Below are 53,497 nucleotides of genomic sequence, written 5' to 3'. Positions count from 1 at the left end.
GGCGCGGGATGTATCCGGCGCGGAACGCGTGAAAGATGATGCTGGGCGTGAGATGGGGGCAGAGGATTTTTCCTACATGCTGCAGGCCCGACCCGGTGCTTACCTGTTCATGGGGCAAGGAGATGGCGCGGGGCTGCACCATCCGAAATACAACTTCAATGACGACGTCGCGCCGATCGGAGCGTCCTTCTTCGCACGGATCGTCGAAAAGGCACAGCCGTTGGGCTGACAGGGAAAAGACATGGCACTGGAAGATGCAAAGAACCAGGTGGATGAGGCATTCACCAACCCCGATCTTAAGGGGCTGTCCTATGAAAACACCTTTGGCGGCGCGACTTCATTCCTGCGGCGGCTTTATACCAAAGACCTGACTGGTGCGGATATTGCTGTAACCGGCGTGCCTTTCGATCAGGCGGTGACAAACCGCCCCGGAACCCGGCTTGGCCCTCGCGCGATCCGTGAGGCGAGCGCGCTGCAATCGCCGGATGCGCCTTATGGCTGGCCTTTTGATGCTCTGAGTGAGCTGGCCATCGTGGATTATGGCGACATGGCCTATGACTACGCCAATATCCCGGCCTTTCCCGACACGCTGACCGACCACATTCGGACCATTCTGAAGGCCGATGTCGCTTCGGTCACGCTGGGCGGGGATCATTATATCAGCTTCCCGATCCTCAAAGCTTATGCCGAGAAATATGGGCCGATGTCGCTGCTGCAATTTGATGCGCATACGGACACCTGGGCCGATGACGACATGTCCCGCGTGGATCACGGGACGATGTTCTACAAGGCAGTGAAATCGGGGTTGGTTGATCCGAAACGCTCGGTTCAGGTGGGCATTCGCACTACAAACGAAGACACGTTGGGCGTCAACATCATCGACGCGCGCGAGGTTTACGAATCCGGCCCAGCCGCCGTGGCGCAGAAGATCAGGGGTATTCTGGGCGACAGCCCCGTGTACCTGAGCTTCGACATCGACGGTCTGGATCCTGCTTTTGCGCCCGGTACTGGTACGCCGGTCTGGGGTGGGCTGAGTTCGATTCAGGCGCAAATCATCCTGCGCGACATTGCCGGGATCAACCTCAAAGGTGGCGACGTGGTCGAGGTTTCTCCGCCGTATGACACCTCTGGTGCGACGGCGATTGCGGGGGCTCATGTGGCAACACAGATCATTTGCCTTTTGGGGTGGAACAAGCTGGTGAAGCCTTAACCTTTGGTTAGGCATAATCCCGGTATCTGCTTGGTGAGGCACCGGATCGGAGACATTACATGACCCAATACAACCAACCGATTGGCGGCAATGATCTGGCACGGTTTTCGGGGCCGAACACGTTTATGCGGTTGCCACAGGCGTCGTCGCTGGACGGGCTGGATGTGGCGATCCTGGGGGTTCCGATGGATATCGGCACTTCGTGGCGGTCGGGCACACGGTTCGGACCCAAGCAGATTCGCAGCGAAAGTGCGATGATCCGGCCCTATAACATGGCCAATGGCGCGGCACCGTTCGACCATTTGCAGATCGCAGATATCGGCGATCTGGCGATCAACACTTTCTCGCTTGCCGATAGTCTTAGGATCATCAAGGAAAGCTATGACGGCATTCTGGCGCAAGGTGTCATCCCGGTGGCGATGGGTGGGGATCACTCGATCACTTTGCCGATCCTGCGGGCGATGGCAGCCAAGCACGGGCCTGTGGCTCTGGTGCACGTGGACGCCCATGCCGACGTGAATGATGAGATGTTCGGTGAAAAGGAAACCCACGGCACTGTCTTCCGCCGCGCCTATGAGGAAGGGCTGATTGTCCCTGACAAGACCTTTCAGATCGGCATTCGAGGCTCGGGTTACGCCGCCAGCGACTTTACCGAGGCACAGGGTTGGGGGTTCCGTCAGTACCCGGCGTGGGAGCTGTGGCAACAGAACCTGACCGAAATCGGCTCTTTGATCCGTAAAACTGTTGACGATCACCCGGTCTATATCACCTACGATATCGACAGCCTCGATCCGGCCTATGCACCCGGAACAGGCACGCCCGAGATCGCAGGTCTGACCACTCCGCAGGCGCTGCAGTTGATCCATGCGCTGGCGGGCATGAACGTGGTGGGCTGCGATCTGGTCGAAGTATCTCCACCCTATGATCCGTCGGGCAATACGGCACTGACCGCAGCCAATCTACTGTTCGAGATGCTGTGCATTCTGCCCGGAGTGACGTCACGATAGGGGTGCGACGCCATCCTCTGACCGAGTAAGCAGGGCATAGCGGGAATGAATGGGCAGATGAAAATGGTGCTGTGGCTGTTGATTGCGGTGGGCCTTGCAATGGGTGCCTATATCAGACTTGCGCCTTCAGATCCTGTGCGCTGGCATGTGGCCCCTGAAGACGCGGAACGAGACCTGAAGGGTGGTGTCGTTCGAGTCGTCGAAACCGGTCCTGATGGGCTGGCGCGTCTCGATAAAATTGCGCGCGCAACACCACGCACCAGTGTTCTGGCCGGATCTCTAGAAGAGGGCATGATCACCTATATCACCCGTACCAAGGTATTCGGGTTTCCCGACTACACCACCGTGCAGCAAGACGGTGATACGCTGCGTATCTATGCAAGATTAAGATTTGGCCGGAAAGATTTCGGCGTTAATCGGGACCGGGTCACCCAATGGCTTGCTTTGCTGCAACCCTGACGACAAACAGCCCTCTTGCACCTCGCGCCACATGGGCACGTTCAGTGACATTTGGCATTGGGCCATGAACATGCGGCCGTCGACCTGCAGGCATATCATCTCTCCCAACTCGATGCGGGTGCCGGATTTGTCGGTGCAATAGCAGTCTTGCACTTTGCCTCCGGGGCCAACAACATCGGCCATTCCGGGCGTCGCAATGAGTGTCAGGGCTAAGATCAGTCGCTTCATGGCCCAAGCCTAGCACAAGGCAGGGCCTTGACCAAAGCCTCTGGATGATAGACACCGCGCGGATGATCCCCGAAGAACGCCTTGAACAGATAACTCAGCGATTCCAATACCTCGAAGCGGCCATGGCGGATGGTGCCTCTGGCGGGGATATTGCAGCTTTGGCAAAGGAATATTCCGACCTCAAGCCGGTGGTCGATCAGATCATGGCGTGGCGTCAGCTGGTTTCTGATCTGGCCGAGGCCGAGGCAATGCTGTCCGACCCGGACATGAAAGAGCTGGCCGAAGAGGAAATTCCAGAACTGCAGGCGCGTATCCCCGAGGCGGAGCATGCCTTGCAGCTGGCGCTGTTGCCCAAAGACGCGGCTGATGCGCGCCCGGCAATGCTGGAAATACGCCCCGGCACCGGCGGGGATGAGGCCGCGCTGTTCGCCGGAGACCTGCTGCGCATGTATCAACGCTATGCCGAAGCGCGGGGCTGGCAGTTCGAGATCATCGAGGAACAAGCGTCTGATCTTGGTGGGATCAAAGAGGTGGTGGCACACATCAAGGGCGACAATGTCTTTGCGCGGATGAAGTACGAATCCGGCGTGCATCGCGTGCAGCGCGTGCCCGAAACCGAAAGCGGTGGGCGCATTCATACCTCGGCGGCGACGGTGGCGGTTTTGCCAGAGGCCGAGGATGTGGACATTCAGATCGATGCCAATGACATCCGTATTGACACGATGCGCAGCTCGGGCGCGGGGGGGCAGCACGTGAACACGACGGATTCGGCTGTGCGGATTACTCACTTGCCCAGCGGTATCGTGGTGACCAGTTCCGAGAAATCCCAGCACCGAAACCGTGAGATAGCGATGCAGGTGCTGAAAACGCGCCTTTATGATCTTGAACGGCAGCGGATCGACAGCGAACGCTCGGCGGATCGCGCCAGTCAGGTCGGTTCAGGTGACCGGTCGGAACGGATTAGGACGTATAACTTCCCGCAAGGCCGCATGACGGATCACCGCATTAACCTGACGCTTTATAAGCTGGATCAGGTGATGCAGGGCGATCTGGATGAGGTGATCGACGCGCTGACCGCAGATGATCAGGCTCGGCTTCTGGCCGAAATGGCGCAATGATTTCGGCGCTGACAGCCGCGCAGGCCATGGTCGCTGCAACCGCACGTTTGCGAGCAGCCGGTGTGCCTGATCCAGCGCGGGATGCGCGGGTGTTGCTGGCGCATGCGGCGCGGATCGAGGCCAGCCGGGTGACTCTGATCGCGCCCGAAGAACTGCCTGTCGATATTGCGGAACGCTATGACCAGCTGATTTCGCTGCGGGCCATCCGTGTGCCGGTGTCGCATCTGTTGGGCGAGCGGGAATTCTATGGCCGCCGGTTCCGGGTCAGCCGCGATGTGCTTGATCCACGCCCCGAAACCGAGGCTTTGATCGAGGCGGCGCTGAGTGAGCCGTTTGACCATGTACTCGATTTGGGTGTGGGCTCGGGCTGTATCCTGATCACCTTGCTGGCCGAGCGGGCGAGTGCCTCGGGCGTCGGCGCCGACCTCAGCGAATCTGCCTGTCTGCAGGCCAGCGCCAATGCAGTACTGCATCAGGTGCAGGCGCGCGCCGAGATTCGGCAATCTGACTGGTTCGAAAACATTGAGGGTCAGTTCGATCTGATTGTCTCGAATCCGCCCTATATTTCAGCGGACGAGATGCACGCGCTTTCCCCTGAAGTGCGCGAGCATGAGCCGCGCATGGCGCTGACGGATGAGGGCGACGGTCTGGATGCCTATCGCCGTATTGCGGCGTCGGCCCCGGATTATCTGATGCCCGGCGGGCGTATCCTGGTTGAAATTGGCCCGACACAGGGCGCTTATGTTTCTGCCCTTTTTGATTCCGCTGGTTTGACCGGCGTAAAGGTGATCCCCGATCTGGACAGGCGTGATCGTGTTGTGGGGGCCAGAATGCCGCCTTCTAAGCGAAACTGAGGCCGAAAAATGCCGATTGATGTAAAAAAGCTGCGACATTTTCGAGAATCCCCTTGTCTGAACGCTCAGGACATGTTTACTCAGGATTAGTCGGCGAGGTTGACGCTGTTTCAGCGCACCCCTGACGCCAAGCCCAAAAAGTCGATAGCGCGTAACGGCACAAGCCACTGAGCAGCGTTAGATACGGGTTGATCGACAGTGAATTGATAAGGCTGACGTAAAGTAAGATGAGATCTTCCAAATCCCGCTCGCGGGCCAAGAACAACCGCAATCGTCCTTCTGGCGGAAACGTCGTAAACCGGGTTTTTGACAGCTCGGGCCCCGAAGGCAAGGTGCGTGGCACACCGCAGCAGATCATTGACAAATACAACCAATTGGCGCGCGACGCTCAGCTGTCGAATGACCGCGTGGCAGCTGAGAACTTTCAGCAACACGCCGAGCACTATCTGCGCATGCTAAGCGAAGCGCAGCGCGAGATCGAAGCGCGCCGCGAAGAGCAAGAGCGCCAGAACCGCGAACGACAGGCCGAGCGTGATCGTGAACGCGCCGAGCGTCAGGAACGCGAAGCAGCCCGTCAGGCCGATCCGGCCGAGGCTCCGCAGCCGGACGTTGTGGATTTCGGGAATGAGGCGGCTGCGCCCGATACAGGGCTGGTCGAGACGCCGGAAAGCAAGGATGCCGAGCAACCCGAAGCGACCGAGCGTAAGGAAAAGCCGCGCCGCCCGCGCACCCGGAAGCCAAAGGCTGCCACCCCTGCGGCTGAGGAAGCACCCGCTGACAAAGGCGACGCACCCGAGGCAGCTGAATAAGCGCTTTTCGATCATGAATTGAATGAAAACCCCGGGCAAAGGCCCGGGGTTTTTTCGTTCAGGGTTTGCGAATTTCGCGCGCGAGCGCGCAGAAGGCTTCGAGCGGGATCTGCTCGGCCCGGTCTGTGGGCTTGATCCCGGCTGCGATCAGGCGGTCCTCGATATCTGGCGCTGCCCCTTTCAGTGAGGCCCGCAGCATTTTGCGGCGCTGATTGAAGGCTGTGGCAACCACGCGCGACAGGGTTGCGGCGTCAGCGGGATAGCGGGGTTCGGGCAGGGCAGTCAGGTGAACCACGGCGCTTGAGACCTTGGGCGGTGGAGTGAAGGCTCCGGGTGGCAGGGACATCGCAATGCGCGCTTCGGCCCGCCATTGGGCAAGGATGGCGAGGCGGCCATAGGCCTTGCTGCCGGGTTGGGCGACGATCCGCTCGGCCACTTCACGTTGAAACATAAGGGTCAGGCTCTGCCAGAAGGGCGGCCATTCGGCCGGGGTGAGCCAGCGGACCAGAAGCTCGGTCCCGACATTGTAGGGAAGGTTCGCGGCCACCCGGATCGGAGGTGTCAGGTGGGCCAGCGGCTCGATTTCCAGCGCGTCGCCGTTGATCACTTCCAGCTGGCCCGGATAGGCGGCGGCGATGTCGTTCAGGGCGGCGATGCAGCGGGTGTCCTTTTCCACGGCCACGACCTTGCGCGCGCCTTCGGACAGAAGCCCGCGAGTCAGACCTCCGGGGCCTGGGCCGATTTCAAGGATATCGCATTGAGTCAGATCACCCGCCTGCCGCGCGATCTTGGCGGTCAAGTTGAGGTCGAGCAGGAAGTTCTGGCCCAGCGACTTGCGGGCCGAAAGCTGGTGAGTTGCGATAACCTCGCGCAGCGGGGGGAGGGAGTCGATGGCGCTCATGACTTTAGCGTTGTTCGGAATGGAGGGGGAGCGCCAGAGATTTTTTGCCTCCGGCGGAGGTATTTGGGGCCAGATGAAGCATTAGCGGGACTGCGCCATTCGCTGGGCGAGCTTCAGGGCCTCGATCAGGCTGTTGGGGGTCGCGCTGCTTTGGCCCGCGATGTCCAGAGCGGTGCCGTGATCCGGCGAGGTCCGGACGAAGGGCAGGCCCAAGGTTACGTTCACACCGCGGTCGAAATCCAGTGTCTTGATCGGGATCAGGGCCTGGTCGTGATACATCGCGATCGCGGCATCATATCGCGTGCGCGCCGCGGCGTGGAACATAGTGTCTGCCGGGTGGGGTCCGGTCACGGTGCAATCGACTGGATTGAGGTCTGCGATCAGTGGCGCGATCCAGTCAAGCTCTTCCGTACCCATTTTCCCGCCTTCGCCAGCATGGGGGTTCAGCCCCGCGATGGCGACGCGAGGGTGGGGGATGCCGAATTGGGTGCGCAGGCCTTGGGCGGTGATCTCGATGGTTTCTTGCAGCACTTCTGGGGTGAGTGCGCTTGGGACCTGGGAGAGCGGGATGTGGATGGTGGCCGGAACCACGCGGAGCTGTTCGCTGGCCAGCATCATTACCACGCGCGACCGGCCTGCCAACGCCGCAAGAAATTCGGTATGGCCAGGGAAGGCAAAGCCCGCACCGTCGATCAGCGCCTTTTTGTGGATCGGCGCGGTACACAGTGAAGAGGCTGCGCCGGAACTCACCAGCTCAACACCCTTTTCAATAGAATCGATGACCGAAAGTGCGTTTGCTGGATCGGGGTGGCCGGGCATGTTCGGGGCGGGGAAGTCGAAATGCAGCACCGGGAGAGCCGAGGCGCTGGCCGGTGTGGCCTCTGACGGGTCGGCGATCCGGGTAATGGGTGTTCCATCGGGCAAATGTGATGCGTCGCCGATGTAGAAGAACGGACAGGTATCGCGCAGGGCTGCCCAAGCTTTGGCTGCGATTTCGGGTCCGATCCCGGCGGGCTCACCGCAGCTTAGTGCGATTGGGGCGATCATTGTTCGATGATGACAGCGTCGGCCCTCAGCTGTTCCAGCAGGCTGTTTGCAAGGGCCTGCAACCGCTGCTGGGTCAGTGCGTTTGCGACGTCCACACGGGTGGTGTCTTCGCCCAGGTTGCGGGTGCGATTGCACAGCATCAGGAACATCAGCGTCTGCCCGTTGTTGCGCGTCAGCGTGGCCGATGCCTCATTTGGATCAAGCTTGGCCAGCTCAAGCGCTACGTCGCGTGGAATCGCCGAGGGGCTTTGGGTAAGGCGTTCCAGCACGTCGGGCGATTGATCTTTGGCTATGCCGTAGAGGTCATCGCAAGTGTCGATCTCTTCCTTGAGCTTTTCGGCTTTCGCAAGCGTTTCGGTGCTGCGGCCACCGGGAAGGTAGTAGATCGCGTAGTCGATCTCGGAATAGGTTGGGGCACCTGCGGCAACTTCGCGGATGCCGCGCATCTGGAACAGAGCCACGGCGTTCGGGAGCGAAAGTGGGTCGGTGATCTCACCGTTTTTCAAGCCCAGAATGACGGGTTGCAGGGCCGGAGGCAGGTTGTTGAGCGACAGCCAATCCAGTCGCCCGCCATTCTCGCGTGTGGCAGCGGCAGAGTATTGCGTAGCAGCCGAAGAAAAGCTGTCTTGATCGGGAAGTTGTGAGATTTCATCGGCAAGGGCTTCAGCCTGCGCCAGGGTCTGCGGTGTTACCGGAATGATAATTTCGGACAACAGAACCTGCAGGCCGCCGCCGCCACCCTGACCCAAAGCACGGTTGATCTCATCTTCCGAGGGACGAGCCTGCGACAGAAAGCGGGTGCTGACAAAGTCGCGCCAGGACAGTTGATCGGCGACAAAATCCCGGACGGTTTCCTTTGATACGCCCGCATCGTTGAGCAGCTGCAGAAACTCTTCGCTGCTGAGGTTGCCGCGCGAGGCGAATTCATCAATCCCGGTCTGGATATCTTCGGGCGCGGCTTCGATGCCGGCATCGCGCATCGCCTGTTTGCGCAAACGATCCTCGATCAAGGCTTCGCGGACTTCGCGCTCGGAACTGCCCGGAACACCGAGCAGTTCGAGAAACTGCTGACGTTGTTGAAGTTCATACCAGGTGACAATGTCCTGATTGACCCGGATTGCAGGCGAGAACAGGCTTTGAGCCTGGACCTGTGGTGTGGCCATTGCAACAAGCGCGGCAGCCAGCACCGGCAGCACCGATCTACGGCAGCCAGAGCGGAGAGATTTTGTGAAACCTGAGATCAACTGCATCTTCTCTTAAACTTCTGTCCATCGCCTTCGACGGAATACCCTGTCAGGGCAACGGTAAAGCCGAATTCTGTCGAAGGCTCAATACTTGATGTGGAGGTAAAGCGTCTGTTGACGTTCACATTTACCTGCACACACTCATTTTCGTAGGTCACGCCGAACCCAAGGCGGAGTGGTTCGGATTCGCTGAAATCATAGCGTGCGCTGGCAAGGGTTAGCCAATTTTGGTCTACGCGGTAGCGGCCACCGACCCGTAGTTCCGAGATTTCATCATTATTTGCTTCAGCAGGATCAGGTTCGAGCCAGATGTACCCGCCGGAGATTGCCGTATCTCCATTAGACCAGCCTGCACGAATTTCAGCTTTGGTAAAACTGAAATCGCTGTTTAAAAGCCCACGCGCGGCCAATGTCAGCCCCTTGCCGTTATTCAATTGCCCGGCAAGCAGAATGTCGGACTTGGTACCCTGCAGCCCCGATGTGAGCGTGAAATCCGGATCCGCATCGGACCGGAAGACCTGTCCGATTGTCGCCAGCGCCCGCCAGCCGTCAGCATTGTACCGAGACCAGTTCAGGCCCACAACGGCGGTTGCACCGTCTTCGCGGCGGTCGGGGGCCGGAAAGCGCGAAAGGGACAAAAGATTGCCCTGATCGAGTTCCTGAAAGGTACTTTCATCGTTGGGAACGTCATTGTTCGAAACATGCGTCCAACCAATTTGCGCGATTGGCTCAAGGATTTGTGTTGCACCGGACTGCTCGCGGCGCAGCATGGGGTAGCGCAGCGTAAAAGCTGCGCGCGGGGTCGAGCGGGTTACATTGTTCGGAAACTCGCTGTCATTGCGGATATTGAACGTATCCACTGACGCGCCCACCAATGCCTCTGCACGTAATCCGGTCGCAAAGGTCCAGTTGCGCAGCCATTCCGCATCGAATGTTGCCCTGGCGACGTCGCGACCAATAATATCTTCGTCACTGGTTCGCGTGTGGGTGTGACCATCGAGGCTTAGTTCAACTTCACCCCCTAAGGTGCTGGGGAAGAATCGCTTTCGATAGTTGATGTCGAAGACACGCGATGGGATTTCATCCTGATTTTCGCTATCCCGAAGGGACTTGTAGTGGATGAAGCTGGTTCTGAACGCCGTATCACGCTTGATCCGCTCAAGTGCAATTTCGCTACGCAGGCGGTCAAAATCGGGCAAGCCGTAATCTGCCAGATACGAGTCATCCGAAGTTGTTTTGATATCGAATGTCAGCCGGTAGTCATTTCCAAGACCGAACCGGCCATCGGCAAAGAAATACCCCCGGTCTTGACCGGGCTGCAGGTCGTCGCGTGTATAAGAGCCTCGCAGCCGAATGCGCCCGCGTTTGAATGCCTGCCGGTAACGAAACCCAAGTGTGCGGGTCTTGGACGACAGATAGGGCGTCAGAGTCAGGTCCTTGTGATCTCCGATCTTGAAGAAATACGGCACCTGAACGCCAGTGCCCAGTTGCGAAGTGGTGCGGATCGACGGCACGAGAAAGCCGGTCGCCCGCTCAAGTGTCGGGTCGGGTAGGCGCAACGTGGGAAAGTAGAAGACCGGGACATCGAGTATTCGGAACTGTGCGCCTTCGAAATAGAGCTGCCGTTCAAGCTGGTCATGGGTCACTTTCCGGGCGCGAATTTGCCAGATCGGGGGTCTGCCATTCGCGCAGACATGACATGACGTTGCAGCGACCTTGCTGAATTGCGTATAGCGACCTGCCGCACGGGTGGCCTGAACTGAGGCGATCTGCACTTGCTGGTCAAAGACCATACGCGCGCCCATCAAAAGGCCATTTTGTATCCCGCTGTCCAACTGCGCGGAATCGGCCAGCAATGTGCTGTTTCCGCCTTGATCGATCCGGATTGGGCCGGTCAGGGTCAGCTCGCCGGTTTCGCGATCATAGGTGACGCTTTGCGCTGTCAGTTTGACGTCGCCTTGGAAGGCCTCGACATTCCCCTCTGCGACCAGTTTGCGATCCGGGGTAATGAATATCTCATCGGCCACCAGTAGCGCGGGTTGATTCTGTTCAGTCGCGTCAACCTCGCTGGAGGCACCTTCTGGTTCGGACTGTGCGGCAACTGCTGCTGGCAGCGAGAGGATCAGTGCGCTCGACAGCAACAAAGACAGGACGGAGCGCATCAGCCATCCTCCGCATGGAGCAACAGGCCCAGAGACAGTAGAATGCCCGCAAAGGGTGGGGCCCAAGCCGAGACCAGAATAGGTAATTGCCCGTTTTCGCCAAGGATTTGGGCGAAATTCCGGATGAAGTAGATACCGAACCCCAGCAATACGGCGGTCAGCACGGCGATGCCGGTGCCGCCGAACCGGACATGGCGCATTGTGAAGGCGGCCCCGATCAGAACCATCGAAACCAGAAACAGGGGTCGCGCAAGTTGTACCTGCAGCCAGACCTCATATTGCTTGGTTGAAAATCCCGCTTCGCCCAGATCACGAATCAACTGGGGCAGATCATAGACCGAAACCGAATCCTTTTGCCCAAGAGTGTCCAGAATCCGGTCTCTGGTCAGCGTTGTGGGGAGGTTCAGGATCTCATGGCTGGTGGCATTTGCTTCGGGATTGAGGTCGTCCTGAATGGGCCAGATTTTGGCCTGATGCAAGGTCCAGAATCCATCCTCCAGATCAGCTTGCTGGGCCGAGATTTGCTGGTTCGGCTTGCCGTCGGATGAGAACGTTGTGATGGTCACGTTCTGCAGGGCAAACCGGTCGCCATTGACAGTGCCGGTTGCGTGAATCACCGACTGACCGTTGGCAGAGCTCTGGCGCAACCACAACCCCTCGCGGCTGATGGACAGGGCTGAACCACCCTGGTTGCGATAACCATCAGACAAGCGTTGGAACTCTTCCGACGTCGCGGCCGCGATGGGATTCAGCATAGTAACAGCAAGTGCGCCGATGGTCAGCGCAAGCAACACGGGCGCCAGCAGGGCTCGGATACCGGATCTCCCGATTGCGCGGGTCACCACCAGTTCGGAGCTGCGGGCGAGGCCGACAAACAGCGCGATGGTGGCCAGGATCATCAGCAGGGGCAACATCTCGCTGATCGCGGCCGGTGTGTTCAGCAACGTCAGTTGCAGCAACTGGCCAAAGGATAGGTCAACACCATCGAACCGCCGCACCTGTTCGATCAGATCGATCAGGATCATCAAGGTCAGAAAAATACCGCCGATTACAAGAAAGCTTTGAATAAAGCGGCGGGCAAAATAGCGGTCGAGGATCACTTGGGCATCCCCGTCAAACCCCGGCATCCAAGAATCACAATCGGGCATGGAATCATGCGCGACGGCCTGTAACTGCCGATTGGTGTCACGTTCTCTCCCCCGAGCCTGCCGTTATTTTCGCGCGACCATAATGCAATTGCCCGGCGGGGAAAACTGCTATCTGGTCAACGGTGGCTGCGCGGGCTAGGTCTTGGGCAACGCATTTTTCAGGAGAATGATATGAGCAGTCTTGTGCCCGTCCGATTCACCCCCTTTGACCTTGATGCGATAGCGCAAACCGAAGGGCGCGTGGCCATTCTCATTCCCGCCGATGGCAAGATGAGCCCCGCCGCGCGTCGAGCCAATCGCCTGACCAAAGGCGCGGTTGCGCGGCTGGTCGAAAGCGAGCGGTTCAGCAAGGTCAAATCGGGTAATGTTATTTCGTTGGCCTGGCCTGCCGGAATGGTGGCCGAGGCGCTGGATATTCTGGTGTTGCCGCGTCGCCCCGACTCTGACGAGGCACGCAAGGCCGGGGCCAATCTGGCGAAAGCTGCAGCGGGCAAACCCGTGCTGGTCATGGCCGCCAATCACGCGCGTATCGAAGAGGTAGCCTTGGGCATGGTACTGCGGGCCTACGATTTCGATGTCCACAAATCCAAGGACTCAGACCCGGCGGGTGAGATCACCATCGGTCACTCCAAGCCGGAGGAGGCCGAAGCTGACTTTGCGCCGCTCTATGCCGTCGCAGACGGTGTGCGCATGACACGAGATCTGACAAATGAACCCGCGAATGTGCTGACGACAACTGAGTTCGCGGACAGATTGGTCGAGATGGAATCGCTGGGCCTGAAGGTCGAGGTTCTGGAAGAGGACAAGCTGGCCGAACTGGGCATGCGTACACTGCTGAGCGTCGGGCAGGGCTCGGTCAGCCCCTCGAAAGTTGTGGTGATGCAATGGGACGGCGGCGACAAGGATGACGCGCCGCTGGCCTTGGTCGGCAAAGGCGTCGTGTTCGATACCGGCGGTATCTCGCTGAAGCCGGCCGGAGGCATGGAAGACATGACCATGGACATGGGCGGCGCGGGTGTTGTTGCCGGAACCATGCGAGCGCTGGCCAAGCGCAAGGCAAAGGCCAATGTCGTTGGGCTGGTCGGGTTGGTCGAAAACATGCCCTCGGGCAATGCCTCTCGCCCGGGCGATGTGGTCACTTCGATGAAAGGCGACACTGTCGAGATCATCAACACCGATGCCGAGGGTCGTTTGGTTCTGTGTGACGTCATGTGGTACGCGCAGGATCGGTTCCAGCCGGTGGGCATGATCGATCTGGCCACTCTGACGGGCGCGGTCATCATTGGTCTTGGGCATGAGAATGCCGGTGTGTTTTCAAACAATGACACCTTCTGCGACGCCTTCCTGAAGTCGGCCAAGGCCGAGGACGAGGGCGCATGGCGGCTGCCCTTGGGTGAAGGCTACGACAAACAGCTTAAATCGCGCATTGCGGATATGAAGAACGTGGGCGGGCGGCCCGCAGGTTCGATCACCGCAGCGCAGTTCCTGCAGCGTTTCGTCAAGGAAGAGACGCCGTGGATTCACTTGGATATCGCAGGTGTGGCCTCTGTCTCTTCCGAGACCGCTTATGCACCGAAAGGGGCCACGGGCTGGGGCGTCCGCGCGCTAAGCCGGTTCGTGCAGGACAATTTCGAGTAAGCGCATGGGTGCCGTCTATTTCTACCACCTGACTCGTCAGCCGTTGGAGCACACATTGCCTGTGCTGCTCGACAAGGCACGGCAGGCCGGATGGCGGATTGCCGTGCGGGGTGTCGACCCTGCGCGCATGGACTGGCTGGATGAGAAATTGTGGCTGGGACCTGAGGACGGGTTCCTGCCGCATGGCCGCGAAGGTGGCCCGCACGACGCGGCACAGCCCGTTCTGCTGACGACCGGCCAAGGGGCAGCAAATGGCGCGACCTGTGTAATGGCTGTCGATGGGGCAACGGTTGAGGCGGAGGAAGTTTCGACCATGGAGCGTGTCTGCATTCTGTTCGACGGGAATGATCCGGAGGCGGTTCAACATGCGCGCGGGCAGTGGAAGGCTCTGACCGGGGCGGGGTGTTCGGCACAGTATTGGTCCGAGGAATCCGGACGATGGGAGAAAAAGGCTGAGGCTTGATCAGCCACAAATATATTTTAGGGGATTTCAAATGGATATGAAGCCTTTGGGCCGCACCGGGATCATGGTGTCGGATTTATGTCTTGGGACAATGACCTTTGGTACTCAGACCTCGGAAACTGAGGCGCACCGCCAGATGGACATGGCGCTTGCGGGTGGGATCAACTTTGTCGACGCGGCTGAGATGTATCCGGTGAACCCGATCTCGGCAGAGACGGTCGGGCGGACCGAGGAAATAATTGGCAATTGGAATGCCGCCAATCGTTCGCGTCGAGGGGACTATGTGCTGGCCACGAAACACTCCGGTGAAGGGTTCGTGCATGCGCGCAATGGCGCCCCAATCTCGAAAGAGACCATACCTGAGGCGATAGAGGGTTCACTGCGTCGTCTACAGACTGATTGCATAGATCTCTATCAGTTCCACTGGCCAAATCGTGGCAGCTACATGTTCCGACAGAACTGGGACTATGCGCCCTTGGGTCACAACCGTGACGAGATTATGGACGAGATGCGCGAAAGCCTGATCGCTCTGCAGGCGCAGGTGGACAAGGGCAATATCCGTGCCTTTGGTCTGTCGAATGAAAGCGCTTGGGGTACCGCTCAGTGGTTGCGGGCATCGGATGAGGTTAGTGGACCTCGGGTCGCGTCGATCCAGAACGAATATTCTTTGCTCTGCCGGTTATTCGATACCGACCTGGCTGAATTGTGTCTTCTGGAAGATGTCGGGTTACTATCATTCTCACCGTTGGCGGCAGGTTTCCTGACTGGGAAATATCAAGGGGGTGCTGTTCCAGAAGGATCACGCATGGCGCTGGTGCCGAATATGGGCGGGCGTAAAACAGATCGCGTTTTTGATGCCGTGGCTGCTTATCTGGATGTTGCCGCGCGGCATGGGCTGGACCCGATCCACATGTCACTGGCGTGGTGTTGCAGCCGTCCTTTCATGGCCTCAACCATCTTTGGCGCGACAAATGTAGCGCAGCTAGAACATATTCTGGCGGGTAAGGATTTGAAGCTGTCGTCCGAAGTGATGGCCGAGATCAGTGCGGCGCACCGGGCGTTTCCGATGCCATATTGAAGGGATGGGGGCTCTGCCCCCGTCGCCTTTGGCGACTCCCCCGAGGTATTTTAGGCCAGATGAAGTTGGATCGCGTCAGTGATGGGTGGGTTGCGTACGGTCTTGCCTGAGGTCGCGAGCCGTGAGGCCGTGGGCGGTTCGGAACGCGCGCGCGAAGCTGGATTGCGAGGCGAAGCCGGTGGCCAGCGCCACGTCCATCAGCGGCAGGTCGGTATCGGTAACCAGACGGCGGGCCTCGGCCAGTCTGAGTTGCAGGTAATGATCCTGTGGAGTTGTATTCAGGCGCAGGCGGAACTGCTGCTGCAGGGTGCGCGTACTAGTGCCGAGTCTATCGGCGATGTGCGCAAGGGACAGGGGGTCGTCCAGTGAGGATTCCATCAATGAGTTGGCTTTGGCAGTGAGCGCGGTGTGACGGTGCGGCGCACCGGTGCGGCTTTGTGGTTTTGAGGGCTGAGACGCACCTTCATAGAGGAATAGCCCGGACACGCGGGCGGCAAAGCCCGCGCCATGACGTGCAGCAATAATATGGAGCATCATATCGATCGCCGGGACGGCACCGCCGGAGGTTAGGCGTGTATCGGAGACGGTAAATCGGTCAGGGCGCACATCGACATTGGGAAAGCGCGCAGCGAAGTTCTCCAAATCCTCCCAATGGGTCGTCGCCGCGTGACCGTCGAGCAATCCAGCCTCAGCCAGTAACCAGGGGCCGCCATCTATCCCGGCGATTGTTGCACCGGTGGCCGCGATCCTGCGGAGCCCGGCGAGCAGGCTGGGCGTCGCATGACGGGCCAATTGGAATCCGGCAACTACGATCAACAGATCGCAGCCCTGCAACCGGGCCAGGGGAATGCCCTGCACATTCAGAGCGCTGGTCAGCAACGCGGGTTCTGCGGTTGCCGTGACGTAGTCCCAATCAAAAGCGGGCCGATCCGCCAGTCGGTTGGCAGCACGCATCGGATCGACGGCGGCCGCGAAGCTGAGTGTGTTGCATTCGTCCAGCACCAGCACCGCCGTTTTCAGGGCGCGATGTTCGGGCTGCAGTATGTTTTTTGCGGATTTCATCAAGTCTGATTCGCATTTTGCTAAGTGGTTCCCTCAAGGCTGCGTCAGAGTTGGCGTTGACGCAAATCGGAATCCGGGGAGAAGCCTGGGGAAAACCCACGGTAAAACCGGGTATAAGCTGGGGATAACGCCATGCCTTTGGAAATGAACCGCGAAGTCTTTATCACCTGTGCCGTCACCGGCTCGGGCGGGACACAGGATCGCAGCCCACATGTGCCGCGTTCGCCGAAGCAGATTGCCGATAGTGCAATTGCTGCAGCGAAAGCCGGTGCGGCCGTGGTGCACTGCCATGTGCGCGACCCCGAGACCGGTGCGCCTTCACGCGATCTGGCGCTGTACCGTGAAGTCACGGACCGCATTCGCGATGCCGAAGTAGACGCGGTTCTGAACCTGACGGCGGGCATGGGCGGAGACATGGTGTTCGGCGGGATCGAAAATCCGCTGCCTTTGGCAGAGGCCGGAACCGATCTGGTTGGTGCCTCTGAACGTGTTGCACATGTAGCGGAGTGCTTGCCTGAAATCTGTACTCTGGATTGTGGCACGATGAACTTTGCCGAGGCCGACTATGTGATGACCAATACGCCCGGCGCCTTGCGGGCGATGGGGCAGATGATGACCGATCTGGGTGTGAAGCCCGAGATCGAGGCCTTCGACACCGGCCATCTGTGGTTCGCCAAGCAGCTGGTGAAAGAGGGTGTTCTGGAACCGAACGCTCTGGTCCAGCTATGTATGGGGGTGCCGTGGGGGGCTCCGGATGATCTCAACACCTTTATGGCGATGGTGAACAATGTGCCGGAGGACTGGACGTTCAGCGCGTTTTCGCTGGGGCGCAATGAGATGGCGTATGTCGCGGCCTCGGTTCTGGCGGGCGGTAATGTGCGCGTTGGGCTGGAGGACAACCTGTGGCTGGAAAAGGGTGTTCTGGCCGAAAACTGGCAGTTGGTCGAGCGTGCAGGCAGCATCATCGAAAACATGGGCGCGCGGGTGATCGGGCCGCAGGAAGTACGTGAGAAGCTGGGGCTTACCAAGCGGGCTCCGGTTGCGAAGTAGTCGCGGATTGGGGGCCAGCCCCCAAACCCCCGAGATATTTTTGGCCAGATGAAGAGGCGGATCGTGGGCAAAGAACAGCAAGCAAAAGCAGCAGCAATCATCGGAGGCGGAGTGATCGGTGGCGGGTGGGCTGCCCGGTTCCTGCTGAACGGATGGGATGTTCGGGTATACGATCCCGACCCTGAAGCCGAGAGGAAGATCGGTGAGGTGTTAGATAACGCGCGTCGTTCTTTGCCGGGGTTGAGCGATGTACCTCTGCCTCTCGAAGGGACGCTGAGCTTTCATGACGATCTCAGTGAGGCAGTTCAGGGTGCGATCTGGATTCAGGAGAGCGTACCGGAAAGGCTCGATCTGAAGCTGAAGGTTTACAAGAGCTTGCAGGGGGCTTGTGATCCAGATGCAATCATCGGGTCCTCGACCAGCGGGTTCAAGCCCTCGGAGTTACAGGAAGGCGCGTTGCGACCCGAGCAGATCGTGGTGACCCACCCGTTCAACCCGGTCTACCTGCTACCACTGATCGAACTGGTTCCGACCGACAAGAATTCACCTGACTTGATCGCGCGGGCCAAAGATCTTTTGACTTCGGTGGGGTTCTTCCCGCTGCACATCAAGAAGGAAATCGACGCGCATATTGCTGACCGGTTCCTCGAGGCGGTGTGGCGCGAGGCGCTTTGGCTGGTGAAAGACGGCATCGCAACGACCGAGGAGATCGATGAATCCATCCGCATGGGTTTTGGCATCCGTTGGGCCCAGATGGGACTGTTCGAAACCTATCGCGTGGCCGGTGGAGAGGCCGGGATGCGGCATTTCATGGCTCAGTTCGGCCCGGCGCTGAAATGGCCCTGGACCAAACTGATGGATGTGCCTGAGTTCACCGATGAGTTGGTCGACATGATTGCGGATCAGTCGGATGCGCAGTCTGGCAAGTACTCGATCCGCGAGTTGGAGCGTATCCGGGACAATAACCTCGTTGGTATGATGCGGGCGCTGAAGGCCCAGAACTATGGTGCAGGGGCGGTATTGAACCAGCATGATGCGGCCTTGAAGCCAGGAGCGCTGCCGACGCTGGACGAGGCGGATCTGAGCCAGCCGATCCTCACGCTGTCGCGCGCCGTTCCGCTGGATTGGACCGACTACAATGGCCACATGAATGAAGCTAAATATCTGGAGGCCTTTGCAGCGGCCACGGATCGTTTCATGGAAATCATTGGCTGCGATATGGAGTATATCGCGACAGGCGGCAGCTATTTCACTGCCGAAAATCACATCCGTTACATGCAGGAGACCCATGCGGGGTCGCGGATCGAATGCCGTACGCAGATGCTGTTAGGGCAGGGCAAGAAGCTGCATGTCTTCCACAGCATGTACGAGGGTGAAACGCTGCTGGCCACAGGCGAAAGCTTTCTTCTGCATGTCAGCCTTGAGACCCGACGCCCCAGCCCACCTTCACCCGAGATCGAGGCCGCGATGGCACGGGTTGCCGAGGCGCAGGCCGCGTTGCCTTATCCCGAAGGCGCGGGCGCGGCGATCCGCAAGCCCGCATGAGCAGCCGCGTCTTGATTACCGCAGGCGCCTCTGGCGTCGGCAGGGCCATGGCTGAAGCGTTTGATGCTGCCGGGGCTCAGGTCTGGGTTGCGGATGTTGATGCGGATGCGTTGGCGGATTGCCCGGCGCATTGGAAGCAAAGCCAGCTTGATGTGTCGGATGAGGATGCTGTCGCGGCTGCGTTTACCGACCTTGAGACCGAATGGGACGGGCTTGATGTGCTCTGTGCGAATGCGGGGATAGCGGGCCCCACCGCAGCGGTTGAGGACGTTTCCCTGACGGATTGGAGGTCATGCCTTTCCATCAATCTAGAGGGGTCATTTTTGTGCTCTAAATACGCTGCACCTCTGATGAAACAGCAACGCAGCGGCGCGATCTTGATCACTTCATCGACTGCAGGCCAGTACGGATACCCCAACCGCGCGCCGTACGCGGCGGCCAAGTGGGGCATGGTGGGATTAGGCAAAACGCTGGCGATGGAACTTGGGCCGCACGGAATCCGCTGCAATGTGATCTGCCCGGGTTCGGTCGAAGGTCCACGAATGGAGGGCGTGTTGCAGCGCGAGGCCGATGCCAAGGGCATGACCCGGGATCAGGTTTACGACGGCTATGCCTCGGGCACGTCCATGGGCCGCTTTGTAGAGGCGCAGGACATTGCGAACATGGCTGTATTCCTGGCTTCAGATGCAGCGAGGCTGGTGTCGGGTCAGGTAATCGCGGTGGATGGCCATACGGTCAATCCTGACCCGAAACTGTGAATCAGCCCTGATTTGGCCCCCGAATCTGGCGGATGGCGCTGCGGACGGCTTGCCAGTCCTGCGCCTCCTGCTGATTTCCGGCGGCTTCGCATTCGCGCATTTTCTGCGCAGCTTCGGCTTCGGCCCGATCGCCATGGGCCGTATAAAGGGCACGTGCGTATTCAGCGGTTTTGAGTGCGTCCATTCCCGTCATCCTCCATCTCAGATCGGAATGTCTGTAGTTTCGCGCCAAGTGACTATACTACAGCTTTCAGCCCAGGTCATGTCTGAGAGATTTCTGAGCGCAATTGCTGCAGATGGTCCGGAAAATCACGCGCGGTCATATCCGCCTCTCGAACCAGCCGGTCGAAATGGAGCGTAAAGACCTCAATCCGGTCGCGGTCTCGGAAAGCCATGTAGTGGCTTCCGGCATAGAACACGCAAAGAAGTGGGCCGAATATCGTGACGGGGGCAGAGTAAAGACGTTTTGCATCAAATAGATAGATGCGCAGACGTGGATAAAGCTGCTCGCACACCGACAGCAGGTGATCGATCTGATCCAACCGGACCTGAAGCGGTAGTCCCTCGTAGTAACCGGTGGCATAGGCAAAGCTGTGAAGCTCGTACAACGGCATGGCAATCTCATAATCGGACTGGGCGCTGCGCATCCATGCCAGCCGGTCTGCCGAGGCGCCAATGGCTTGATCTGCAGTACGGCCGAGATGCGGAGCGTATTCCCATTCAAGCACGGCGCGGGTCTTGAGCATGTCGGGCAGGGTAGCCGGAACGTAGCGTATCTTGTAGCCGGCGGCCTCTTGATGCCATTCAAAAATGCGCTCATCAACCAATGCCCGGGCGGCCTCGGTTAGGGTGAGGGAACTGGCCAATAGTTCTGCCGCGCTTTCGGGTCGGTTGGAAAGCCCAAGAAGCCAATCGGCGGAAACCCCAAGCGCCGAGGCGCAGCTGCCGACGACATGAGCATTCGGAAGGCGTGCCCCCGCCCCGGTCAGCAATTGCGAAACGGTAGATCGGTCAACCCCGATGCTGCGTGCCAGGGCGCTTTGGCTGACGTTGCGCTCTTGCATCGCTCGGGCCAGGCGCTGGCGAAAATGCAGGGCGCGATCCCGTTTGTCGATTTTATCAATCATGTGATGATTAATATCACCTTTGGTGAGAATTGTTAATCATATTCAGAATTCACGACCCTTGGGTCTGTCTGTAACGCTGGTGTTACAAAAATAAGAATGGGGTCTGGAATGGAAACGCGACGCAGGTCGGTCGTGAAGGCGCTGGTGTGGAATGCGATGGGGCTGGCGATGATGACGCTGGTTGGTTTGATCGCCACGGGTTCAGCAGCACTTGGAGGGATGGTTGCTCTGGTCAATACAGCCATTGGCTTGACCATGTATGTAATTTACGAGCGTATCTGGGCCGGAATCACGTGGGGCCGCAATGGCTGAGCCGGTCACACCCAAATCACCTGAATGGGCGACATTTGCCCTGATCATCGCGTGCTATTTAGCCTGGATTGGTGCGATTTTCTGGTTGGCAGGCATATCGCTTTGGCTTGCGATCCCGTTCATGGGGCTGGTGGCTGCGCTGCATTCCTCGCTGACCCATGAGGCTTTGCACGGGCATCCCTTTCGCCAGAAGTGGCTGAATGAGGCGCTGATGGCGATGCCGCTGACTTTGTTCATTCCCTACAATCGGTTTCGGGACCTGCATCTGGCGCATCACTGTGACGCGAACCTAACCGATCCCTATGATGACCCTGAGACCAACTATCTCGACCCGCAGATCTGGGCGTCTCTGTCCGGTTGGCAGAGGCGGATGTATCAAGTGAACAACACTCTGCTGGGGCGGATGGTTCTGGGGCCTGCAATTGGGCAGGTTGCGTTCTTGCGGGATGAACTGCGTGGTGCGCTTCGCGGAGATCGGGCGATTTTGTTGGCATGGGCGCTGCATATGCCCGCCGTTGTCGCGACTCTTTGGATCGTCGCGCTTTCGCAAATGCCGATCTGGGCCTTCGCCCTTTCAGCATATATCGGGCTGGGACTGGTCAAGATCCGCACATTCCTGGAACACCGCGCGCATGAGAAATCGCGCGCGCGCACAGTGATCGTAGAGGACCGTGGCATCCTTGCATTTCTGTTTTTGAACAATAACTTGCACGTCGTTCATCATATGAACCCATCAGCACCTTGGTACCGATTGCCTGCTCTCTATCGTACCGGCAAGGAAAGGTACCTGGCCTGTAACGAGGCTTATGTCTACCGTTCGTACGGGCAGATATTCCGAGAGTATTTCTGGCGCGCCAAAGATCCGGTGGCGCATCCGCTCTGGCCAAAGCCTTGATTTAACGACAGAAGGGAAGCCATGAGTTTATGGATTCCCGTCACCATCGCGGCCGCATCGTTCCAGACGGTGCGGTTCATGCTGCAGAAATCCCTGAGCAGCGTGAAGCTTTCGGCTGCCGGGGCGACATTTGCACGATTCGCCTATTCCATGCCATTGGCCTTGCTGGGGCTTTTCATTGCTTTGGGCGCGACAGGGTACGAACTGCCAGCGCTGACGGCGAAGTTCTGGATATTTGCTGTCATCGGCGGGACCACACAGATATTGGCCACGATCTGCGTTGTGGCATTGTTCAAGCAGCGCAACTTTGCGGTAGGGATTACGTTCAAGAAAACTGAGGTGATTCAAACCGCTATTGTGGGGTTCCTTGTCCTCGGCGATCAGGTCTCTACCGGGGCGCTGGGGGCAATTCTGCTTGGGTTGCTGGCCGTCCTGTTATTGTCAAAAACGCCCGGAGGCAGCGGCGCTTGGTGGCAACATCTGACAAACAAAGCCTCGCGTCTTGGACTGGGGTCAGGCGTGTTATTCGCATTCTCCTCGGTCAGCTATCGCGGCGCCTCTTTGCAATTGGGCGACATCGATGCGTGGTTCCGGGCACTTGTGACACTGGCCGTCGTGGTAACGTTTCAGTTTCTCAGCATGTGGCTGTGGCTGCTTTGGCGAGACAGGGCCGAGCTGCGCGCCGTGTGGGAGACTCGCCGGACCGGGGTTTTTGTCGGCCTGACCAGCCTCTGTGGTTCGTTTTGCTGGTTCTTTGCCTTCACGTTGCAGAACGCAGCCTATGTAAAGGCCTTGGGTCAGATCGAACTGATCCTCAGCCTGTTCGCATCGCTGCTGTTTTTCCGTGAAACCATCACCCGGCGCGAGATCGCCGGAATGACGTTGCTTGGCTTGTCGATACTGGCGCTTGTGCTGACAATCTAGCCTGCGCGACGCTCATCAAAGCTGAGAGCGATAAAGCTGGGCAGGTGATCCCCCATGCCTACAACTGCTGGCCCGCCATCGTCGCGACGCCCACGACCACGGGTTTTGGGCTCGCGCTCTTTGCGGCTCTCGCTCTTTTTGTTGTCCGACGCTTTGGCCTTCTTCTCTGGCTTTGGCGCCTCGGGCTTGGGCTCATCGGCCTTGACCGGATTGTCGATGCGCGGAATGTCCTTTTGGATCAGGCTCTCGATCGCGGCCAGCGCCTTTTCATCGCGGCCCGAGCAGATCGTGATTGCCTTGCCTTCGCGCCCGGCACGGCCCGTGCGGCCGATGCGGTGGACATAATCTTCGGCATGGCCGGGAACATCGAAGTTGAACACGTGGCTGACCGAGGGGATATCCAGACCCCGCGCAGCAACGTCCGAAGCTACCAGCAGCCGCAGTGATCCATCGCGGAATCCGTCCAGTGTTTTCATCCGCTGCGACTGATCCAGATCGCCATGGATCGCGGCGGCGTTATAGCCGTATTTCTTCAGCGACTTGGCGCAGATATCTACATCGGTCTTGCGGTTGCAGAAGATGATCGCGTTGGTGCATTTGTCGCCCTCGGCATCGATCAATGCGCGCAGGGTCTTGCGTTTCTGGCTGGCCTCACGATCCCGGCGACCACCTTTGAACATCACTACGCCTTGTTCGATGGTTTCCGAAGCGGTGGCCTGACGCGCAACTTCGACCCGGGTGGGGGCCGACAGGAAAGTATCGGTGATCCGTTCGATCTCGGGCGCCATGGTGGCTGAGAAGAACAGCGTCTGGCGGGTGAATGGCGTCAGCGAGAAGATGCGCTCAATATCAGGAATGAAGCCCATGTCGAGCATCCGGTCAGCTTCGTCCACCACCATGATCTGAACGCCTGTCAGAAGCAGCTTCCCGCGTTCGAAATGATCCAGCAGACGGCCCGGAGTGGCAATCAGCACGTCAACACCGCGGTCGATCAGAGCATCCTGTTCCTTGAAGGAAACGCCACCGATCAACAGTGCTTTGGTCAGCTTGAGGTGCTTGGCGTAGGTATCGAAATTCTCGGCCACCTGCGCTGCCAGTTCCCGCGTCGGGCACAAGACCAGCGAGCGTGGCATACGTGCGCGGGCGCGCCCACGGGCCAGCAATGTGATCATCGGCAGGGTGAAGCTGGCGGTTTTGCCGGTGCCGGTTTGGGCGATCCCCAGAACATCGCGCCCTTCCAGCGCGGCTGGAATTGCGCCTTCCTGGATCGGGGTCGGAGTTTCGTATCCGGCTTCCTCAATTGCTTTGAGGACCTTCGGGTTCAGGTTCAGTTCGTTAAACTTTGTCATGTATGTCCGGTTCAAGCGGACACTAGACCTGGCCCGCGCGTCTGAAAATGCCGGGCCCGGATGGCCATGCGCCCCATGCGCGTTTCGGCTGTGGCGCGGGCATAACAAAAACGTGGGGCAGGGTCAAATGAAGTCGGTTTAATCCGTGGCAAATCTGCCGGTAACAAGGATTTCCGCAACAATTCAGATGGTTCCGGGAAAGTGTTTCGCGACTTTTTGGTCCAGATCAAGCGGCCGGTGACGGATCATGTCGTTATCCTCAAGCCGTTCCAGCACTTCCGGGTCAGCAGCGCTGATTTCATCGTAAAATTCCCGCAGGCCATCGAGCCCGTATTCGGTTTCCAGAAGGGTGATCAATTCGTACCTGTCTAGCGCACCGATCTTTCGCGGCCGATCCGGGCTGGCCTGGTACGAGCCGCGTTCGAGGCGGAAACGATAATGCGCCAGCCAATGCTCCCAATCCGGGGCGTGGCGATGACACAGATCGATCTGAGGAAGCTCGGTTCTGACTGGCAGAAACTCACCGTGCTGATAGAGGTTGTGGATACGGTCGCTCAGTTTTTTCAAACCGCCGCGTACGAACAGTTTGCCCTGAATGTGGCTCATGAAACCGGCCAGAACGTAAGTGCCGAAATTGGGATAGAGCGCTTCGACCAGCGCTTGTCGATTCTGACCTTCGGGAATGAACGCTTTGTAGAGGTCCTGGCCACCCGCCAGCGCCTCAATCGGGCGGACGCGGACGGCGGGGATGTCATCGGGAATGTCGCGCAGCAGGTCTGGGATCGGGGACATCGGCCACAGGAACTCATCGACATCGATATGTGCGACCCAGTCCAGATCAGTCCTGTTGTAGATCAAATTCGCGTTCGAGGATTGTCGAACCTGATGTTTGTCCGGCCTCTCACGCCTGCGACGCTTCCAGAACGCCGCATCGCAGGTACGCACCCGGATCCGGGGATGCTCGCGCAGGGCTGAGATGTCCCCCTGGACCGGCTCGTCTAGAAAGATGTGAATCCGGTCCGCGCCGATATCGAGGTGGTGGGCGGCAAAGCGCAAAATATCCTCACGCGGGGCGCGGATCGTGGACACAATCCCCCATGTGGTCACTTCTGGATTGCCCGCAGAGTCCGTCAGGTCATCATTTCCTTCGTCGCGGTCAGGCTCAGCTCGGGATAATCGCGGACGACCCGGTCGATGTCCCACTGCAGCCGCGTTAGATAGACGATATCTCCATCGTGATCATGGGCAATATGCTGCTTGTTGGCGTTGACGAATTTGTCGATCTCAACCTTGTCGCCACTGACCCAACGGGCCGAGGTGAACTGAGACGCCTCAAACCGCACAGGCAGGCCGTATTCCATCTCAATCCGGCTGGCGAGCACCTCGAATTGCAGCGCACCGACGACGCCGACGATGAAGCCCGACCCAATCGAAGGTTTGAATACCTTCGCGGCACCTTCCTCGGCGAACTGCATCAGCGCCTTTTCCAGATGCTTGGCCTTCAATGGGTCACCCGCGCGCACCGTTTGCAGCAATTCCGGTGCGAAGGAGGGGATGCCGGTTACCCGGATCGCCTCACCTTCGGTCAGCGTGTCGCCGATGCGCAACTGACCGTGGTTGGGAATGCCGATGATGTCTCCGGCCCAGGCTTCCTCGGCCAGTTCCCGGTCAGAGGCGAGGAACAGCACGGGGTTCGATATTGCCATCGGTTTCTTCGATCGCACATGCGTTAGCTTCATGCCACGTTTGAAATGGCCCGAGGCCATGCGGACAAAGGCCACCCGGTCGCGGTGTTTGGGGTCCATATTGGCCTGCACCTTGAACACGAAACCGGCGACCTTCTTTTCATCGGGCGCGATCTGACGGGGCTCAGCCGACTGAACCTGCGGCTGCGGACCATAGGCGCCGATACCCTCCATCAGTTCCTTGACGCCAAACGAGTTGATGGCCGAACCAAACCAGATCGGCGTCATGTGCCCCTCAAGCACGGCCTGAGGGTCGAGCTTGGGCAGCAATTCGCGCGCCATCTCAACCTCTTCCAGCAGCTTGTCGAGCAATTCAGCGGGCACATGCTCGGCCAGCTTAGGGTCATCCAGACCATTGATTTGGATGCTTTCGGCCACCTTGTTGCGGTCGGCGCGGTCCATCAGCTCAAGCCGGTCGCGCAGCATGTCGTAGCAGCCGATGAAATCGCGACCCACGCCGATAGGCCACGCGGCAGGTGTGACGTCGATCGCCAGCATTTCCTGAATTTCGTCGATGATCTCGAACGTATCCCGGCTTTCGCGGTCCATCTTGTTACAGAAGGTCAGGATCGGCAGATCGCGCAGGCGGCAGACCTCGAACAGTTTCTGCGTCTGGCTTTCCACACCTTTCGCACCGTCAATGACCATGACGGCGGCGTCAACGGCCGTCAGGGTGCGATAGGTGTCTTCGGAGAAATCCGAGTGGCCGGGTGTGTCCACAAGATTGAACCGGAAGTTCCCGTAGTCGAATGACATGGCCGAGGCTGAGACCGAGATACCGCGATCTTTCTCCATCTGCATGAAGTCCGACCGCGTCCGCCGTGCCTCACCCTTGGCGCGTACCTGTCCAGCCATCTGGATCGCGCCGCCGTACAGTAGAAACTTTTCCGTCAGCGTCGTCTTGCCCGCATCCGGGTGCGAGATGATAGCGAATGTCCGGCGACGAGCGATCTCGGGCGGCAGGGTGGGTTGGTTCGAAGTATCAAGCATAAGCGCGCGTATAGGCGGGGAATCCAACTGAGGCAAGACAAAGGGGGTGGTTCGAATCATGTGGCTGTGGCAATAAGAACATATAGTGAACAAAATATGGAGTGGACCAATGAATTTGAAAGAAATCGCAGACGAACTGGTTGCTGGATGCCGCGAGAACCGGGCCAAGGAAAACCTCGAGAAGCTTTATGCCTCGGATGCTGTTTCTGTTGAGGGACAGGATTTTGCGGGCATGGGGCGCGAGACGCACGGATTGGAAGCCATTCGTGGCAAGCACGAATGGTGGGAAGGCGCTCATGAAGTATCGGGCGCGTCCGTCAGTGGCCCGTACCCGCATGGTGACGACCGCTTTGCCGTGATCTTTGAAGTGCAGGGCAAGGTGAAAGAAACCGGTGAAAGCTTTGATATGCGTGAGGTCGGTGTTTATCACGTCGCCGATGGCAAGATCGTGCGTGAAGAGTTCTTTTATTAATCCGCAAGATCCCATTCTGGCCTTCTTTGCCGGGCCGATGTTAGATGTGTGCCGAAGATAGGGAGGGTCAGAATGGACTTGGGAATTCGCGGAAAACGCGCGCTGGTTTGTGCCAGCAGCAAAGGCTTGGGATTGGGCTGTGCCGAGGCGTTGGCCGAGGCCGGCGTCGATCTTGTGATGAACGCGCGCGGAGCCGAAACGTTGGAGGCCGAAGCCACGCGTTTGCGATCATCATATGGCATTGCCGTGCAGACAGTGGCTTGTGATGTTACCACACCAGAGGGTCAGGCCGAGGTGATAAGTGCCGCGCAGGGTGCTGATATCCTTGTCACAAACGCGGGTGGCCCTCCGCCCGGCATGTGGTCAGACTGGGAGCGTGATGATTTCATCAAAGCGCTGGATGCCAATATGCTGACACCCATAGCTTTCATGAAGGCTCTGCTGCCGGGCATGATGGATAAGGGCTGGGGTCGCGTGGTGAATATCACCTCGCAGTCGGTACGCGCGCCGATTGCGGTGCTGGGCCTGTCAAATGCGGCGCGAACTGGATTAACCGGCTATGTTGCGGGCACATCGCGCCAGGTGGCACCACATGGCGTGACGATCAATAATCTGCTGCCTGGTATCCACGCCACCGACCGCGCGAACGCGCTGGATGGCGGGGTGTCAGAGCAGAAAGGTATTTCGATGGCCGAGGCACGGGCTGAACGCGCTGCAACCATCCCAGCGAGACGCTATGGCACGAGGGAAGAGTTTGGGGCGACCTGCGCGTTTCTATGCTCGCAACACGCCGGGTTCATTGTCGGGCAGAACATTTTGCTGGACGGTGGTGGCACCAATCTGACGATGTAGGTATGGCACAGAACTTTTCTCTGAAAGATCAGTTGTTCAACGCGGAAAAGGTAAGCTTTCTTGCGGGCTTGTTCGCCAAGGTTGATTCCGATTTCAAGGAAGAAGCATTCGCGGCGAAAGTGATGTCGCGTTTGCCCGAGCTTGAACTGAAAGAGCGTATGGCGTGGATTGCAGAGTGTCTGCAAGAATCGGTGCCTGGCGATTTGCCGGCAGTGGCACCGGTCATTCTGCGGGCGCTGCCGCCTCCGCTGGACCCCGCCAAAAGTGATGATGACTTCGGAGACTTTATCTTTGCGCCCTTGGGTGATTGGGTTTGTGCAATCGGCCTGGATCATCCCGCTTTGGCGCTGGATGTATTCGAAGAGTTGACCCAGAGATTTTCGATGGAATGGGCGATCCGCCCGTTCCTCAATCACCACTCCGAACTGGTCATGGCGCGGATGCAGGCTTGGTGCACGCATCCCAGCTATCACGTGCGTCGTCTGGTCAGCGAGGGCACGCGGCCGCGTTTACCGTGGGGGCAGGCCGTTGGCTTGGCAATGTCAGACCCATTGCCGTTATTGGACCGGTTGCACGGGGATCGGACGCGCTATGTGACGCGCTCGGTCGCCAATCATCTGAATGATATCACCAAGAAAGACCCGGATCTGGTGCTGGAACGTCTGCGGGATTGGGGCAAGGCAGGGCGGCAGGACAAGGATGAACTGAACTGGATGACATCTCATGCATTACGAGGCCTTGTGAAATCTGGGCATCCCAAGGCGATGAAGGTGCTTGGATACGATCCCGATGCAGATATTGCGGTTGAGATTCAGGTAAACGGTCCGGCCCGGATTGGTGATGCGCTGGAGTTTGAAACGCGCCTGAGCGGCGCAGAAGATCAGCCAGTCTTGGTCGACTATATCGTTCATTTCCAACGACCTGGCGGAAAGATCTCACCCAAGGTTCACAAGTTGAAACAGGCCGCGCTTACAGGTGGTCAGTTGACACTTAGAAAGCGGCACAAGCTGAAGGGCAATGCAACAACGTTCAAGTTGGTTCCTGGGCCGCATCGGTTAGAGATTCAAGTGAACGGCCGCGTGCACGCAGGCGTCGATTTCGACCTGCTCGCCTGAGCCCTGTCACGGTTTCGTCAGATCGGGCGCTGGTGGATTGCGTGGTGTGGATTGCTGCACTAGCTGCAAAAGACCAGTGACAAAAGGATTGCCCCGATGAAGCACGAGGCTGTGCAGAACTACTACGGTGAGGTGTTGCAAGGCAGCGCGGATTTGCAAACAAATGCCTGCTGTACTCCGGATGATATGCCGGATCACTTCAAGAAAATTCTGTCGCAAATTCATGATGATGTGCTGACACGTTACTATGGATGCGGGCTGATTGCTCCGTTGGATCTGGAGGGAATGCGTATCCTGGATCTGGGCTGTGGTGCGGGGCGCGATGTGTATGCTTTATCCGCGATGGTCGGTGAAAAGGGCCGTGTCGTCGGCGTTGACATGACGCCTGAGCAGCTCGACGTGGCGCGTGCGCATCAGGACTATCACGCGATGGCATTCGGACATTCGGCCAGCAATGTCGAGTTTCACCACGGCTATATCGAAAAGCTGGATGAGCTGGACCTCGAACCGGGGTCGTTCGATATCATCGTCTCAAACTGCGTGATCAATCTGGCGACCGACAAGGCTGCTGTGCTGCGCGGTGCGCATCGGCTGCTGAAAGAGGGTGGCGAGATGTATTTCTCGGACGTCTATGCCGACCGCCGGGTGCCCAAGGCGATGGCCGAGGATGAGATCCTGTATGGCGAATGCCTGTCGGGTGCGCTCTATTGGAACGATTTTCTGTCGATGTCGCGTGCTGCCGGATTTGGCGATCCCCGTCGGGTGACGCATCGGCCTTTGGCCATCGAGAACCCAATTCTTGAAGAACGGGTCGCACCGCTGAGCTTTATCTCGGCCACCTACCGTCTGTTCAAGCTGCCGGAGTTGGAACCTGCGTGCGAGGATTACGGTCAGGCTGTGATCTACAAGGGCACAGTGCCGCATGCGCCGCATGAATTTGTTCTGGATGACCACCATACGATCGAGGCCGGCAAAGTATTCCCGGTCTGTGGCAACACGTGGATGATGCTGCAAGACACCCGTTTTGCACGACATTTCGAGTTTATCGGCGATTTCTCGACCCATTACGGGATTTTCGAAGGCTGCGGCGGGGATAGCCCGTTTGTTGTACAGGGCGAAGCTGCCTCGACCGGGTGCTGCTGATCCCTTGCGCCTGATGGGCGGGGTTGTTATCCCCGCCTAAGCCCGATGGAATTGATCGGGAAAGGCAATGGGGTCCATCGGTGACAGTGACGACAACTCCTCCTCGATTGGAAATCCGCAATCTGATTGCGCGCTTTGGCGGGCGGACGGTCGTGGATGATGTATCGTTGACCGTACACGCGGGGCAGGTGACTTGCCTGCTGGGGCCTTCGGGCTGCGGAAAGTCGACCACATTGCGGATGATCGCGGGGGTCGAAATGCAGACCTCGGGCGAGATTTATGTAGATGGCAAGCTGATCTGTGACACGGTGTTCCGAGTACCGCCCGAACGGCGCGAGATTGGGCTGATGTTTCAGGATTTTGCGCTGTTTCCGCATCTCAGCGTGGCGGATAACGTCGCGTTCGGCCTGAAAGGCAGCAAAGAGCAGAAACGCGCGCGGGTCGAGGAACTGCTGACCAAGGTCGATCTGATGCGGTTCATCGATGGATTTCCGCATCAGTTATCTGGGGGTGAGCAGCAGCGGGTTGCTCTGGCCCGTGCTTTGGCCCCACGTCCGCGGATCATGCTGATGGATGAGCCGTTCTCGGGCCTCGATAACCGTTTGCGCGACGGCATTCGGGACGAAACGCTCGCAGTCCTCAAAGAAGAGGACGCTGCTGTTCTGTTGGTCACGCATGAGCCGGACGAGGCGATGCGAATGGCTGATGAAATCGCGCTGATGCGGCGTGGCAAGATTGTGCAGCAGGGGGCGCCATACAATGTCTATACCCGGCCTGCAGACAAGGCAGCAGTTTCGTTTTTTAGTGATATCAATGTGTTGAAGGCTCAAGTTAATGGTGCGTTGGCGCATACTCCGTTTGGCCGTTTTCTTGCGCCCGGTGTGCCGGACGCAACCGATGTTGAAATCGTGTTTCGACCCCAGCACGTCAAGCTGGACTTCGACCGCAATGGCAAAGGGCCTGCGCCGACGCCGACAGACGGCATTGCCGCCCGAGGCGTGGTTGAGCGTGCTCGGTTTTTGGGAAATGAAAGCCTTGTCGAGTTTCGCATGGACTATGATGGCTCGATCCTGAAGGCGACGGTTCCGAACGTCTTTGTGCCCAAAGAGGGCCGTGTCATGTGGCTGACCATTCGCCGCGACCGGTGTTTTGTGTTCCCGGCCTGACGCTCAAATCCTGCATTTTCATCCAAGTGGTGCGTGAAAGCCTCAGATTGCGCATGTGCATTGCTTGTCGCAGCGCTGAGGCGGGTCTATCAAGGGCAAAACGAGGGGTGGACCGGGCATGCGAATTCTTCTGACCAATGATGACGGCATCAATGCGCCGGGACTGATTGTGCTTGAAGCGATCGCGGCTGAACTGGCCGGTCCCGATGGCGAGGTCTGGGTCGTCGCGCCTGCCTTTGAGCAGTCAGGCGTGGGCCATTGCATTAGCTATACCCACCCAATGATGGTCGCCAAACTAGGCGAGCGCCGCTATGCCGCCGAAGGGTCTCCGGCGGATTGCGTGTTGGCCGGTTTGCACGACGTGATGAAGGACGCCCCGCCCGATCTGGTGTTGTCAGGGGTAAACCGGGGCAACAACTCGGCTGAAAACACGCTGTATTCGGGTACTATCGGCGGCGCGATGGAGGCGGCGCTGCAAGGTGTGCCCGCGATTGCCTTGTCTCAGTATTTCGGGCCGCGCAATCTGGGGCTGGACGATCCGTTTGAGGCGGCTGCCAAATTTGGGGCCGATCTGGTGCGCCGCATTCTTGATGCGACACCCGAGCAGCAGGGCGACTATCGTCTGTTCTATAATGTGAATTTCCCTCCGGTTCCCGCAGATGAGGTGCTGGGTACGCGCGTGGCCCCGCAGGGGTACCGACGCGATACACATTTCTCTGTCGAGCCGCACAGCTCGCCCTCGGGTCGCCGGTTCCTTTGGATTAAGGGCGGGTATCAGCATAACCCGACCGCTCCGGGCACGGATGCGGCGGTCAATCTGGAAGGGTATATCTCGGTCACTCCGATGCGCGCTGATCTGACAGCATATGACACGCTCGAGGCGCTAAAGGTCATCGAATGACTGGGCCAAGCGCAGAAACCATAATGCAGTTCCTGTTTGCCCTGCGCTCGCGCGGGGTAACGGATGCACGTGTGCTGGCGGCGATGGAGCAGGTTGACCGGGGGCAGTTTGTCAAAGGCCTGTTCGCGGACCGGGCCTATGAGGACACTCCGCTACCGATTGCCTGTGGACAGACCATCAGCCAGCCTTCGGTTGTGGGGCTGATGACGCAGGCGCTGCAGGTGCGTCCGCGTGATACGGTTCTAGAGGTCGGCACCGGCTCGGGCTATCAGGCGGCGATCCTGTCCAAGCTGGCGCGCCGGGTCTACACGGTTGAGCGGCACAAGAGGCTGGTGCGCGAAACGGGAGAACTGTTCCGTGAGCTGGGGCTGACGAATGTGACTGCGATGCTGTCGGATGGATCGTTTGGCCTGTCCGAACAGGCCCCGTTTGACCGTATCATTGTGACCGCGGCCGCCGAAGATCCTCCGGGGCCGCTCTTGGCGCAGTTGAAAATCGGCGGTATCATGGTGTTACCCGTGGGCCAGTCGGACGCGGTGCAGACCCTAATCCGGGTCACGCGCACTGAAACCGGTCTGGACTACGACGAATTGTTGCCGGTTCGTTTTGTGCCCTTGCTTGAGGGGCTGGGAAAAGACGGAGCGTAAAGGTATATTAGAGGCGCTAGAACCCCGGAGAACAGGGGCAGGTGTTGAGGACAGTAAAATGAGAGCAGTTTCCAAATCAGCAATGCGCCGCTATGCGACAGGTGTTGCCGCACTGGCAATTCTGGCCGGGTGTGAAGGGCCATATGACTATGACCTGCGCGGCAATGTCGGCGGGTTCTCCACTGCAGATGCCGCCCTTGCAGCGACCGCCAACCGCCCGACGCCGGATGCGCGTGGCGTGATCACCTATCCGAACTATCAGGTCGCGGTAGCCCGCCGTGGGGATACAGTTGGCGAGGTCGCCACCCGGATCGGCATGCCGGTGGCCGAATTGGCCCGGTTTAACGGATTGCAGCCAAATGACAGCCTGCGAGACGGTGAAGTTTTGGCCTTGCCGCGCTCGGTCGGTGGGACGAGCAATGTTGATATTGCGACCATTGCCGGAACCGCGATTGACGAGGCACCGGACACAGGATCTGTACAGACATCGACATTGGAGCCCGCGCAACCTGCTGCGGCTCCGGCACCAGTTGCTACGGGGCCTGAGCCGATCCGGCACAAGGTCAAGCGGGGTGAGACAGCCTATACAATTTCGCGCCTCTATCAGGTGCCTGTGGAGTCTCTGGCAGAATGGAACGGTTTGGGACCAGACTTTATGGTGCGCGAAGACCAGTACCTGTTGATCCCGGTCAAGAATCAACCGGCACCTCGGGCAGCAGCGCCGGCCGCCACGGCAACTGCGGTAACCCAACCGGGCGAAGGCTCACCAACTCCTACGCCGCCGAGCGCGACGCAGCCATTGCCGGATGAGAAAGTTGCCGCGGCAACGCCTGCGCCGGATATCACAGCCGAGGCCCCGACCAATTCGGGAAGCTCGGCGCTGGCAAGTCCGGTGAGCGGCACCATCATTCGGACCTACAAGAAGGGTAAGAATGAGGGGATAGATATCGCCGCAGCGCCAGGCGCGTCGGTCAGTGCGGCCGAGGCAGGCACGGTCGCCGCGATCACCGCGGATGCGGATCAGGTTCCGATCATCGTTGTGAAACACAACAATGACTTGCTGACTGTTTATGCCAATGTCGACAATATCACCATCAAGAAAGGTGATCGGGTGCGACGGGGACAGAAGATCGCCTCGCTTCGCGGGGGCGACAATGCATATGTGCACTTCGAAGTGCGCAAAGGGTTCGAGTCGGTTGATCCCGAGCCTTACCTGAAGTGACCGAAATGGCCCGTTCCGGGCCATGCCTCCGGCGGAGGTAATTGGGGCCAGTTGAAGGACGGATCACGCATTGGGATCGTAGTCGCTGAGCCGTTTACCCGGTTCGTCAGTAAAGAGTTCCGGCAGAGGCGTGACGTTTTCTATCAGGTCGATGCGGAAGACGCGGAAGTCGTTGCGCAGCTCGCACCAGGCAGTCAGTGTCCACACACGGCCCCAGTATTCCATATTTAGCGGTCGTATAGTGCGTTCGGTCAGCGCGCCGTCAATGCGACGGTAGCTGAGCTGCAATTTCTGGCGCGATTTGATCGCGGCGCGGATCGGGGCCATATGTGCCATTCCGCGTACGACATCAGCGAAGGGATAGACCGCGAATTTCCAGCTGTCGGCCTCGGCAATGACCTGCGTGGGCAAGACGGCGTCGATTTTCTCGGCCAGAGATTCCGCGGCGGATTTAAGATCGGGATCGGCGGCCTCGGCAACGATCGCCATGCCGAGGTTCAGAGCCTCAAGCTCGGCGGGTGTCAGGTTTAGCGGGGGCAGCGTGATCTGTTCACGCACCAAGTAACCTACGCCGCGTTCGCCTTCTACAGGAACGCCCGAGGCCACCAACGTGCCCATATCGCGATAGATCGTACGGACCGACACCTCAAGTCGGTCCGCGATGTCCTGCGCGCGGTGCAAGTTTCCATCGCGCAGGATCTGTATGATGTCGAACAGGCGGTCAGTGCGGCGCATGACACGCCGTCTGAGCCGCCCTTAGGCGGTCATGTTCCATAGCACGGTCTCGTGACGCATCTGGGCGCTGTCGGGGTTGATTGCCGCCATCAGAGCGGGTGCAAAATCCTGCTGCATGAATGCAGCAGCGGCATCCTTTGCGGATTTCATATCGGTCCAGACGACATAGTCGGTCCAGCGGCCATCTTCGCCATGACTTAGCTGGCGGTGGGTAAAGCCGGGAGCCGCGCGGACGAAGGCTTCGGAGGCTTGGCTTAGCCTGACGAACTGTTCGGGCTTTGTGCCGTCGGCAAGGGTAAAGGTGACGATTTCTGCGACATGGGTCATGTGGTTCTCCGTAGACCAGGTTTCGATATCGTCCTTCTAGGTGATATCAACTGACATAAACCTGTCAGTTGAGAAATGCGAGTCCGCAAAAAACGCATGATCCGTTCAATTTTGCGCGCGGATTTGATCTGTCGCACTTTTGCTGATGCCCGTACGGGCGTAGACACGGGGCCAGACATATTCACGGCGCGCTGCGCCGACGTAGAAGGAGACAAGTCATGCTCAACAATATTGGCCTTCCGGGTATCCTGCTGATTGCTGTTGTGGTTCTCGTCCTGTTTGGACGCGGCAAGATCAGCTCGCTGATGGGTGAAGTGGGTAAAGGCATTACCTCGTTCAAAAAAGGCATCAAGGAAGGTTCGGAAGAGCTGGAACAAGACGCGTCTGAGCTGGCCAAAGACGTCACGCCTGAGACTGACAAAGACAAGGTCTGAGCCTAGATGTTTGATCTGGGCTGGACCGAGCTTCTGGTCATCGGCATCGTCGCGTTGATCGTGGTGGGGCCAAAGGACCTGCCTGTGCTGTTCCGCAATGTCGGACGGTTCGTCGGCAAGGCGCGCGGCATGGCGCGCGAATTCAGCACTGCAATGAACGAGGCTGCGGACGAAGCAGGCGTCAATGAGATCAAGAAGGGCCTGAACGCGGCGACCAACCCGGTTAGTACAGCGATGGACGGGATCAACGAAGCCGCGCGCGACGTGGCCAAATCCATCGACCCAACCAAGTTCGACCCTGACAGCGAGACCGGCAAGCTGGCCGCCGAGCGAGCAGAGCAAGCCAAGAAGATCCAAGCCACAACGGCGCGCGCTGCCGCTGAACGCAAGGCCAAGGAAGCCGCGGATGCGCTGGCCAAGGCGGAAGAGGCCGAAGCAGCGCTGAAAACCGAAAGCAAAACATGACCAAGACCGACGAGATCGAGGACAGCTCGGCACCCCTGATCGAGCACCTGGCCGAGCTACGTACGCGGCTGATCCACTGCGTTGTGGCGTTTCTGATCGGTATGATCATCTGTTTCACCGTGGCCACGCCACTGTTCAACTTCCTCACGCAACCGCTATGTGAGGTGTTGACCGAGCGTGGACAGGATTGCGGGCTGATCTTCATCTCGCCGCAGGAAGGGTTCTTTGTAGCGATCAAGGTTTCGCTGCTGGGCGGGTTCATTCTGGCCTTTCCCTATATCGGGATGCAGATGTGGAGGTTCGTGGCGCCGGGCCTGTATAAATCGGAAAAGAACGCGTTTCTGCCGTTCATGCTGGCCTCTCCCTTCATGTTCCTGCTGGGCGCAAGCTTCGCTTTTTATGTGGTCACGCCACTGGCCTATGACTTCTTCCTCGGTTTCCAGCAGTTTGGAGCGGAAGGGGAAGCTGTAGCAGAAGGCGCAACCGCACCTTTGAGCGTGGTGTTTCAGGGTTCGGCGCAGGAATATCTCAACCTGACCATCAAGTTCATCGTTGCCTTTGGCCTGTGCTTTCAATTGCCCGTATTGCTGACACTGATGGGTAAGGCCGGACTTGTCAGTGCCGAAGGTCTGGGGGCAGTGCGTAAATATGCGGTGGTAGGCATTCTGGTGTTGGCTGCGATTGTCACACCGCCGGACGTGATCACCCAGATCATCCTCTTTGTCGTAGTTTACGGGCTCTATGAAATTTCAATATTCCTGGTCGCCCGTGTCGAGAAGAAGCGCGAAGAACAGTTGCGCGCCGATGGATACTACGACGATGAAGAGGCCGAAGCCGACGCAGACGTGATGCAGGATTACGAAGAGAACAAGTAACCTGTTCCAATAGCTTTAAAGGCGCGCCTAAGGTAGGCGCGCCTTTTTCAATTGCTACTCTTGTTGTGTTGATCGGAACATGGTTGAACTCCGCCAGAACATCCCGGAGGAGCCGATGGACGACCAAGCCCTGAATCGCATTGCGGACGCGTTGGAACGCATGGCGCCCGCGCCGCTGGCGACACCTGATTTCAACGCGGCCCCGGCTTTCGTCTGGCATGTCGAGCCTGACCGGCTGGAACCCGTCACACAGGTCAATCGGGTCGACCTTGATCTATTGGTGGGGATCAACCGCTCCCGCGATACGTTGCTGGACAACACGCGCCGCTTTGCTGCGGGTTACAAGGCTAATAACGCGCTCTTGTGGGGCGCGCGCGGAATGGGGAAATCCAGCCTCGTCAAAGCGGTGCACGGTACGTTGCAGGATGAGCATCCTGACCTGAAACTGGTCGAATTGCAGCGCGAGGATATGGGCTCGGTCGCGCGCTTGCTGAACCACTTGCGTGCCGCGCCGCACAGGTTCATCCTGTTTTGCGATGATTTGTCGTTCAGCCACGATGACCAGCATTACAAATCGCTCAAGGCCGTGCTGGATGGCGGTATCGAAGGTCGCCCGGAAAACGTTGTGTTCTACGCCACATCAAACCGCCGCCACCTGATGCCGCGCGACATGATCGAAAACGAACGCTCCAGCGCCATTAATCCGTCCGAGGCGGTCGAGGAGAAGGTCTCACTCTCTGACCGTTTCGGCCTGTGGCTGGGGTTCCACCCCTGCGATCAGGACGAATATCTAGCGATGATCGATCGCTACTGCGCCGCTCATGGCGTCAAGGTTGATCCCGAAACTCTGCGCGCCGAAGCCATCGAGTGGCAAGCCACCCGGGGGGCACGCTCGGGCCGCGTCGCCTGGCAATTCTTCGTCGACCTCGCCGGGCGAAACGGCGTCCATATCGGTTAGTCCGCGCGCTTCATCTGGCCAGAAATACCTCCGCCGGAGGCATGGCCCGTCAGGGCCATTCTCACAACAGTGCTATAATCCGCGCCGCCTCATCCGCAGTGCTGGTTAATACATCCCGATCCTCACCGGGATGGAAACGCGCACGTACGGCGGTCGGCATCGGTGCAGGCTCAACAATCGACACGCGCGGTCCTGTCCGCGCGGTCTCGGTCGCCCAGCTGCGAGCCAGCGCCATCTGCGCCGCTTTGGTGGCGCCGTAGATGCCATAGAACTTCTCGCCTGCCTTCGGGTCATCGAAGAACACGGCATGGCCAGTTTCGCCCAACAAAGGCGCGACATACGGGATCAGAACCGAGGTGGCGTTTGCATTGATGCTGGCTGCCTTGTTCCATTCCTTCGGATCAACGAAATGCACTGGCGTCAGGGCTGAGGTATGGATTGCAGTATGCAACCACAAATCGATCTTGCCCCAGCGATCGTGAATGCCCCGGCACAGGGTCGCCATCGCATTGGGATCGGTGATGTCCATGGGGGCCAGAGTGGCCGAGCCACCCTTCGCCTGGATGCGGTCATCCAGCTCTTCCAGCCCGCCCTGAGTGCGAGCGACAGCGACGATGTGATAGTCGGGGGCCAGCGCTTCGGCCAGCGCCGCGCCCAACCCGCGAGAAGCCCCGGTGATAAGGGCGATTTTGGTCTGATCGGTCATGAGGGGGGTTTGAACCTGCACGCGCAGGGCGTCAAGTCAGGATCAGCTGCCGGGGATGTCGATCCGGCGGTTCTGGCCGCTTTGTCGCAGCACAACGCCATTTTCATCAATGGCGACCACCTTACCCGGGCCGACACGACTGCCGGGTTTCACTTTCTTAATGCGCCCCGACGACATGCGGACCAGGGCTTGTAGGTCCGCCTTGGGCCCAAAAATGCCCAATACCGAGACCGCGTTCTTCTTGAGCGCCCCCGCTTGTGTGGCGGCGCTTTTCACCGTTGCGTTTGCCATGATCTGTGGCCGAGCTGCGCGCCCGGACCCCGTTTTGTGAGTGGTTTTCGGCATCCGGGTAACACGGGCTTTGCCGGACCAAAAGGCCGGCAGCACTCGGTTGGAAGCGGTTCGAATGCCGCATACCGAACCCTTTGCAAATGCAGCCTGTTCAGCAATAGGTTGTCGGCGGATTCTGACCTATGGCCGCTAGCGCAAGTCTCCTGGCCGGCGCCTCAGGACAAAGCGATTCGCCCGATCACCCCGAGGCAAGTTTCGCCGCGTTCCACGAACTGCCGACCACCTGCATATCCTCACGCTTTTTGCTGACCCGACTGCTGTTTTCCAGACTACCCAGATATTCCTCGTCGACGCCGGTGACGTAGTTGCCGTCAAAGCAGGAACAGTCAAAGGCTTCGATCTCGGGGTTGCCTTCCTTGGCAGCCCAGATCAGATCGTCGAGATGTTGGTAGAACAGCGCATCCGCACCCAGTTCTTCGCGAATCTCCTTGATCTCTTTGCCATTCGCGACAAGCTCGTGTCGGGTTGGCATATCGATGCCATAGACATTGGGGTATTTCACCGGGGGCGAGGCGCTGGCGATATAGACCTTTTTGGCGCCGGCCTCACGGCACATCTGGACGATCTTTTTGATTGTATTGCCGCGCACGATCGAATCGTCGATCAGCAGTACGTTATGACCGTCAAACTCCAAAGGCACCGCGTTCAGTTTGCGTCGCACGGATTTCTGCCGTTCTTCCTGGCCCGGCATGATGAAGGTGCGGCCAACATAACGGTTCTTAACAAGCCCCTCGCGATAGGGAATGCCTGTGATCTTTGCGGCCTCAAGCGCGACAGGGCGGGCGCTATCTGGCACAGGGATGATCCGGTCGATCTCAAGTCCCGAGTCCTGAATTTGCTTGGCCAGCGTTTGCCCCATGCGCATCTGGGTTTTGTAAACCGACACCCCATCCAGCAACGAATCCGGTCGGGCCAGATAGACATACTCGAAGATGCAGGGTGTCAGTTTACCTTCAACGGCCTGGAACTCGTGCATATTGCCGTCGAGGTCGATAAGGATCGCCTCGCCGGGACCTAGGTCGCGCAGCTTGTCAAAACCGTTGATGCCGAATGCCACATCTTCGGACGCAAAGGCATAATCATCGCCGTCACCCGTTGCAGCACGTTTGGCAACAGACAAAGGTCGGATGCCGTAAGGATCGCGGAAGGCCAGCATCCCGACGCCCGCGACGAGGCAGATCACCGAATACGCCCCCTGAACCCGCTCCATCGTCATTTTGACACCGGCAAACAGGTTGCGGATCGGATCAGCATTACCATTGACCTTGATCGCATCAGCGACCTTGTCGGCCAGTACGTTCAGAAGGACCTCTGAATCCGAAGTTGTGCGCAGGTGACGGCTGTATTTGGCAGTTACCTTTTCGCGCTGTTCTTCGGTATTGGTGATGTTGCCGTTGTGAACCAGATAGATGCCATAAGGCGCGTTCACGAAAAATGGTTGCGCCTCGGCCGCGCTGAGCGAGCCAGCGGTTGGATAGCGAACATGGCCCATGCCGACCTTTCCCAACAGGGTTTCGGCGTCACTGGCATTGAACACGTCTTTGACGAGACCATTTGCTTTCTTCTCACGGAAGAACTCGCCGTTGTAGGTGACGATCCCCGAAGCGTCCTGACCTCGGTGCTGAAGCATCAGCAAGCCGTCATAGATTTCCGCAAAGACATCATGTGTCCGGCTTGCGATCCCCAAAATCCCACACATACACGGGCTCCAATTTCTATGACTTGCTTAGGATGGCGTTCAGGTCGGATCGGGTGCGGACGGGTATCTGAATGGTGTGTTTTGGTCCGTTTGCACGGGACTCAGGCACAAGCACGAAAGCGGCTAGCGCATAAGAAAACAGATACAGCAAGGTCGGCAGCTCCGATTCCATGTCGGTATGGCCTCCACATAATGCCAAACGATGCGTGTGTCATCAAAGGATCACATTCGCGATTTGACGCAGGTGCGAATTGTACACGCCGCGGGTTTAGGATGACAAATGTACAGACCTATGCTGTCATATCATTACGAAGGTTTTTTGCATGCAGTCCGGCAATACCTGGTGGAGCAGACGCCATGTGGCAACACAAGCAAAACACACCGAAGGACAAACCTGTCAAGCGGCGTTGCCACCGATGTCGTGGGGCAGGGCGCGCACCCTGCGAGATCTGCAAGGGAACCGGTGAAGTGATCAAGAGCCGAGACCAGTATGGCAAGCCGATCTCAAGCCGATGTGACGGATGCTTTGGCCTGAAGACCATCCGGTGCAATATTTGTGGTGGCGAAGGGTTTATCTGATTTTTCCGAACCAAACGCAAAAAAGCCCGGCTGAAACCGGGCTTTTCTTTGGAATTTGGTTTGATTAACCCTCAGAGGCGTTGTCGGCGGTGCAGCTTGCGACCAGCTCTTCGTACTGGGCGGTAACCCAACCCAACGCCGCCTCGGGGTTTTGTTCCTCGATCTTGCTGCTGAACTGTTCGAACACCTTGGCCGAGCGGCTTTCATCGACCATCGTGTAGGATTGACCGGTCATCACGGTGTCGTAGACGAAGAACGCAATCGCAACCAGCAATATGCCGCGTGCGATTCCAAAGAAGAAGCCAAGCGCCTGATCCAGGCCGCCAAGCGCAGAACGCTGCACCAGTGAAGAGAATAGCGGCGTGAAGATGCTGACCACGATCAGTGCAATGGCGAAGACGGCGGCAAAGCCGGTAATCACCGAAAGCTCACAGCTATCGCGCAGGAATTCACCGACCACTGGCACTTCTTTGACCAGCGGCACAGCCTGCGGCGCAAAGATGAATGCTAGAACTGCCGCGGCGACCCAACCTGCGATGGCCAAAACCTCGCGCATGAAACCGCGCGAATAGGCCAGCAAGCCCGACAGCACGATGATCAGGGCCACAACCCCGTCAATTATTGTAAAACCTTCCATGGCCCTCGCCTGTTCGTTTTCTGCCCCTCAAGGCGCGACTTTACCCTGCTCCGAAGGTTTCGCCAACAAACCCCACCAAATCAGAGGGTCGGGTGAGTGTCAGACCTGCCACAGTGCCAGTTTTGCCACCTGCCGGAGCAATTGCCGCTGTGAAACCAAGTTTTTGCGCTTCTTTCAACCTGTTTTCGGTCTGCGGGGCTGGTCTAAGTGCCCCGGATAGCGAGATTTCTCCGAAAACGACCGTATCGGCAGGCAGGGCGGTGTCTTCACGAGCGCTGAGCAGTGCAGCAGCAACGGCGAGGTCGGCAGCAGGTTCGCTGACTTTCAGCCCTCCGGCGACGTTCAGGTAGACATCAAGCCCGGCAAAGGGGATGCCGCAGCGTGCTTCGAGCACTGCAAGGATCATGGCGAGCCGCCCGCTATCCCATCCCACAACCGTGCGGCGGGGCTGGGAATGGGGGGACGGCGCCACCAGTGCTTGCAATTCGACCAGCACGGGGCGGGTGCCTTCGATACCTGCGAATACGGCGGAACCTGGGCTGGGCTTACCGCGTTCCGATAGGAACAGGGCCGAGGGGTTGGTGACTTGCGCCAGCCCTTTGCCGGTCATTTCGAAGACGCCAATCTCATCCGCTGGGCCAAAGCGGTTCTTAACGGCGCGCAGGATGCGGAACTGGTGCCCGCGTTCGCCTTCGAAGTAAAGCACGGTGTCGACCATATGTTCGACTACACGGGGGCCAGCGATCTGGCCTTCTTTGGTGACGTGGCCAACCATGATGATCGATACGCCGTGGCGTTTTGCAAATGTCGTCAGCTCATGCGCTGCGGCGCGCACCTGCGACACCGAGCCCGGCGCGCTGTCGACATTGTCGGCCCACATCGTCTGGATCGAGTCGATGATGGCGAGGCCGGGTTTTTCTGCCTCTAGCGTCGTGAGGATGTCCCGAAGGTTGGTTTCAGCGGCCAATTGCACCGGCGACTCTTCCAGACCTAACCGGCGCGCGCGCATCCTAACCTGTGCGCTGGCCTCCTCGCCCGAGACGTAGATGGTTTTGACACCTTTGCGGGCAAAACGTGCTGCAGCTTGCAGTAAGAGGGTCGATTTGCCGATGCCGGGGTCACCGCCCACTAGCAGCGCCGATGCAGGGACAAGACCGCCGCCGAGGACACGGTCCAATTCTTCAACACCGCAGAGAGTGCGGGGCGGGGGTGTTTCCTCGGTCGAGAGGTCGGTGAGCGCGATGGATTGACCGCGCTTGCCCCCGAGCGACTTCTTGGCTGGTCCCGCCGAAAGCGGGGCTTCCTGAACGATGGTGTTCCATTCGCCGCAGCCGTCGCAGCGGCCTGACCATCGTGTATGTGAGGCACCGCAGGCGGAGCAGGTGAAGGATTGTGTCTTTGCCATGTCGCCCTTGGTGCCCGAGGAATGGCGGTTCTTCAAGCCCTTGCTGGCTTTCCTCACCGCCGGTGGCGCGCCACGTCCTCAGGCCCTTCGGGCCATCGTCCGCTGCGGGCGCTAGACGCGCCTATTCCGCTGCGGGCGCTAGACGCGCCTATTCCGCGGCACGCGGCGGGGTCATCGCGACCACGCTGCCCGGTGTTTGATCGTCCGTGGGGGATTGCAATTGCGCCGACAGTTCCGGAAGCAGATCGAACAGCTCATCCCTGAGGCGCGCGAGTTGCGATTTGGCGATGGATTCCTCGATCTCGATGTCTCGGGTCCATTGGCGCAGCTCGTGCTGGATGATTTGGGCTTCCTCGATGCGCTGCTGGAATTGTTCGACCTCTTCCTGACGTTGCCGCAGGAAGGCACGGGCGCGTTCGACCTTTGTGTCCCCATAGGTCTCGGCCAGTTCCTGACTGATCTGGCTCATCTGAGCAGCCAGTTCCAGCACCTGCGGTTCGAGCCCCTGCAAATCGGGGTGATCGCGCAGGAAGGCCATGCGCTCTTTCACCGCGTCGAATTCGGAGGCCAGCGCAAAGGCGCCGCTGCGGTCGGCGGCATGGGCGACCTGATAGGCCCCGGCCACGTCCTGCATATTCATTGTGAACTTACGATGGGTGTTTTCAAGCGCCATCATGCGGGCGTTCGATGGCAGATAGAAGACCAGCATCAGGATCAGGGCGGTCAATCCGGCCTGAACATATACGCCTGCGTCAATCGTTGCACCGTTGCTGAGACCGGCCTGCAACGAGAGCCAGGGCAGGATGCCAATCGCGGATAAAATGGTGGTCGTCACCGCGAACAATGCTGCGGCGCAGATCAGGAAAAAAGTGAGCCTTAATAAGGTATTCTGAAATTGCAATGTTATTGTGTGGAGGGCGGCCATGATCGTCGTTCTCCTTCTTCAACCGGTACAAAAACCGGGCCGAAGCGGAAGGTTAAACAGACGCGAAGTGATCCGCTACGGACCCGAAAACTACAAAATTTACTGCTCGAAATATAAAGATGATACTCAGAAATCTGTTTTCAATCAATTAGGTCTGAGGTTTTCGTGATCCAAATGTCATCTCTGTAATATGGCCCAGTGCAAGTGAGGCCAGAATGCAGCCGGTGAACAGGTAGAGACCCCATGCGGTTTCGATGGTGGCGTATGAGATGCCTTTGGCCAGCGTGATGTAGAGCGCGATGAGGAAGATATCGGCCATCGCCAGCTTGCCGAGGATGTTGAGCGCGGGCTGGACGCGCGGGTCCAGCAGGTTCCATTGGATCAGCGCGGTGCCGATGGTTTTGACGTAGGGCGCGAAGAGGGCGAAGACGGTAACGATCAACGCGAGGAAGATGTCGGACTTCCACAAGGACTGGAGCCCGGTGATGACGCTGATTTCACTGAGGCCGAAGATCGGGAGCAGACCGGCGCGCATCAGCGGGGCGAACCACGCGATGGGGTAGAGGATCAGGAGGGATAGGGTGGCGAGGCGGAGGGTCATATGTACTTTTTAGGTGTTCCGCCGCCTATCGGGCGACGCGTTTCAGTTATGTGTTAGCTTAATTCAAGAATTCAAACTCGTTTTTGTCAGTGGGGAGACCTCAGATGCCAGCTTTTGTGGCTTTCAAGTCAATTGTTGATCCTTCGGATTGCGATTTTCTGGGGCATATGAATGTCTCGCGGTACTTTGCGGCTTGCTCAGATTCGGTGTTTGCTATCCAATCGGAGATGGGATTGAACGCAGACGATATGCGTTCGGGACGGAAGCTATCATTTGCAGTGGTACATGCGGAGAGTAGTTTCTTCGCCGAACTTCGAGCGGGGGAGGCTATTCAGATGGAGAGTGAGGTACTCGAGATAGGCGGGAAGTCGGTCACCTTCCGACACAGATTGCTGCGCTCTGCCGACAGAAAAACTGTATTCTCAACAGTGTTCAAATGCGTCTTGTTAAATCTCGAATCTCGAAAAGCCGAATTGCTTCCAGATGAGGTTGTCGCAAGCGCGAAAAACTGGCTAGTGAGTGAGAAAGATTAGCGCACCGCCTCAATCGGCCCCTCAGCACTGCCGCTGATGAACTGCTCCACATAAGGATCATCCGAGGCGTCCATCTGACCCACAGGCCCGGTCCACTGGATCACGCCTCCGTGCAGCATGGCGACGTTGTCGGCAATCGCGCGGACCGAGCTCATGTCGTGGGTGATGGTCATCGCGGTGGCGCCCATCTCGGTCACGATTTCGCGGATCAGGTCGTTGATGACGCCGGACATGATGGGGTCGAGGCCGGTGGTAGGCTCATCGAAAAAGATGATCTCGGGCTCGGCGGCGATGGCGCGGGCGAGGCCGACGCGTTTTTGCATGCCGCCCGACAGCTCGGCCGGGAACCGGTCAGCAACGTTGGATTTCAGGCCCACGCGGCGCAGTTTCTCGATGGCGATTTCGCGGGCTTCATCAGCGGGGCGTTTCAACGAGCCGCGCAGCAGGCGGAAGGCGACGTTTTGCCAGACGGGCAGCGAGTCGAACAGCGCCGCGCCCTGAAACAGCATTCCAAAGCGGGCCAGAAACGCATCGCGGTCGCCTTTCGCGGCGTCTTTGCCGTCGACGTAGATCATGCCGCTGTCGGGTTTGATCAGGCCGAGGATACATTTCAACGCCACGGATTTGCCAGTTCCAGAACCGCCGATGATGACCATCGAGGTGCCCTTGGGGATCTCAAGGTTCATGCCTTGCAGGACGTGGTTGTCGTCAAAGGCCTTATGTACGTTCTCCATCCGGATCATAGCGAGAAGAACACCCCTGTAAGAACGAAATTGGCGGCGAGGATCAGCACGGCAGCAGCCTCGACCGAGCCCTTGGTGGCGCGGCCCACGCCCTGCGCGCCGCGGCCCGATGACATGCCGTAATAGCAGCCCATGATGGCGGCGATCACACCGAAGGCGGCACCTTTGACGAGTGACGAAACGATATCCCGCGCTTCAAGGAAATCGACGGTGTTTTTCAGATAGGCTGCCGGGTTGAAGCCCAGATTTTGCGTCGCGACGGTGTAGCCGCCTGCAATGCCGATGATATCTCCGACCCCGACCAGCGCTGGAACCGTGATCAGGGCGGCCAGCACGCGTGGGGCGGTGAGGTATTTCATCGGATGGGTGGACAATGTGACCAGAGCGTCGATCTGCTCGGTCACTTTCATCGTCGCAATCTCGGCGGCGATCGAAGACGTCACGCGGGCGGCGATCATCAGGCCGACCAGCACCGGGCCAAGCTCTCGCACCATGCCTATGGCGACGATCTGGGGCACAACGGCTTCGGCGTTGAAACGCGCGCCGCCTGCGTAGATCTGCAGCGCCAACGCGCCGCCGGTGAAGATGGCGGTCAGGCCGACCACGGGCAGGGACAACCAGCCGATATTCAGCAGGGCGATGCCGAACTCGCGCGGATAAAACGGTGGTCGAAAAATGTGCGAAACCGCGTCGAGCGCGAACAGCGCGACGCGGCCAAACGCGGCGAGCATGGTCAGGATAGAACGCCCCAGCTCACCCAGCAATGAAACGGGATTCATTCCACGTAGCCCCGCGAAAAGCGACTGCCGAGCGAGGTCAGAATTTCATAGCCGATGGTGCCAGCGGCTTCGGCCAGATCATCGACGGTTTGGTGCCCGTTCAGGATACGCAGGCGATCAGGTTTATACGGCAAGTCAGTCACATCCACGGTGATCAGGTCCATCGAGATACGTCCTACCACCGGGCAGGGCTGATCACCAGCGAATGTATCGATGCCGCCCCCAATGGCGCGATGCAGCCCATCGGCATAACCGGCCGCAACGGTCGCAATCTTCGACGGGCGGCGCGCGCTCCAGCTGTTGCCGTAGCCGACGGTCTCGCCCACGGCGACGTCGCGCACTTGAATCACCGGCATATCGACGGTGACGACCGGCTTGGCCCCGGCAAAGGGCATCCCGCCGTACAGGCCAATCCCTGGGCGGCAAAAGTCAAAGTGGAATTCCGGCCCCATCAGAGTACCACCCGTCGCCGCAAGCGAGCGAGGCGCATCGACGCCATCGGTCATCTGTTTGAACGTGTTCAACTGTTGGCGGTTCATAGGGTGTTCAGGCTCATCCCCGCAGGCCAAATGCGACATCACGACCAGCGGGTCCAGGGCAAGAGCTTCGTGCCGCAGTTCGGCCCAGTCCGCAGGCTCAAGCCCAAGGCGATTCATACCGCTGTCGAGCTGGATACCAAAGCCATGATCGGGCAGGGCCTGACGATGACGCTTGAATTGTTCGGGCGAGTTGATCAACGGCGTCAGATCATGCTGGCGCAGCAGATCCGTGTCACCCTCCATATGTCCGGAAAACACCGCAACCAGCGGGCCGGGGCCCACAGCCTCACGCACGGCCACGCCTTCCTCGGCAACGGCGACGAAGAATTTTGCAACGCCTTCCTCAGCCAGCGCAGAGGCGACCGGACCGGCACCTAACCCGTAAGCGTCAGCTTTGACCACTGCGCCAGTCTCAACCTGGGTCTTTGCGTCAAGCGCCTGCCAGTTCTGGGCGAGCGCGTGCAGATTTATCGTCAGATGTGCGGTACTCATAAACGCCGTTCATCACATAGGATTGGCCCAGGTCAAGGGGGAGCACCTTAATTCTTGGCGGGTTTATGCGCCTCATAGGCCGCTTCCAGCTCGGAACGCAGGAAATCCGCAAATAATAAGGGGCTAAACTGAGGTTGGCCGGTCCCGGGTAGGGGTTCGATGATTGTGCTGACATGAGGATCAAAGAAGAACGGAACGCTATATCGTTCACGGCCCGAACGGTTGATGACCCGATGCGGCGTCGAAAGCAGGCGGCCGTTCGACATCCGGTGCAGCATATCCCCGACATTGACGACAAAGGCGTCGCGACGGGACGGAACGTCAACCCAATGCCCTGACGGTGTTTTGACCTGCAAGCCGCCCACCTGATCTTGAGCAAGCAGCGTTAGGCATCCGAAATCAGTGTGCGGGGCCGAGCCGAACAGATCATCGGGGCTGGTCTTTGCTTGCGGAGGATAGTGAAGCAGACGCAGCCAGAATGTAGGCTCATCAAACGCGGAAAGGACCGAGAAATCCTGCGCCTCGCAAGCGATCAGCGCGATATGCATCAATCTGCGTCCAAGGGCCGACATAGCCTTAACGTAGGTTTCCAGGGTGTCGCGAAAATCCGGTAGATCAGGCCATCGGTTTGGACCCGAGAGGTAGATATCGGGATCAACGCCAGCATCCTCGCGCATCATCATGAAGCTGGCGGATTGGTTGGGTTTTTTTACATCGGCCAGTGTTGAGTTCACATCTGTCGATGTGTTGATGGCGATGTATCCGCGATGCGTGTGGTCGACTGCGATTGCCAGCTTTTGATCCAGCGGCAGCGCGTGAAACTGTTTTGACGCTTCGAACACATCGCGCATCAGCTGCGGGTCTATTCCGTGATCTTCGATATAGCCGAAACCAGTCGTGCCGTAGGCCGAACGAAACTCGGCCGCGATTTCCTCATCAGGGCGTGCACCCAGACGAATAACGGGGATCTCTGTGAATTCAGTCATGTCTCTCTCGCTTATATTGGGAAGATTGCAGGGGCAAAAATGCCCCCCGGTCTATCCCGCAAAGCGTTTGCGGCGATGCCCGAAATGACGCGCCAGAATCACGCGCCGGGGTAGGGGATTGAGACAAGCTTGCATGGCCCGATCCGTACACATCGGCCCGGGTAGGTCAAGGGATCAGTAGCCCTCGATCTGGCTGTCCTGTTGCCAAGGTTTGACCAGATTGCCAAATCGGGTGAACTGAGCTTCGAACGACAGCTCGACCGTGCCGATGGGGCCGTGGCGCTGCTTGCCGACGATGACCTCGGCCTTGCCATGCAGCCGCTCCATGGCCTGTTTCCACTCTTCCATCTTTTCCAACTCGTGATCGCCGGGTTTTTCGCGTTCCTTATAGTATTCCTCGCGGAACACGAACATCACAACGTCGGCATCCTGTTCGATCGAGCCCGATTCCCGCAGGTCAGACAGCTGCGGGCGTTTGTCGTCACGGCTTTCTACCTGTCGGCTGAGCTGTGACAGTGCGATGACCGGGATGTTGAGTTCCTTGGCGATGGCTTTCATGCCCATCGAAATCTCGGCGATTTCGTTGACGCGGTTGTCGGCCATTCCGCGGCAGAGCTGAAGGTAGTCGATCACCAGCAAATCCAGCCCGTGCGTCCGCTTCAGCCGCCGTGCACGGGCAGCGAGTTGCGAGATTGGCAGGGCGGGGGTGTCATCAATGAACAGCGGGCAGGCTTCCAGTTCTTTCGCGGCGTCAACGAAGCGGCGGAACTCGGACTCGGTCATGTCGCCCTGGCGGATTTTGTGACTGGAGATCTCGGAAGCCTCGGCCAGAACCCGGCCCGCAAGCTGTTCGGCGCTCATTTCGAGTGAAAAGAACCCAACCACACCGCCGTCGATCGCACCTTCAGAGCCGTCCGGCTTGGTGCCGCGCTTGTAGGCCTTGGCCACGTTAAATGCGACGTTTGTTGCCAGCGATGTCTTACCCATCGACGGACGCCCGGCCAAAATGATCAGGTCGGACGGGTGCAGGCCACCCAATTGCTTGTCGAGATCGGCCAGACCGGTGGAAATCCCCGCCATGCCGCCACCGCGTTGGTACGCCTCGTTGGTGACGTTGACGGCTTCTGTGACCGCCTTGAGGAAGGATTGAAAACCCTGTTCGGTCTGGCCCTGCTCGGATAACTGATAAAGCTGTTGCTCGGCCTCGACGATCTGTTCTTTGGGCTCGCTGCTGACATCGACCCTCGCAGCCTTGTCAGAAATGTCCCGGCCCAGCCGGATCAGCTCGCGCCGAATGGCGAGGTCATAGATCATCTGGGCGTAGTCATGCACCGCAAAGGCACTGATTGAGGCACCGGCAAGCTTGACCAGATAGGCCGGACCACCCAGTTCCTTCAGGCCCTCATCCTCGGCCATGAAAGACTTCAGCGTGACGGGTGAAGCCAGCGCATTTTTGGCGATACGGGTCGACGCGACTTCGTAGATGCGCGCATGAACCGGATCATAGAAATGCTCGGCCCCAATAATCGATGCGACCCGATCATACAGATCGTTATTCGTCAGAATCGCACCCAGAAGCTGCTGCTCGGCCTCGATGGAGTGCGGCATTGTTTCTGGGTTCTGAATCTGTGCGGCGGCCTGCTCGATACTGCTGATCTCGTTCATTGCTGTTCTCTTTGTCCCCTGGACAGAGGCCATAGCGCGGCCCTGTGAGTCGGCGCAAATTGTATGTTTTCTGGGGATATGCTGTGCATATCTCTCTGCCCCATCATATTGAAGGATGAGGCAGGGTTGCGTCAACATCTTGTGGATGAAGCGATCGACGCAGCGGTCAGTGTTTCCATTCTGAAAACAGTTTGCGCAACGTCAGCTTTTATGTGCGTCCTGCCAACCGCGCGGGTCGTTCAGGAAGGCCTCGACGCCATCAAGCGTCTCTTCGTCAAAGGCCTTTTGCGCTTTGGCTTCCGCCAAAACATCCCACCAAGTACAAAGCGAGTGCAATTTTACGCCGTGATCGCCCAGCGTTTTCTCGGTTTCGGGGAAAATACCATAATAGAAGATCACAGCCGTATGCCCACAGGTCGCACCGGTTTCGCGGATCGCGTCGACAAAGGACAGTTTTGAGCCTCCATCGGTTGTCAGGTCTTCGACCAGCAGCACCCGCTCACCCTCGCTCATCGCGCCTTCGATGCGGGCGTTCCGGCCGTAGCCTTTGGGTTTCTTCCGCACGTAGGTCATTGGCAGTGCCATGCGCTCGGCGACCATTGCAGCGAAGGGAATACCTGCTGTCTCGCCACCGGCGATATTGTCAAACGCTTCGAACCCCGCGTCGCGCATCACGGTTACCGTCAGGAAGTCCATCAGGGTCGAGCGGATGCGTGGGTACGAGATCAGCTTGCGGCAATCGATATAGGTCGGGCATGGTAGACCGCTGGCCAGCGTGAAAGGTTCGCGGGAATTAAAGTGTACGGCCTTGATCTCCAGCAGCATCCGCGCGGTCAGGCGGGCGATTTCGGTGCTGTCGGGGAAGGAACTGGGGATCATGGCGCAAACCTCTGGGCTGAAAGGGTGTCGCAGGCTGATAGCCTGACCCCCGGCCCAGAGTCGAGAGGGCAAGCTAAAAGAAAAGCGGACCCCCAAGAGGTCCGCTTGATGCCCTTGCGGGCAGAGCAGCCAAGGTGGGCTTGACTGCTCATTTCTCAGGCTCGCTTTCCGCAATCGGCAAGACTGTGCCTTCAATCTCGGTTTCGACGTGTATGCGAGGCGAGGTAAGAAGCGCAACCACCATTGCCGTCACAAATGCGTAGGCTGCCGCGCAGTAACTGTATTCAGCGCCCAGTATTCGAATTGATGCGATGAAGGGTGCAGGTTTTCTTAGGTCCGAGCCAGATCAGCAAGAGCGTCGCTCAAAAGGGTCAAAGCGTGGTCCCGCGCAGCGCGACGTACGTTATCCCGTCCCTGCGCTCCGAATTCCACGGTCTCGGTTCGGGTCGGTTGACCCGGTGCAGCGAGGCCAAAGCATACGCGGCCTTCGGGTTTGTGTTCGGACCCGCCGGGGCCCGCGATGCCGGTGATCGAGACCGCCAACTGCGCCCGCGAATTCCGCAGGGCGCCATTGGCCATTTCTTGGGCGACTTCTTCTGAAACTGCGCCACATGTCTCAAGCGTATCGGCGCGCACGCCCAGCATCTCTTGCTTCGCGGTGTTGGTGTAGGTGACAAAGCCGCGCTCAACCACGGCAGAGCTGCCAGGGATGTCAGTCAGTGCAGCGGCGACCATACCGCCGGTACAGCTTTCAGCAGTGGCGATCATCATGCCCTGCGCCTTGGCGCAATCCAGCAGGTCGACAACGGTCATAGACCCGTGACTCCATGTGAGATACCGGCGAGGACGACCACACCGATGGCTGCAAAGACCCCTGCGATCACATCATCCAGCATGACACCCATCGGATCTCCACGCCGGTCGGCCCAGCCAATGGGACCGGGTTTGGTAATGTCGAAGAGGCGGAACAAGAGAAAACCCGCGATCCAGCCGGGCCAGAGCGCTGTGATGTCTATCCCATGCGCCCAAGACGGGTAGGAAATCGCCCATATCGCGATGAACTGGCCCGCGACTTCATCAATGACAATTTCGGACGGGTCGTGGTCATCTTGTCCAGCTGTCATAACTCGCGTGGCCCACAGGCCCCCGAAGAAAACCGCGAGTGTTGAGATGACCAGCAAGGGGAAGCCACCCAGCGTATGCAGAACCCACGCCAGCGGCAAAGCAGCCAGCGATCCCCAGGTGCCGGGGGCAGGGCGGAGGTAACCGACGCCGCAGACGGTTCCGATTAGACGAGCCGCTGTCATGACTTCACCAGACAGGCAGTTGCGAGCGAGGCAATGCCTTCGCTGCGACCGGTAAAGCCCAGCCGTTCGGATGTGGTGGCCTTGACCGAGACCTGATCGGTGCGCAAGCCCATGATCCGTGCCATTTCGGCACGCATGGTATCGGCATGAGGGCCGATCTTGGGAAATTCGCAGACCAGTGTGCAGTCGACATTCGAGATCTCATAGCCCAACTGCCCAGCCAATTCGACTGCGTG

General features: G+C 58.7%; 60 protein-coding genes (2 of these 60 only partly in view). 29 read left to right on the top strand and 31 right to left on the bottom strand.

Translation table 11 applies throughout. The features are described from left to right. The 4 genes in view from ACR0EN_RS03680 to ACR0EN_RS03665 are tightly spaced (at most 59 nt apart) and all read left to right on the top strand, a layout consistent with a single transcriptional unit that may run on beyond the window. Positions 1-229: the 3' end of a M20 aminoacylase family protein gene (locus tag ACR0EN_RS03680; protein WP_170406258.1), read on the top strand. It extends 935 nt beyond the left edge of the window; the window shows 229 of its 1,164 coding nt (coding positions 936-1,164); its start codon lies off the left edge, out of view; its stop codon occupies positions 227-229. Between the two features lie 12 nt (positions 230-241). Continuing rightward, positions 242-1,210 carry an agmatinase gene (gene speB / locus ACR0EN_RS03675; protein WP_170406255.1) on the top strand — a complete coding sequence of 323 codons (969 nt, stop codon included), beginning with the start codon at positions 242-244 and terminating at the stop codon, positions 1,208-1,210. Between the two features lie 59 nt (positions 1,211-1,269). Further along, complete coding sequence (gene speB, locus ACR0EN_RS03670; RefSeq protein ID WP_170817855.1) at positions 1,270-2,217, top strand: agmatinase; 948 nt, start codon at positions 1,270-1,272, stop codon at positions 2,215-2,217. Between the two features lie 45 nt (positions 2,218-2,262). Further along, entirely contained in the window at positions 2,263-2,676 is a 414-nt protein-coding gene (locus ACR0EN_RS03665; protein WP_480438606.1) for a DUF1499 domain-containing protein, read from the top strand. On the opposite strand, the gene ACR0EN_RS03660 is transcribed toward ACR0EN_RS03665, so the two are convergent. Beyond that, complete coding sequence (locus ACR0EN_RS03660) at positions 2,602-2,904, bottom strand: hypothetical protein (protein WP_170406248.1); 303 nt, start codon at positions 2,902-2,904, stop codon at positions 2,602-2,604. The genes ACR0EN_RS03665 and ACR0EN_RS03660 overlap by 75 nt on opposite strands. Positions 2,905-2,966: 62 nt before the next feature. Here ACR0EN_RS03660 and prfA point away from each other — a divergent pair, with 62 nt between their 5' ends. The 3 genes from prfA to ACR0EN_RS03645 all read left to right on the top strand — a co-directional run bounded on the left by prfA (position 2,967) and on the right by ACR0EN_RS03645 (position 5,685). Beyond that, positions 2,967-4,022 carry a peptide chain release factor 1 gene (prfA, locus tag ACR0EN_RS03655; protein WP_170396981.1) on the top strand — a complete coding sequence of 352 codons (1,056 nt, stop codon included), beginning with the start codon at positions 2,967-2,969 and terminating at the stop codon, positions 4,020-4,022. After that, positions 4,019-4,876: a peptide chain release factor N(5)-glutamine methyltransferase gene (gene prmC, locus ACR0EN_RS03650; RefSeq protein WP_480585241.1), complete on the top strand. Its 858-nt coding sequence runs from the start codon at positions 4,019-4,021 to the stop codon at positions 4,874-4,876. Before prfA ends, prmC begins: the two co-directional genes overlap by 4 nt. A gap of 227 nt (positions 4,877-5,103) precedes the next feature. Next, positions 5,104-5,685, top strand: a complete 582-nt coding sequence (locus tag ACR0EN_RS03645; RefSeq protein WP_170509525.1) for a DUF4167 domain-containing protein — start codon at positions 5,104-5,106, stop codon at positions 5,683-5,685. A gap of 58 nt (positions 5,686-5,743) precedes the next feature. Here the strand turns inward: ACR0EN_RS03645 and rsmA are convergent, their stop codons facing one another. The 5 genes from rsmA to lptG form a co-directional block, all read right to left on the bottom strand. Further along, positions 5,744-6,586 (bottom strand): 16S rRNA (adenine(1518)-N(6)/adenine(1519)-N(6))-dimethyltransferase RsmA, encoded by an 843-nt coding sequence (rsmA, locus tag ACR0EN_RS03640; protein WP_480585238.1) that lies wholly within the window; start codon positions 6,584-6,586, stop codon positions 5,744-5,746. A gap of 81 nt (positions 6,587-6,667) precedes the next feature. After that, on the bottom strand, positions 6,668-7,633 hold the full coding sequence (gene pdxA, locus ACR0EN_RS03635; RefSeq protein ID WP_480585235.1) for a 4-hydroxythreonine-4-phosphate dehydrogenase PdxA: 966 nt from the start codon (positions 7,631-7,633) through the stop codon (positions 6,668-6,670). Continuing rightward, the gene (locus ACR0EN_RS03630) at positions 7,630-8,883 is read right to left on the bottom strand and encodes a peptidylprolyl isomerase (RefSeq protein ID WP_170396753.1); all 1,254 of its coding nucleotides are present in this window, start codon (positions 8,881-8,883) and stop codon (positions 7,630-7,632) included. Before ACR0EN_RS03630 ends, pdxA begins: the two co-directional genes overlap by 4 nt. Further along, positions 8,874-11,039 carry an LPS assembly protein LptD gene (locus ACR0EN_RS03625; protein WP_170817851.1) on the bottom strand — a complete coding sequence of 722 codons (2,166 nt, stop codon included), beginning with the start codon at positions 11,037-11,039 and terminating at the stop codon, positions 8,874-8,876. Before ACR0EN_RS03625 ends, ACR0EN_RS03630 begins: the two co-directional genes overlap by 10 nt. After that, positions 11,039-12,139, bottom strand: coding sequence for an LPS export ABC transporter permease LptG (gene lptG / locus ACR0EN_RS03620; protein ID WP_170596094.1), 1,101 nt, complete (start codon positions 12,137-12,139; stop codon positions 11,039-11,041). The genes ACR0EN_RS03625 and lptG overlap by 1 nt, the downstream gene beginning before the upstream one ends. 219 nt (positions 12,140-12,358) lie before the next feature. Here lptG and ACR0EN_RS03615 point away from each other — a divergent pair, with 219 nt between their 5' ends. The 3 genes from ACR0EN_RS03615 to ACR0EN_RS03605 are packed head-to-tail and all read left to right on the top strand — an operon-like array spanning position 12,359 to position 15,366. After that, entirely contained in the window at positions 12,359-13,825 is a 1,467-nt protein-coding gene (locus ACR0EN_RS03615; RefSeq protein ID WP_480585232.1) for a leucyl aminopeptidase, read from the top strand. A gap of 4 nt (positions 13,826-13,829) precedes the next feature. Further along, complete coding sequence (locus ACR0EN_RS03610) at positions 13,830-14,288, top strand: DNA polymerase III subunit chi (RefSeq protein ID WP_170567077.1); 459 nt, start codon at positions 13,830-13,832, stop codon at positions 14,286-14,288. A gap of 31 nt (positions 14,289-14,319) precedes the next feature. After that, positions 14,320-15,366, top strand: a complete 1,047-nt coding sequence (locus ACR0EN_RS03605) for an aldo/keto reductase (RefSeq protein WP_480585229.1) — start codon at positions 14,320-14,322, stop codon at positions 15,364-15,366. A gap of 75 nt (positions 15,367-15,441) precedes the next feature. On the opposite strand, the gene ACR0EN_RS03600 is transcribed toward ACR0EN_RS03605, so the two are convergent. Next, positions 15,442-16,428 carry a GlxA family transcriptional regulator gene (locus tag ACR0EN_RS03600; RefSeq protein ID WP_170396763.1) on the bottom strand — a complete coding sequence of 329 codons (987 nt, stop codon included), beginning with the start codon at positions 16,426-16,428 and terminating at the stop codon, positions 15,442-15,444. Positions 16,429-16,560: 132 nt separating this feature from the next. Between ACR0EN_RS03600 and bcoG the strand changes: the two genes are divergently transcribed. The 3 genes from bcoG (at position 16,561) to ACR0EN_RS03585 (ending at position 19,781) form a co-directional block, all read left to right on the top strand. Further along, entirely contained in the window at positions 16,561-17,478 is a 918-nt protein-coding gene (bcoG, locus tag ACR0EN_RS03595) for a 3-dehydrocarnitine:acetyl-CoA trimethylamine transferase BcoG (RefSeq protein WP_170817849.1), read from the top strand. A gap of 63 nt (positions 17,479-17,541) precedes the next feature. Beyond that, positions 17,542-19,023, top strand: coding sequence for a carnitine 3-dehydrogenase (locus ACR0EN_RS03590; protein ID WP_480585226.1), 1,482 nt, complete (start codon positions 17,542-17,544; stop codon positions 19,021-19,023). Next, positions 19,020-19,781, top strand: a complete 762-nt coding sequence (locus ACR0EN_RS03585) for an SDR family oxidoreductase (protein ID WP_170396769.1) — start codon at positions 19,020-19,022, stop codon at positions 19,779-19,781. The genes ACR0EN_RS03590 and ACR0EN_RS03585 overlap by 4 nt, the downstream gene beginning before the upstream one ends. 1 nt (position 19,782) lies before the next feature. Here the strand turns inward: ACR0EN_RS03585 and ACR0EN_RS03580 are convergent, their stop codons facing one another. Both ACR0EN_RS03580 and ACR0EN_RS03575 read right to left on the bottom strand, forming a co-directional pair. After that, positions 19,783-19,965, bottom strand: a complete 183-nt coding sequence (locus tag ACR0EN_RS03580) for a hypothetical protein (protein WP_170396771.1) — start codon at positions 19,963-19,965, stop codon at positions 19,783-19,785. A 76-nt stretch (positions 19,966-20,041) separates the two neighbouring features. Further along, a complete protein-coding gene (locus ACR0EN_RS03575; protein ID WP_170396773.1) occupies positions 20,042-20,908 on the bottom strand; it encodes a helix-turn-helix domain-containing protein in 867 nt (288 codons plus the stop codon). 108 nt (positions 20,909-21,016) lie between these two features. On the opposite strand from ACR0EN_RS03575, the gene ACR0EN_RS03570 reads away from it, so the two are divergent. The 3 genes from ACR0EN_RS03570 to ACR0EN_RS03560 are packed head-to-tail and all read left to right on the top strand — an operon-like array spanning position 21,017 to position 23,039. Then, on the top strand, positions 21,017-21,220 hold the full coding sequence (locus ACR0EN_RS03570; RefSeq protein ID WP_170396775.1) for a DUF2061 domain-containing protein: 204 nt from the start codon (positions 21,017-21,019) through the stop codon (positions 21,218-21,220). Next, on the top strand, positions 21,213-22,115 hold the full coding sequence (locus tag ACR0EN_RS03565; protein ID WP_170817847.1) for a fatty acid desaturase: 903 nt from the start codon (positions 21,213-21,215) through the stop codon (positions 22,113-22,115). Before ACR0EN_RS03570 ends, ACR0EN_RS03565 begins: the two co-directional genes overlap by 8 nt. A gap of 21 nt (positions 22,116-22,136) precedes the next feature. Next, positions 22,137-23,039, top strand: coding sequence for a DMT family transporter (locus tag ACR0EN_RS03560; protein WP_170396780.1), 903 nt, complete (start codon positions 22,137-22,139; stop codon positions 23,037-23,039). Here the strand turns inward: ACR0EN_RS03560 and ACR0EN_RS03555 are convergent. The 3 genes from ACR0EN_RS03555 to ACR0EN_RS03545 all read right to left on the bottom strand — a co-directional run bounded on the left by ACR0EN_RS03555 (position 23,036) and on the right by ACR0EN_RS03545 (position 27,123). Continuing rightward, positions 23,036-24,388 carry a DEAD/DEAH box helicase gene (locus tag ACR0EN_RS03555; RefSeq protein WP_170396782.1) on the bottom strand — a complete coding sequence of 451 codons (1,353 nt, stop codon included), beginning with the start codon at positions 24,386-24,388 and terminating at the stop codon, positions 23,036-23,038. The two genes, ACR0EN_RS03560 and ACR0EN_RS03555, sit on opposite strands and share 4 nt — an antisense overlap. 183 nt (positions 24,389-24,571) lie before the next feature. Next, positions 24,572-25,477, bottom strand: coding sequence for a glycosyltransferase family 2 protein (locus ACR0EN_RS03550; protein ID WP_170406195.1), 906 nt, complete (start codon positions 25,475-25,477; stop codon positions 24,572-24,574). Positions 25,478-25,518: 41 nt separating this feature from the next. Beyond that, a complete protein-coding gene (locus ACR0EN_RS03545) occupies positions 25,519-27,123 on the bottom strand; it encodes a peptide chain release factor 3 (RefSeq protein WP_170817885.1) in 1,605 nt (534 codons plus the stop codon). 109 nt (positions 27,124-27,232) lie between these two features. On the opposite strand from ACR0EN_RS03545, the gene ACR0EN_RS03540 reads away from it, so the two are divergent. The 8 genes from ACR0EN_RS03540 to ACR0EN_RS03505 all read left to right on the top strand — a co-directional run bounded on the left by ACR0EN_RS03540 (position 27,233) and on the right by ACR0EN_RS03505 (position 34,641). Further along, positions 27,233-27,595, top strand: coding sequence for a SnoaL-like domain-containing protein (locus ACR0EN_RS03540; RefSeq protein ID WP_170396787.1), 363 nt, complete (start codon positions 27,233-27,235; stop codon positions 27,593-27,595). A gap of 72 nt (positions 27,596-27,667) precedes the next feature. Continuing rightward, on the top strand, positions 27,668-28,447 hold the full coding sequence (locus ACR0EN_RS03535) for an SDR family oxidoreductase (protein WP_170509566.1): 780 nt from the start codon (positions 27,668-27,670) through the stop codon (positions 28,445-28,447). A gap of 2 nt (positions 28,448-28,449) precedes the next feature. After that, positions 28,450-29,562, top strand: coding sequence for a hypothetical protein (locus tag ACR0EN_RS03530; protein WP_480585223.1), 1,113 nt, complete (start codon positions 28,450-28,452; stop codon positions 29,560-29,562). Positions 29,563-29,658: 96 nt separating this feature from the next. Continuing rightward, positions 29,659-30,705, top strand: a complete 1,047-nt coding sequence (locus ACR0EN_RS03525; protein ID WP_170732367.1) for a methyltransferase domain-containing protein — start codon at positions 29,659-29,661, stop codon at positions 30,703-30,705. Between the two features lie 80 nt (positions 30,706-30,785). Next, entirely contained in the window at positions 30,786-31,871 is a 1,086-nt protein-coding gene (locus ACR0EN_RS03520) for an ABC transporter ATP-binding protein (protein WP_170396795.1), read from the top strand. 118 nt (positions 31,872-31,989) lie between these two features. Beyond that, on the top strand, positions 31,990-32,772 hold the full coding sequence (surE, locus tag ACR0EN_RS03515; RefSeq protein WP_170406170.1) for a 5'/3'-nucleotidase SurE: 783 nt from the start codon (positions 31,990-31,992) through the stop codon (positions 32,770-32,772). Continuing rightward, positions 32,769-33,419, top strand: a complete 651-nt coding sequence (locus ACR0EN_RS03510) for a protein-L-isoaspartate(D-aspartate) O-methyltransferase (protein WP_170509978.1) — start codon at positions 32,769-32,771, stop codon at positions 33,417-33,419. Before surE ends, ACR0EN_RS03510 begins: the two co-directional genes overlap by 4 nt. Positions 33,420-33,477: 58 nt before the next feature. After that, complete coding sequence (locus ACR0EN_RS03505) at positions 33,478-34,641, top strand: peptidoglycan DD-metalloendopeptidase family protein (RefSeq protein WP_170817845.1); 1,164 nt, start codon at positions 33,478-33,480, stop codon at positions 34,639-34,641. A 63-nt stretch (positions 34,642-34,704) separates the two neighbouring features. On the opposite strand, the gene ACR0EN_RS03500 is transcribed toward ACR0EN_RS03505, so the two are convergent. Both ACR0EN_RS03500 and ACR0EN_RS03495 read right to left on the bottom strand, forming a co-directional pair. Continuing rightward, positions 34,705-35,376 carry a helix-turn-helix transcriptional regulator gene (locus ACR0EN_RS03500; RefSeq protein WP_480585220.1) on the bottom strand — a complete coding sequence of 224 codons (672 nt, stop codon included), beginning with the start codon at positions 35,374-35,376 and terminating at the stop codon, positions 34,705-34,707. Positions 35,377-35,397: 21 nt separating this feature from the next. Next, on the bottom strand, positions 35,398-35,703 hold the full coding sequence (locus ACR0EN_RS03495; RefSeq protein WP_170406158.1) for a hypothetical protein: 306 nt from the start codon (positions 35,701-35,703) through the stop codon (positions 35,398-35,400). 218 nt (positions 35,704-35,921) lie between these two features. On the opposite strand from ACR0EN_RS03495, the gene ACR0EN_RS03490 reads away from it, so the two are divergent. The 4 genes from ACR0EN_RS03490 to ACR0EN_RS03475 all read left to right on the top strand — a co-directional run bounded on the left by ACR0EN_RS03490 (position 35,922) and on the right by ACR0EN_RS03475 (position 38,435). Beyond that, positions 35,922-36,137 (top strand): twin-arginine translocase TatA/TatE family subunit, encoded by a 216-nt coding sequence (locus ACR0EN_RS03490; protein WP_010440381.1) that lies wholly within the window; start codon positions 35,922-35,924, stop codon positions 36,135-36,137. A 6-nt stretch (positions 36,138-36,143) separates the two neighbouring features. Next, entirely contained in the window at positions 36,144-36,602 is a 459-nt protein-coding gene (tatB, locus tag ACR0EN_RS03485) for a Sec-independent protein translocase protein TatB (protein ID WP_480585217.1), read from the top strand. Continuing rightward, on the top strand, positions 36,599-37,477 hold the full coding sequence (gene tatC / locus ACR0EN_RS03480) for a twin-arginine translocase subunit TatC (RefSeq protein ID WP_170396809.1): 879 nt from the start codon (positions 36,599-36,601) through the stop codon (positions 37,475-37,477). The genes tatB and tatC overlap by 4 nt, the downstream gene beginning before the upstream one ends. Before the next feature lie 115 nt (positions 37,478-37,592). After that, complete coding sequence (locus ACR0EN_RS03475) at positions 37,593-38,435, top strand: ATP-binding protein (protein ID WP_170396985.1); 843 nt, start codon at positions 37,593-37,595, stop codon at positions 38,433-38,435. A gap of 61 nt (positions 38,436-38,496) precedes the next feature. Here the strand turns inward: ACR0EN_RS03475 and ACR0EN_RS03470 are convergent, their stop codons facing one another. The 8 genes from ACR0EN_RS03470 to ACR0EN_RS03435 all read right to left on the bottom strand — a co-directional run bounded on the left by ACR0EN_RS03470 (position 38,497) and on the right by ACR0EN_RS03435 (position 45,338). Then, positions 38,497-39,141: an SDR family NAD(P)-dependent oxidoreductase gene (locus ACR0EN_RS03470; RefSeq protein WP_170421973.1), complete on the bottom strand. Its 645-nt coding sequence runs from the start codon at positions 39,139-39,141 to the stop codon at positions 38,497-38,499. 42 nt (positions 39,142-39,183) lie between these two features. Further along, positions 39,184-39,432, bottom strand: a complete 249-nt coding sequence (locus ACR0EN_RS03465; protein WP_170396813.1) for a hypothetical protein — start codon at positions 39,430-39,432, stop codon at positions 39,184-39,186. Positions 39,433-39,670: 238 nt separating this feature from the next. Next, a complete protein-coding gene (purF, locus tag ACR0EN_RS03460; RefSeq protein WP_480585214.1) occupies positions 39,671-41,191 on the bottom strand; it encodes an amidophosphoribosyltransferase in 1,521 nt (506 codons plus the stop codon). 16 nt (positions 41,192-41,207) lie between these two features. Continuing rightward, complete coding sequence (locus ACR0EN_RS03455) at positions 41,208-41,363, bottom strand: hypothetical protein (RefSeq protein ID WP_170396817.1); 156 nt, start codon at positions 41,361-41,363, stop codon at positions 41,208-41,210. 471 nt (positions 41,364-41,834) lie between these two features. Beyond that, on the bottom strand, positions 41,835-42,407 hold the full coding sequence (locus tag ACR0EN_RS03450; RefSeq protein ID WP_170421967.1) for a CvpA family protein: 573 nt from the start codon (positions 42,405-42,407) through the stop codon (positions 41,835-41,837). Positions 42,408-42,447: 40 nt separating this feature from the next. Beyond that, positions 42,448-43,812 (bottom strand): DNA repair protein RadA, encoded by a 1,365-nt coding sequence (radA, locus tag ACR0EN_RS03445; RefSeq protein WP_170406458.1) that lies wholly within the window; start codon positions 43,810-43,812, stop codon positions 42,448-42,450. Between the two features lie 148 nt (positions 43,813-43,960). Beyond that, complete coding sequence (locus ACR0EN_RS03440) at positions 43,961-44,737, bottom strand: DNA repair protein (RefSeq protein ID WP_170421961.1); 777 nt, start codon at positions 44,735-44,737, stop codon at positions 43,961-43,963. Positions 44,738-44,885: 148 nt separating this feature from the next. Continuing rightward, on the bottom strand, positions 44,886-45,338 hold the full coding sequence (locus ACR0EN_RS03435) for a paraquat-inducible protein A (protein ID WP_170396825.1): 453 nt from the start codon (positions 45,336-45,338) through the stop codon (positions 44,886-44,888). A gap of 104 nt (positions 45,339-45,442) precedes the next feature. Here ACR0EN_RS03435 and ACR0EN_RS03430 point away from each other — a divergent pair, with 104 nt between their 5' ends. Then, on the top strand, positions 45,443-45,871 hold the full coding sequence (locus tag ACR0EN_RS03430; protein WP_170817842.1) for an acyl-CoA thioesterase: 429 nt from the start codon (positions 45,443-45,445) through the stop codon (positions 45,869-45,871). Here ACR0EN_RS03430 and ACR0EN_RS03425 read toward each other — a convergent pair. From ACR0EN_RS03425 to ACR0EN_RS03385, 9 genes are all read right to left on the bottom strand, one after another. Then, a complete protein-coding gene (locus ACR0EN_RS03425; RefSeq protein WP_170817841.1) occupies positions 45,868-46,614 on the bottom strand; it encodes an ABC transporter ATP-binding protein in 747 nt (248 codons plus the stop codon). The genes ACR0EN_RS03430 and ACR0EN_RS03425 overlap by 4 nt on opposite strands. Next, positions 46,611-47,393, bottom strand: a complete 783-nt coding sequence (locus ACR0EN_RS03420; protein WP_170396831.1) for an MlaE family ABC transporter permease — start codon at positions 47,391-47,393, stop codon at positions 46,611-46,613. Before ACR0EN_RS03420 ends, ACR0EN_RS03425 begins: the two co-directional genes overlap by 4 nt. Beyond that, the gene (alr, locus tag ACR0EN_RS03415; RefSeq protein ID WP_170800638.1) at positions 47,390-48,424 is read right to left on the bottom strand and encodes an alanine racemase; all 1,035 of its coding nucleotides are present in this window, start codon (positions 48,422-48,424) and stop codon (positions 47,390-47,392) included. Before alr ends, ACR0EN_RS03420 begins: the two co-directional genes overlap by 4 nt. A 47-nt stretch (positions 48,425-48,471) precedes the next feature. After that, positions 48,472-49,410 (bottom strand): isopenicillin N synthase family oxygenase, encoded by a 939-nt coding sequence (locus ACR0EN_RS03410; RefSeq protein WP_170817840.1) that lies wholly within the window; start codon positions 49,408-49,410, stop codon positions 48,472-48,474. Positions 49,411-49,584: 174 nt separating this feature from the next. Next, positions 49,585-51,075, bottom strand: a complete 1,491-nt coding sequence (locus ACR0EN_RS03405; protein WP_170421945.1) for a replicative DNA helicase — start codon at positions 51,073-51,075, stop codon at positions 49,585-49,587. A 201-nt stretch (positions 51,076-51,276) separates the two neighbouring features. Beyond that, positions 51,277-51,954: an orotate phosphoribosyltransferase gene (locus ACR0EN_RS03400; protein WP_480585211.1), complete on the bottom strand. Its 678-nt coding sequence runs from the start codon at positions 51,952-51,954 to the stop codon at positions 51,277-51,279. Between the two features lie 330 nt (positions 51,955-52,284). Then, a complete protein-coding gene (locus ACR0EN_RS03395; RefSeq protein ID WP_480585208.1) occupies positions 52,285-52,767 on the bottom strand; it encodes a CinA family protein in 483 nt (160 codons plus the stop codon). Then, positions 52,764-53,261 carry a phosphatidylglycerophosphatase A family protein gene (locus ACR0EN_RS03390; protein WP_223117969.1) on the bottom strand — a complete coding sequence of 166 codons (498 nt, stop codon included), beginning with the start codon at positions 53,259-53,261 and terminating at the stop codon, positions 52,764-52,766. The genes ACR0EN_RS03395 and ACR0EN_RS03390 overlap by 4 nt, the downstream gene beginning before the upstream one ends. Next, a protein-coding gene (locus ACR0EN_RS03385) for a bifunctional 2-C-methyl-D-erythritol 4-phosphate cytidylyltransferase/2-C-methyl-D-erythritol 2,4-cyclodiphosphate synthase (RefSeq protein ID WP_170636183.1) crosses the window boundary here: on the bottom strand, positions 53,258-53,497 show its final stretch. It continues 891 nt past the right edge of the window; the window shows 240 of its 1,131 coding nt (coding positions 892-1,131); its start codon lies off the right edge, out of view; it ends in the stop codon at positions 53,258-53,260. Before ACR0EN_RS03385 ends, ACR0EN_RS03390 begins: the two co-directional genes overlap by 4 nt.

The organism is Ruegeria sp. AB7 (assembly GCF_056542625.1).
This window is presented reverse-complemented; position numbering and strand designations above follow the sequence as displayed.

Excerpts from the sequence above, each read along its gene's own strand:
- speB (WP_170406255.1), top strand. The coding sequence starts at position 242 with ATGGCACTGGAAGATGCAAAGAACCAGGTGGATGAGGCATTCACCAAC.
- speB (WP_170817855.1), top strand. The coding sequence starts at position 1,270 with ATGACCCAATACAACCAACCGATTGGCGGCAATGATCTGGCACGGTTT.
- ACR0EN_RS03665 (WP_480438606.1), top strand. The coding sequence starts at position 2,263 with ATGAATGGGCAGATGAAAATGGTGCTGTGGCTGTTGATTGCGGTGGGC.
- ACR0EN_RS03660 (WP_170406248.1), bottom strand. The coding sequence starts at position 2,904 with ATGAAGCGACTGATCTTAGCCCTGACACTCATTGCGACGCCCGGAATG.
- prfA (WP_170396981.1), top strand. The coding sequence starts at position 2,967 with ATGATCCCCGAAGAACGCCTTGAACAGATAACTCAGCGATTCCAATAC.
- prmC (WP_480585241.1), top strand. The coding sequence starts at position 4,019 with ATGATTTCGGCGCTGACAGCCGCGCAGGCCATGGTCGCTGCAACCGCA.
- ACR0EN_RS03645 (WP_170509525.1), top strand. The coding sequence starts at position 5,104 with ATGAGATCTTCCAAATCCCGCTCGCGGGCCAAGAACAACCGCAATCGT.
- rsmA (WP_480585238.1), bottom strand. The coding sequence starts at position 6,586 with ATGAGCGCCATCGACTCCCTCCCCCCGCTGCGCGAGGTTATCGCAACT.
- pdxA (WP_480585235.1), bottom strand. The coding sequence starts at position 7,633 with ATGATCGCCCCAATCGCACTAAGCTGCGGTGAGCCCGCCGGGATCGGA.
- ACR0EN_RS03630 (WP_170396753.1), bottom strand. The coding sequence starts at position 8,883 with ATGCAGTTGATCTCAGGTTTCACAAAATCTCTCCGCTCTGGCTGCCGT.
- ACR0EN_RS03625 (WP_170817851.1), bottom strand. The coding sequence starts at position 11,039 with ATGCGCTCCGTCCTGTCTTTGTTGCTGTCGAGCGCACTGATCCTCTCG.
- ACR0EN_RS03615 (WP_480585232.1), top strand. The coding sequence starts at position 12,359 with ATGAGCAGTCTTGTGCCCGTCCGATTCACCCCCTTTGACCTTGATGCG.
- ACR0EN_RS03610 (WP_170567077.1), top strand. The coding sequence starts at position 13,830 with ATGGGTGCCGTCTATTTCTACCACCTGACTCGTCAGCCGTTGGAGCAC.
- ACR0EN_RS03605 (WP_480585229.1), top strand. The coding sequence starts at position 14,320 with ATGGATATGAAGCCTTTGGGCCGCACCGGGATCATGGTGTCGGATTTA.
- ACR0EN_RS03600 (WP_170396763.1), bottom strand. The coding sequence starts at position 16,428 with ATGAAATCCGCAAAAAACATACTGCAGCCCGAACATCGCGCCCTGAAA.
- bcoG (WP_170817849.1), top strand. The coding sequence starts at position 16,561 with ATGCCTTTGGAAATGAACCGCGAAGTCTTTATCACCTGTGCCGTCACC.
- ACR0EN_RS03585 (WP_170396769.1), top strand. The coding sequence starts at position 19,020 with ATGAGCAGCCGCGTCTTGATTACCGCAGGCGCCTCTGGCGTCGGCAGG.
- ACR0EN_RS03580 (WP_170396771.1), bottom strand. The coding sequence starts at position 19,965 with ATGGACGCACTCAAAACCGCTGAATACGCACGTGCCCTTTATACGGCC.
- ACR0EN_RS03575 (WP_170396773.1), bottom strand. The coding sequence starts at position 20,908 with ATGATTGATAAAATCGACAAACGGGATCGCGCCCTGCATTTTCGCCAG.
- ACR0EN_RS03570 (WP_170396775.1), top strand. The coding sequence starts at position 21,017 with ATGGAAACGCGACGCAGGTCGGTCGTGAAGGCGCTGGTGTGGAATGCG.
- ACR0EN_RS03565 (WP_170817847.1), top strand. The coding sequence starts at position 21,213 with ATGGCTGAGCCGGTCACACCCAAATCACCTGAATGGGCGACATTTGCC.
- ACR0EN_RS03560 (WP_170396780.1), top strand. The coding sequence starts at position 22,137 with ATGAGTTTATGGATTCCCGTCACCATCGCGGCCGCATCGTTCCAGACG.
- ACR0EN_RS03555 (WP_170396782.1), bottom strand. The coding sequence starts at position 24,388 with ATGACAAAGTTTAACGAACTGAACCTGAACCCGAAGGTCCTCAAAGCA.
- ACR0EN_RS03545 (WP_170817885.1), bottom strand. The coding sequence starts at position 27,123 with ATGCTTGATACTTCGAACCAACCCACCCTGCCGCCCGAGATCGCTCGT.
- ACR0EN_RS03540 (WP_170396787.1), top strand. The coding sequence starts at position 27,233 with ATGAATTTGAAAGAAATCGCAGACGAACTGGTTGCTGGATGCCGCGAG.
- ACR0EN_RS03535 (WP_170509566.1), top strand. The coding sequence starts at position 27,668 with ATGGACTTGGGAATTCGCGGAAAACGCGCGCTGGTTTGTGCCAGCAGC.
- ACR0EN_RS03530 (WP_480585223.1), top strand. The coding sequence starts at position 28,450 with ATGGCACAGAACTTTTCTCTGAAAGATCAGTTGTTCAACGCGGAAAAG.
- ACR0EN_RS03525 (WP_170732367.1), top strand. The coding sequence starts at position 29,659 with ATGAAGCACGAGGCTGTGCAGAACTACTACGGTGAGGTGTTGCAAGGC.
- surE (WP_170406170.1), top strand. The coding sequence starts at position 31,990 with ATGCGAATTCTTCTGACCAATGATGACGGCATCAATGCGCCGGGACTG.
- ACR0EN_RS03510 (WP_170509978.1), top strand. The coding sequence starts at position 32,769 with ATGACTGGGCCAAGCGCAGAAACCATAATGCAGTTCCTGTTTGCCCTG.
- ACR0EN_RS03505 (WP_170817845.1), top strand. The coding sequence starts at position 33,478 with ATGAGAGCAGTTTCCAAATCAGCAATGCGCCGCTATGCGACAGGTGTT.
- ACR0EN_RS03500 (WP_480585220.1), bottom strand. The coding sequence starts at position 35,376 with ATGCGCCGCACTGACCGCCTGTTCGACATCATACAGATCCTGCGCGAT.
- ACR0EN_RS03495 (WP_170406158.1), bottom strand. The coding sequence starts at position 35,703 with ATGACCCATGTCGCAGAAATCGTCACCTTTACCCTTGCCGACGGCACA.
- ACR0EN_RS03490 (WP_010440381.1), top strand. The coding sequence starts at position 35,922 with ATGCTCAACAATATTGGCCTTCCGGGTATCCTGCTGATTGCTGTTGTG.
- tatB (WP_480585217.1), top strand. The coding sequence starts at position 36,144 with ATGTTTGATCTGGGCTGGACCGAGCTTCTGGTCATCGGCATCGTCGCG.
- tatC (WP_170396809.1), top strand. The coding sequence starts at position 36,599 with ATGACCAAGACCGACGAGATCGAGGACAGCTCGGCACCCCTGATCGAG.
- ACR0EN_RS03475 (WP_170396985.1), top strand. The coding sequence starts at position 37,593 with ATGGACGACCAAGCCCTGAATCGCATTGCGGACGCGTTGGAACGCATG.
- ACR0EN_RS03470 (WP_170421973.1), bottom strand. The coding sequence starts at position 39,141 with ATGACCGATCAGACCAAAATCGCCCTTATCACCGGGGCTTCTCGCGGG.
- ACR0EN_RS03465 (WP_170396813.1), bottom strand. The coding sequence starts at position 39,432 with ATGGCAAACGCAACGGTGAAAAGCGCCGCCACACAAGCGGGGGCGCTC.
- purF (WP_480585214.1), bottom strand. The coding sequence starts at position 41,191 with ATGTGTGGGATTTTGGGGATCGCAAGCCGGACACATGATGTCTTTGCG.
- ACR0EN_RS03455 (WP_170396817.1), bottom strand. The coding sequence starts at position 41,363 with ATGGAATCGGAGCTGCCGACCTTGCTGTATCTGTTTTCTTATGCGCTA.
- ACR0EN_RS03450 (WP_170421967.1), bottom strand. The coding sequence starts at position 42,407 with ATGGAAGGTTTTACAATAATTGACGGGGTTGTGGCCCTGATCATCGTG.
- radA (WP_170406458.1), bottom strand. The coding sequence starts at position 43,812 with ATGGCAAAGACACAATCCTTCACCTGCTCCGCCTGCGGTGCCTCACAT.
- ACR0EN_RS03440 (WP_170421961.1), bottom strand. The coding sequence starts at position 44,737 with ATGGCCGCCCTCCACACAATAACATTGCAATTTCAGAATACCTTATTA.
- ACR0EN_RS03435 (WP_170396825.1), bottom strand. The coding sequence starts at position 45,338 with ATGACCCTCCGCCTCGCCACCCTATCCCTCCTGATCCTCTACCCCATC.
- ACR0EN_RS03430 (WP_170817842.1), top strand. The coding sequence starts at position 45,443 with ATGCCAGCTTTTGTGGCTTTCAAGTCAATTGTTGATCCTTCGGATTGC.
- ACR0EN_RS03425 (WP_170817841.1), bottom strand. The coding sequence starts at position 46,614 with ATGATCCGGATGGAGAACGTACATAAGGCCTTTGACGACAACCACGTC.
- ACR0EN_RS03420 (WP_170396831.1), bottom strand. The coding sequence starts at position 47,393 with ATGAATCCCGTTTCATTGCTGGGTGAGCTGGGGCGTTCTATCCTGACC.
- alr (WP_170800638.1), bottom strand. The coding sequence starts at position 48,424 with ATGAGTACCGCACATCTGACGATAAATCTGCACGCGCTCGCCCAGAAC.
- ACR0EN_RS03410 (WP_170817840.1), bottom strand. The coding sequence starts at position 49,410 with ATGACTGAATTCACAGAGATCCCCGTTATTCGTCTGGGTGCACGCCCT.
- ACR0EN_RS03405 (WP_170421945.1), bottom strand. The coding sequence starts at position 51,075 with ATGAACGAGATCAGCAGTATCGAGCAGGCCGCCGCACAGATTCAGAAC.
- ACR0EN_RS03400 (WP_480585211.1), bottom strand. The coding sequence starts at position 51,954 with ATGATCCCCAGTTCCTTCCCCGACAGCACCGAAATCGCCCGCCTGACC.
- ACR0EN_RS03395 (WP_480585208.1), bottom strand. The coding sequence starts at position 52,767 with ATGACCGTTGTCGACCTGCTGGATTGCGCCAAGGCGCAGGGCATGATG.
- ACR0EN_RS03390 (WP_223117969.1), bottom strand. The coding sequence starts at position 53,261 with ATGACAGCGGCTCGTCTAATCGGAACCGTCTGCGGCGTCGGTTACCTC.